56 protein-coding genes and 1 riboswitch (2 of these 57 only partly in view) are annotated in these 56135 nt (G+C 70.9%); of the genes, 38 read left to right on the top strand and 18 right to left on the bottom strand.

All coding sequences use genetic code 11. The features are described from left to right. The 3 genes from murG to BMW88_RS11235 form a co-directional block, all read left to right on the top strand. A protein-coding gene (gene murG / locus BMW88_RS11245) for an undecaprenyldiphospho-muramoylpentapeptide beta-N-acetylglucosaminyltransferase (protein ID WP_089950580.1) crosses the window boundary here: on the top strand, nt 1–289 show its 3' end. Its footprint begins 815 nt before the window's first position; 289 of the gene's 1104 nt are visible here — the last part of the coding sequence; its start codon lies beyond the left edge, outside the window; it ends in the stop codon at nt 287–289. Between the two features lie 41 nt (nt 290–330). Next, on the top strand, nt 331–1668 hold the full coding sequence (gene murC / locus BMW88_RS11240) for a UDP-N-acetylmuramate--L-alanine ligase (protein WP_089950700.1): 1338 nt from the start codon (nt 331–333) through the stop codon (nt 1666–1668). A gap of 83 nt (nt 1669–1751) precedes the next feature. Beyond that, a complete protein-coding gene (locus tag BMW88_RS11235; RefSeq protein WP_245777713.1) occupies nt 1752–2414 on the top strand; it encodes a cell division protein FtsQ/DivIB in 663 nt (220 codons plus the stop codon). A 168-nt stretch (nt 2415–2582) separates the two neighbouring features. On the opposite strand, the gene BMW88_RS43975 is transcribed toward BMW88_RS11235, so the two are convergent. Further along, complete coding sequence (locus tag BMW88_RS43975; protein ID WP_281249387.1) at nt 2583–2708, bottom strand: hypothetical protein; 126 nt, start codon at nt 2706–2708, stop codon at nt 2583–2585. Between the two features lie 488 nt (nt 2709–3196). Here BMW88_RS43975 and ftsZ point away from each other — a divergent pair, with 488 nt between their 5' ends. From ftsZ to BMW88_RS11200, 7 genes are all read left to right on the top strand, one after another. Further along, on the top strand, nt 3197–4558 hold the full coding sequence (ftsZ, locus tag BMW88_RS11230; RefSeq protein WP_089950578.1) for a cell division protein FtsZ: 1362 nt from the start codon (nt 3197–3199) through the stop codon (nt 4556–4558). A gap of 469 nt (nt 4559–5027) precedes the next feature. Then, nucleotides 5028–5732, top strand: coding sequence for a peptidoglycan editing factor PgeF (gene pgeF / locus BMW88_RS11225; RefSeq protein WP_089950577.1), 705 nt, complete (start codon nt 5028–5030; stop codon nt 5730–5732). Continuing rightward, nucleotides 5729–6427, top strand: a complete 699-nt coding sequence (locus tag BMW88_RS11220) for a YggS family pyridoxal phosphate-dependent enzyme (RefSeq protein ID WP_089950576.1) — start codon at nt 5729–5731, stop codon at nt 6425–6427. Before pgeF ends, BMW88_RS11220 begins: the two co-directional genes overlap by 4 nt. A gap of 67 nt (nt 6428–6494) precedes the next feature. After that, entirely contained in the window at nt 6495–7151 is a 657-nt protein-coding gene (locus tag BMW88_RS11215; RefSeq protein WP_089950575.1) for a cell division protein SepF, read from the top strand. A gap of 18 nt (nt 7152–7169) precedes the next feature. Beyond that, nucleotides 7170–7445, top strand: coding sequence for a YggT family protein (locus BMW88_RS11210; protein ID WP_089950699.1), 276 nt, complete (start codon nt 7170–7172; stop codon nt 7443–7445). A 48-nt stretch (nt 7446–7493) separates the two neighbouring features. Then, the gene (gene wag31, locus BMW88_RS11205; RefSeq protein WP_089950574.1) at nt 7494–8309 is read left to right on the top strand and encodes a DivIVA-like cell division protein Wag31; all 816 of its coding nucleotides are present in this window, start codon (nt 7494–7496) and stop codon (nt 8307–8309) included. A 15-nt stretch (nt 8310–8324) separates the two neighbouring features. Beyond that, on the top strand, nt 8325–8810 hold the full coding sequence (locus BMW88_RS11200) for a hypothetical protein (RefSeq protein ID WP_089950573.1): 486 nt from the start codon (nt 8325–8327) through the stop codon (nt 8808–8810). A 155-nt stretch (nt 8811–8965) separates the two neighbouring features. Here the strand turns inward: BMW88_RS11200 and BMW88_RS11195 are convergent, their stop codons facing one another. Together BMW88_RS11195 and BMW88_RS11190 are read right to left on the bottom strand one after the other, a co-directional pair. Continuing rightward, a complete protein-coding gene (locus BMW88_RS11195) occupies nt 8966–10111 on the bottom strand; it encodes an AfsR/SARP family transcriptional regulator (RefSeq protein ID WP_089950572.1) in 1146 nt (381 codons plus the stop codon). Beyond that, complete coding sequence (locus tag BMW88_RS11190; RefSeq protein ID WP_089950571.1) at nt 10108–10452, bottom strand: DoxX family protein; 345 nt, start codon at nt 10450–10452, stop codon at nt 10108–10110. Before BMW88_RS11190 ends, BMW88_RS11195 begins: the two co-directional genes overlap by 4 nt. A gap of 263 nt (nt 10453–10715) precedes the next feature. On the opposite strand from BMW88_RS11190, the gene ileS reads away from it, so the two are divergent. Both ileS and BMW88_RS11180 read left to right on the top strand, forming a co-directional pair. Then, nucleotides 10716–13817, top strand: a complete 3102-nt coding sequence (ileS, locus tag BMW88_RS11185) for an isoleucine--tRNA ligase (protein ID WP_089950698.1) — start codon at nt 10716–10718, stop codon at nt 13815–13817. 83 nt (nt 13818–13900) lie between these two features. Further along, a complete protein-coding gene (locus BMW88_RS11180) occupies nt 13901–14092 on the top strand; it encodes a hypothetical protein (protein ID WP_143116035.1) in 192 nt (63 codons plus the stop codon). Nucleotides 14093–14693: 601 nt separating this feature from the next. Here the strand turns inward: BMW88_RS11180 and BMW88_RS11175 are convergent. Then, a complete protein-coding gene (locus BMW88_RS11175) occupies nt 14694–15635 on the bottom strand; it encodes a M28 family metallopeptidase (protein ID WP_089950569.1) in 942 nt (313 codons plus the stop codon). A 139-nt stretch (nt 15636–15774) separates the two neighbouring features. Between BMW88_RS11175 and BMW88_RS11170 the strand changes: the two genes are divergently transcribed. The 5 genes from BMW88_RS11170 to BMW88_RS11150 all read left to right on the top strand — a co-directional run bounded on the left by BMW88_RS11170 (nt 15775) and on the right by BMW88_RS11150 (nt 21334). Then, nucleotides 15775–17253, top strand: a complete 1479-nt coding sequence (locus BMW88_RS11170) for a potassium/proton antiporter (RefSeq protein ID WP_089950697.1) — start codon at nt 15775–15777, stop codon at nt 17251–17253. 73 nt (nt 17254–17326) lie between these two features. Next, nucleotides 17327–17441, top strand: a riboswitch (SAM riboswitch). Between the two features lie 34 nt (nt 17442–17475). Continuing rightward, on the top strand, nt 17476–18810 hold the full coding sequence (locus tag BMW88_RS11165) for an aminotransferase class V-fold PLP-dependent enzyme (RefSeq protein ID WP_089950568.1): 1335 nt from the start codon (nt 17476–17478) through the stop codon (nt 18808–18810). 23 nt (nt 18811–18833) lie between these two features. Continuing rightward, the gene (gene lspA, locus BMW88_RS11160; RefSeq protein WP_245777712.1) at nt 18834–19619 is read left to right on the top strand and encodes a signal peptidase II; all 786 of its coding nucleotides are present in this window, start codon (nt 18834–18836) and stop codon (nt 19617–19619) included. Between the two features lie 151 nt (nt 19620–19770). Further along, nucleotides 19771–20655 carry an RluA family pseudouridine synthase gene (locus BMW88_RS11155; protein WP_089950695.1) on the top strand — a complete coding sequence of 295 codons (885 nt, stop codon included), beginning with the start codon at nt 19771–19773 and terminating at the stop codon, nt 20653–20655. A gap of 73 nt (nt 20656–20728) precedes the next feature. Next, nucleotides 20729–21334 (top strand): NAD(P)-dependent oxidoreductase, encoded by a 606-nt coding sequence (locus BMW88_RS11150; RefSeq protein ID WP_089950567.1) that lies wholly within the window; start codon nt 20729–20731, stop codon nt 21332–21334. Here BMW88_RS11150 and BMW88_RS11145 read toward each other — a convergent pair. Beyond that, the gene (locus BMW88_RS11145) at nt 21317–22222 is read right to left on the bottom strand and encodes a LysR family transcriptional regulator (RefSeq protein WP_089950566.1); all 906 of its coding nucleotides are present in this window, start codon (nt 22220–22222) and stop codon (nt 21317–21319) included. The genes BMW88_RS11150 and BMW88_RS11145 overlap by 18 nt on opposite strands. A gap of 25 nt (nt 22223–22247) precedes the next feature. Between BMW88_RS11145 and BMW88_RS11140 the strand changes: the two genes are divergently transcribed. After that, on the top strand, nt 22248–23054 hold the full coding sequence (locus BMW88_RS11140) for an inositol monophosphatase family protein (protein ID WP_089950565.1): 807 nt from the start codon (nt 22248–22250) through the stop codon (nt 23052–23054). On the opposite strand, the gene BMW88_RS11135 is transcribed toward BMW88_RS11140, so the two are convergent. Continuing rightward, nucleotides 23051–23884 (bottom strand): AsnC family transcriptional regulator, encoded by an 834-nt coding sequence (locus BMW88_RS11135; protein WP_089950564.1) that lies wholly within the window; start codon nt 23882–23884, stop codon nt 23051–23053. The two genes, BMW88_RS11140 and BMW88_RS11135, sit on opposite strands and share 4 nt — an antisense overlap. Before the next feature lie 204 nt (nt 23885–24088). On the opposite strand from BMW88_RS11135, the gene dnaE reads away from it, so the two are divergent. The 3 genes from dnaE (at nt 24089) to BMW88_RS11120 (ending at nt 30190) form a co-directional block, all read left to right on the top strand. Continuing rightward, entirely contained in the window at nt 24089–27601 is a 3513-nt protein-coding gene (gene dnaE, locus BMW88_RS11130) for a DNA polymerase III subunit alpha (protein WP_089950694.1), read from the top strand. Nucleotides 27602–27723: 122 nt separating this feature from the next. Then, the gene (locus BMW88_RS11125; RefSeq protein ID WP_245777711.1) at nt 27724–28923 is read left to right on the top strand and encodes a cytochrome P450 family protein; all 1200 of its coding nucleotides are present in this window, start codon (nt 27724–27726) and stop codon (nt 28921–28923) included. A gap of 64 nt (nt 28924–28987) precedes the next feature. Then, nucleotides 28988–30190, top strand: coding sequence for an adenosylmethionine--8-amino-7-oxononanoate transaminase (locus BMW88_RS11120; RefSeq protein WP_245777722.1), 1203 nt, complete (start codon nt 28988–28990; stop codon nt 30188–30190). On the opposite strand, the gene BMW88_RS11115 is transcribed toward BMW88_RS11120, so the two are convergent. Continuing rightward, nucleotides 30163–30405, bottom strand: coding sequence for a glutaredoxin family protein (locus BMW88_RS11115; protein ID WP_089950561.1), 243 nt, complete (start codon nt 30403–30405; stop codon nt 30163–30165). The genes BMW88_RS11120 and BMW88_RS11115 overlap by 28 nt on opposite strands. A 36-nt stretch (nt 30406–30441) precedes the next feature. Between BMW88_RS11115 and bioD the strand changes: the two genes are divergently transcribed. From bioD to BMW88_RS11095, 4 genes are all read left to right on the top strand, one after another. Next, on the top strand, nt 30442–31161 hold the full coding sequence (bioD, locus tag BMW88_RS11110; protein ID WP_089950560.1) for a dethiobiotin synthase: 720 nt from the start codon (nt 30442–30444) through the stop codon (nt 31159–31161). Nucleotides 31162–31231: 70 nt separating this feature from the next. Beyond that, a complete protein-coding gene (bioB, locus tag BMW88_RS11105) occupies nt 31232–32248 on the top strand; it encodes a biotin synthase BioB (RefSeq protein ID WP_089950559.1) in 1017 nt (338 codons plus the stop codon). Nucleotides 32249–32259: 11 nt separating this feature from the next. Continuing rightward, complete coding sequence (gene bsaP, locus BMW88_RS11100) at nt 32260–32451, top strand: biotin synthase auxiliary protein BsaP (protein WP_089950558.1); 192 nt, start codon at nt 32260–32262, stop codon at nt 32449–32451. A 13-nt stretch (nt 32452–32464) separates the two neighbouring features. Next, complete coding sequence (locus BMW88_RS11095; protein ID WP_089950557.1) at nt 32465–33058, top strand: DUF2567 domain-containing protein; 594 nt, start codon at nt 32465–32467, stop codon at nt 33056–33058. Between the two features lie 32 nt (nt 33059–33090). Here BMW88_RS11095 and BMW88_RS11090 read toward each other — a convergent pair whose 3' ends face one another. The 4 genes from BMW88_RS11090 to BMW88_RS11075 form a co-directional block, all read right to left on the bottom strand. Next, the gene (locus tag BMW88_RS11090; RefSeq protein ID WP_089950556.1) at nt 33091–33813 is read right to left on the bottom strand and encodes a putative hydro-lyase; all 723 of its coding nucleotides are present in this window, start codon (nt 33811–33813) and stop codon (nt 33091–33093) included. After that, nucleotides 33810–35057 (bottom strand): MFS transporter, encoded by a 1248-nt coding sequence (locus tag BMW88_RS11085; protein ID WP_245777710.1) that lies wholly within the window; start codon nt 35055–35057, stop codon nt 33810–33812. The genes BMW88_RS11090 and BMW88_RS11085 overlap by 4 nt, the downstream gene beginning before the upstream one ends. A 392-nt stretch (nt 35058–35449) precedes the next feature. Beyond that, nucleotides 35450–36130 (bottom strand): LON peptidase substrate-binding domain-containing protein, encoded by a 681-nt coding sequence (locus BMW88_RS11080; protein ID WP_089950555.1) that lies wholly within the window; start codon nt 36128–36130, stop codon nt 35450–35452. Nucleotides 36131–36140: 10 nt separating this feature from the next. Next, complete coding sequence (locus tag BMW88_RS11075) at nt 36141–36809, bottom strand: NUDIX hydrolase (protein WP_281249393.1); 669 nt, start codon at nt 36807–36809, stop codon at nt 36141–36143. A 99-nt stretch (nt 36810–36908) separates the two neighbouring features. Here BMW88_RS11075 and nadA point away from each other — a divergent pair, with 99 nt between their 5' ends. The 3 genes from nadA to nadC are packed head-to-tail and all read left to right on the top strand — an operon-like array spanning nt 36909 to nt 40392. Next, a complete protein-coding gene (gene nadA / locus BMW88_RS11070; protein WP_089950554.1) occupies nt 36909–37928 on the top strand; it encodes a quinolinate synthase NadA in 1020 nt (339 codons plus the stop codon). Beyond that, the gene (locus BMW88_RS11065; protein WP_089950553.1) at nt 37928–39556 is read left to right on the top strand and encodes an L-aspartate oxidase; all 1629 of its coding nucleotides are present in this window, start codon (nt 37928–37930) and stop codon (nt 39554–39556) included. The genes nadA and BMW88_RS11065 overlap by 1 nt, the downstream gene beginning before the upstream one ends. Continuing rightward, a complete protein-coding gene (nadC, locus tag BMW88_RS11060) occupies nt 39553–40392 on the top strand; it encodes a carboxylating nicotinate-nucleotide diphosphorylase (protein WP_089950552.1) in 840 nt (279 codons plus the stop codon). Before BMW88_RS11065 ends, nadC begins: the two co-directional genes overlap by 4 nt. Before the next feature lie 20 nt (nt 40393–40412). Here the strand turns inward: nadC and BMW88_RS11055 are convergent, their stop codons facing one another. After that, entirely contained in the window at nt 40413–40835 is a 423-nt protein-coding gene (locus BMW88_RS11055; RefSeq protein WP_089950551.1) for an antibiotic biosynthesis monooxygenase, read from the bottom strand. A gap of 43 nt (nt 40836–40878) precedes the next feature. Continuing rightward, on the bottom strand, nt 40879–41652 hold the full coding sequence (locus tag BMW88_RS11050) for a carbon-nitrogen hydrolase family protein (protein WP_089950691.1): 774 nt from the start codon (nt 41650–41652) through the stop codon (nt 40879–40881). A gap of 25 nt (nt 41653–41677) precedes the next feature. On the opposite strand from BMW88_RS11050, the gene BMW88_RS11045 reads away from it, so the two are divergent. Beyond that, nucleotides 41678–43177, top strand: a complete 1500-nt coding sequence (locus BMW88_RS11045) for an ABC transporter substrate-binding protein (protein ID WP_245777708.1) — start codon at nt 41678–41680, stop codon at nt 43175–43177. Between the two features lie 3 nt (nt 43178–43180). Here the strand turns inward: BMW88_RS11045 and BMW88_RS11040 are convergent, their stop codons facing one another. Then, the gene (locus BMW88_RS11040; protein WP_089950549.1) at nt 43181–43684 is read right to left on the bottom strand and encodes a hypothetical protein; all 504 of its coding nucleotides are present in this window, start codon (nt 43682–43684) and stop codon (nt 43181–43183) included. A gap of 74 nt (nt 43685–43758) precedes the next feature. On the opposite strand from BMW88_RS11040, the gene BMW88_RS11035 reads away from it, so the two are divergent. After that, entirely contained in the window at nt 43759–44883 is a 1125-nt protein-coding gene (locus BMW88_RS11035) for an aminotransferase class V-fold PLP-dependent enzyme (protein WP_245777707.1), read from the top strand. Here BMW88_RS11035 and BMW88_RS11030 read toward each other — a convergent pair. Continuing rightward, on the bottom strand, nt 44864–46162 hold the full coding sequence (locus BMW88_RS11030) for a M14 family metallopeptidase (RefSeq protein ID WP_089950547.1): 1299 nt from the start codon (nt 46160–46162) through the stop codon (nt 44864–44866). The two genes, BMW88_RS11035 and BMW88_RS11030, sit on opposite strands and share 20 nt — an antisense overlap. A 132-nt stretch (nt 46163–46294) precedes the next feature. On the opposite strand from BMW88_RS11030, the gene hisD reads away from it, so the two are divergent. The 5 genes from hisD to BMW88_RS11010 are packed head-to-tail and all read left to right on the top strand — an operon-like array spanning nt 46295 to nt 52181. Beyond that, a complete protein-coding gene (hisD, locus tag BMW88_RS11025) occupies nt 46295–47611 on the top strand; it encodes a histidinol dehydrogenase (RefSeq protein WP_089950546.1) in 1317 nt (438 codons plus the stop codon). 5 nt (nt 47612–47616) lie between these two features. Further along, nucleotides 47617–48714, top strand: coding sequence for a histidinol-phosphate transaminase (locus tag BMW88_RS11020; RefSeq protein ID WP_089950690.1), 1098 nt, complete (start codon nt 47617–47619; stop codon nt 48712–48714). Beyond that, a complete protein-coding gene (gene hisB / locus BMW88_RS11015; protein ID WP_089950545.1) occupies nt 48711–49313 on the top strand; it encodes an imidazoleglycerol-phosphate dehydratase HisB in 603 nt (200 codons plus the stop codon). The genes BMW88_RS11020 and hisB overlap by 4 nt, the downstream gene beginning before the upstream one ends. Beyond that, complete coding sequence (locus BMW88_RS41775; protein ID WP_177221044.1) at nt 49314–49469, top strand: hypothetical protein; 156 nt, start codon at nt 49314–49316, stop codon at nt 49467–49469. It abuts the gene before it with no gap. A 24-nt stretch (nt 49470–49493) separates the two neighbouring features. Continuing rightward, entirely contained in the window at nt 49494–52181 is a 2688-nt protein-coding gene (locus tag BMW88_RS11010; protein WP_089950544.1) for a TIR domain-containing protein, read from the top strand. On the opposite strand, the gene BMW88_RS11005 is transcribed toward BMW88_RS11010, so the two are convergent. Together BMW88_RS11005 and BMW88_RS11000 are read right to left on the bottom strand one after the other, a co-directional pair. Further along, the gene (locus BMW88_RS11005) at nt 52168–52770 is read right to left on the bottom strand and encodes a class I SAM-dependent methyltransferase (protein ID WP_245777706.1); all 603 of its coding nucleotides are present in this window, start codon (nt 52768–52770) and stop codon (nt 52168–52170) included. The two genes, BMW88_RS11010 and BMW88_RS11005, sit on opposite strands and share 14 nt — an antisense overlap. Next, nucleotides 52767–53291 carry an RNA 2'-phosphotransferase gene (locus tag BMW88_RS11000; protein WP_089950543.1) on the bottom strand — a complete coding sequence of 175 codons (525 nt, stop codon included), beginning with the start codon at nt 53289–53291 and terminating at the stop codon, nt 52767–52769. The genes BMW88_RS11005 and BMW88_RS11000 overlap by 4 nt, the downstream gene beginning before the upstream one ends. A gap of 53 nt (nt 53292–53344) precedes the next feature. Here BMW88_RS11000 and BMW88_RS10995 point away from each other — a divergent pair, with 53 nt between their 5' ends. After that, nucleotides 53345–54214: an alpha/beta fold hydrolase gene (locus tag BMW88_RS10995; RefSeq protein WP_089950542.1), complete on the top strand. Its 870-nt coding sequence runs from the start codon at nt 53345–53347 to the stop codon at nt 54212–54214. On the opposite strand, the gene soxR is transcribed toward BMW88_RS10995, so the two are convergent. Beyond that, the gene (gene soxR / locus BMW88_RS10990) at nt 54158–54604 is read right to left on the bottom strand and encodes a redox-sensitive transcriptional activator SoxR (protein ID WP_245777721.1); all 447 of its coding nucleotides are present in this window, start codon (nt 54602–54604) and stop codon (nt 54158–54160) included. The two genes, BMW88_RS10995 and soxR, sit on opposite strands and share 57 nt — an antisense overlap. Nucleotides 54605–54677: 73 nt before the next feature. Here soxR and BMW88_RS10985 point away from each other — a divergent pair, with 73 nt between their 5' ends. Together BMW88_RS10985 and BMW88_RS10980 are read left to right on the top strand one after the other, a co-directional pair. Further along, entirely contained in the window at nt 54678–55340 is a 663-nt protein-coding gene (locus BMW88_RS10985) for a thiamine pyrophosphate-dependent enzyme (RefSeq protein ID WP_245777705.1), read from the top strand. Then, a protein-coding gene (locus BMW88_RS10980) for a transketolase family protein (RefSeq protein ID WP_089950539.1) crosses the window boundary here: on the top strand, nt 55340–56135 show its 5' portion. It continues 98 nt past the right edge of the window; only the first 796 of its 894 coding nucleotides appear in the window; it begins with the start codon at nt 55340–55342; its stop codon lies beyond the right edge, outside the window. The genes BMW88_RS10985 and BMW88_RS10980 overlap by 1 nt, the downstream gene beginning before the upstream one ends.

The raw sequence follows: 56135 nt of genomic DNA, 5'->3' as shown, positions 1-56135 counted from the left end.
TGCGATGACCGTGGCCGAGGTGTCGGCGGTCGGCCTGCCCGCCGTGTTCGTCCCGCTGCCCATCGGCAACGGCGAGCAGGCGCTCAACGCCGGTCCCGTCGTCAACGCCGGTGGTGGCCTGCTGGTGCCGGACGCCGAGCTGACGCCGCAGAAGGTCGCGTCGCTGGTGGTGCCGCTCGTCGCGGACCGCAACCGGTTGGCGCAGATGTCCGCGGCGACGCTCGGCACGGGACGTCGCGAGGCGGACGAGGTCCTCGCCCGCACGGTGCTGGGGGTGACCGGGAAGTGAGCCTCGAACGCGTTCACCTCGTCGGCATCGGCGGCGCCGGCATGAGCGGCATCGCCAGGATCCTCCTCGCGCGCGGCGCGCAGGTGTCCGGTTCGGACGCCAAGGACTCGCGGACCGTGCTGGCGCTGCGCGCCCAGGGCGCGCGGGTCGCCGTCGGGCACGACGCGGCCAACCTGGGCCAGCTCGTCGGCGGGCCGACCGAGGTCGTGGTCTCGACCGCGATCAAGGAGTCGAACCCGGAGTACGCGGCGGCTCGCGAGCGCGGCATCACGGTGCTGCGCCGTGCCGAGGCGCTCGCGGCGTTGATGGAAGACCATCGCATCGTGTGCGTTGCCGGAACGCACGGCAAGACGTCGACGACGTCGATGCTGACCGTCGCGTTGCAGCACTGCCGGGTGGACCCGTCGTTCGCGATCGGCGGCGACCTCAACGAGTCCGGCGCCAACGCGCACCAGGGCACCGGTGGCGTGTTCGTGGCCGAGGCGGACGAGTCCGACGGCTCGTTCCTGTTCTTCTCCCCGTCGGTCGCCGTCGTGACGAACGTCGAGGCCGACCATCTCGACCACCACGGCACCGTTGAGGCCTACACGGCCGTCTTCGACTCGTTCCTCGACCGGATCGAGCCGGGCGGCGTGCTGGTGTCGTGTGCGGACGATCCCGGTGCGGCCCGGCTGATCGCCGAGGCCCGTGCGCGCGGGATCCGCGTGCGCGAGTACGGGCGCACCGCCGCGGACGCGAAGATCGTCGACTACAAGCCGTTCGAGAGCGGCGGGCTGGCGTCCGTCGAGGTCGACGGCGTGCCGGTCGAGGTGCGCGTCGCGGTGCCGGGTGAGCACATGGCGCTGAACGCGGTCGCCGCGCTGCTGGCCGGCCTGGAGCTCGGCGCGGACCAGGCGGGGCTGCTCGAAGGCCTGGCGGCGTTCGGTGGCGTGCGGCGGCGGTTCGAGTTCAAGGGCCGGGCCGGCGGTGTGTCGGTCTACGACGACTACGCGCACCACCCGACCGAGGTCGACGCCCAGTTGCGCGCCGCGCGTCCGGTCGCAGCGGCGGGACGCGTTGTCGTGGTGTTCCAGCCACACCTGTATTCGCGCACCCGTGCGTTCGCCACGGAGTTCGCCGCCGCGTTGTCGCTGGCGGACGAGGTGGTCGTGCTGGACGTGTACGGCGCCCGCGAGGAGCCGCAGCCGGGTGTCTCCGGTGCGCTGATCGCCGACCAGGTCACGGCTTCCGTGCACTACGAGCCCTCGTTCGACCGCGTGCCGGCGCTGGTGGCGTCGCTCGTGCGCGAGGGCGACCTGGTGGTGACCATGGGCGCGGGCGACGTCACGATGCTCGGCCCCGAGATCGTCAGCGCGCTGATGAACGAAGAGCAGGCGTGAGCGCCCCGGTTCGCGGCAGGTCCACGAGAGTTCGCACCGCGAACCGGAGACCGAGGAGCGCTGAGTACCGGGCACGGCGCAGGGTGATCCTGCGCCGCCGCCTGGTCGCCCTGCTGACGTTGCTGTCCGTGGTGGGCTTGACCTACTGCGTGTACTTCACGCCGTTGGTCGGCGTGCGCCGGATCGACGTGCGCGGCTCCGTGGCGCTGACCGAGGACGAGGTGCGCTCGACCGCGGCGATCGCTCCCGGATCACCGTTGGTGCGCCTGGACCTCCGCGGCGTCCACGACCGCGTCGCCGCCCTGCCGCGCGTCGCCGCGGTGGAGGTCGAGCGCCAGTTGCCCGGCACGGTCCGGCTGCTGATCACCGAACGCGTCCCGGTCGGCTCGGTGAAGCTGCCCGACGGCTTCCACCTGGTCGACGCCACCGGCAAGGACTACGCGGTGCTGGCGACGCCGGCGCCGGGCGTGCCGGAGCTGGTGCTCGCCGCGCCGTCGCCCGCGGACCCGGCGACGCGCGCCGTGGTCGAGGTCGTGAACGACCTGCCGGAGAAGCTGCGGCCCGACGTGCTGTTCGTGTCGGCGACGTCCGGCGCCGACGTGAAGCTGACGCTGAGCGGGAACCGCGTGGTCAAGTGGGGCAGTTCCGAGAACACGCCGCGCAAGGCGGCCGTGTTGCTCGTGCTGCTCTCGCGGCCCGGCACGACCTACGACGTGTCGTCTCCGGACCTGGCCACGATCTCCTGAACGCGTCCACGCCGGCAATGGTGGTGCCGGCGTGGAGGTCTCACGGCTGCGGAGGTCTCACGGGCGCGGTGACGGCGGCCGTGACGGGGTGGGGAACCGGCGGGGGCGCCGGTGCGAGGACCGGGGAGTCGGCTGGGAACACACGGGGGTCTACTAGGGCTCGCCCGGTCAGCCGTTCGGCCTCAGCCGCGCCATCGCGGCCCGCACCAGCAGGCTGCCCAGCCTGCTCGTGACGAGTTCGACCACGATCGCCTCGATGACGAGCGAACGCACGGACGCGGGTGCGGGTGCCAAGACGGGCCTCCTGGTTGATGAACGACTACCGTGCTCATCGGACCGGGCCGCGCGGTATTAGCCGCGTTGATCGTTCTCACCCGAAAGAAGTACACAAGCCGAGTTGCACGCGGCGTGAGACCCTGGTTGGGACGGACGTCACCCACCTCCTCCGCATTCTCCGCACAACGGTGCGGGACCACCTCAAACGGTGTGCGGGCTACGAAGGCATGGGCGAGACGATCTCTGATTCGAGGTCCGACTAGGCTTGGGGTGCGGCGTGCACAGTGCCGTGCGGACTACTTGACGGCACGACCGGGGAGTAGTAGCGCACAGTGTTGGGACCATACGGCGCGCCTGCTGGACCGGCGCACCGCCGGTGCATACCGTCCAGCAGGAACATACGGGGTTGACATAACTCCAGGCCTCGATCAGAGGTCGGGAGTTCCAATCCGGGTGCATCACCACCCAGCACCGCAGCACGGACCACGATCAGGAAGGCGGATCCGATGACGCCCCCGCACAACTACCTCGCGGTGATCAAGGTCGTCGGCATCGGTGGTGGCGGCGTCAACGCCGTCAACCGCATGATCGAGGTCGGGCTCAAAGGCGTCGAGTTCATCGCGGTGAACACCGATGCCCAGGCCCTGCTGATGTCTGATGCCGACGTCAAGCTCGACATCGGCCGTGAGCTCACGCGCGGCCTCGGCGCGGGTGCGAACCCCGAGGTCGGGCACAAGGCCGCCGAAGACCACCGCGAGGAGATCGAAGAGGTCCTCAAGGGGGCCGACATGGTCTTCGTGACCGCCGGCGAGGGCGGCGGCACGGGCACCGGCGGCGCGCCGGTGGTGGCCTCGATCGCCCGCAAGCTCGGCGCGCTCACCATCGGCGTCGTGACGCGCCCGTTCTCGTTCGAGGGCAAGCGCCGCGCCAAGCAGGCCGAGGACGGCATCCAGGCCCTGCGCAACGAGTGCGACACGCTCATCGTCATCCCCAACGACCGGCTGCTCCAGCTCGGTGACATCGGCGTCAGCCTGATGGACGCGTTCCGCTCGGCCGACGAGGTCCTGCTCTCCGGTGTCCAGGGCATCACCGACCTGATCACCACCCCCGGTCTGATCAACCTGGACTTCGCCGACGTCAAGTCGGTCATGTCCGGCGCGGGCTCGGCGTTGATGGGCATCGGCTCGGCGCGCGGTGAGGGCAGAGCGGTGCAGGCCGCGCAGAAGGCGATCAACTCGCCGCTGCTGGAAGCCTCGATGGAGGGCGCGCACGGCGTGCTGCTCTCCATCGCCGGTGGATCCGACCTGGGCCTCTTCGAGATCAACGAGTCCGCGTCGCTGGTCCAGGAGGCCGCGCACCCGGACGCGAACATCATCTTCGGTACGGTCATCGACGACTCGCTGGGCGACGAGGTCCGCGTGACGGTGATAGCCGCCGGCTTCGACAGCGGCGGGCCGACGCACAAGAAGCTGGAGCCGACGGCGCTGTCCTCGCCGTCCCGGGCCTCGGGGACGATCGCGTCGGCTTCCGCGGCTCCCTCGCACGCCGCTCCGACGCCGCCTCCGGTCGCTCCGCCGCCGGTCGCGCCGGTGTCCCAGCCCGTGTCGCAGCCGGTGTCGCAGCCTGTGTCCCAACCGGTGTCGCAGCCTGTTTCGCAGCCGATGTCGCAGCCCGTCGGGCAGGGGGACGGGCGGCCCGCTCACCCGCCCACCTCGGTTCCGCCGCAGCCGTCGCCTTCCCAGGGCAACGGGTACGTGCCCTCGGTTCCACGGTCGCTGTCGCAGAACGGGTCGCTGCCCTCCCGGCCGGTGCCGGTCACGGACGACCCCGATGACGAGGTGGACGTGCCGCCGTTCATGCGGCGGTGAGGATTCCTCGTTTGTGATCTTGTCGGACCCCCTGAGTAGCGTTTGGGCTCAGGGGGTCTTCGTTGTGGGGGGACGCCTGCGGTCGCTTGCCTGATGTGGTGGCGGTGTGTGGGTTGGCTTGTTCTGGGCGCGTCGGTTCGCGGGGTTGCCTGGCGGTGGGTTCGTGGGTGGTCGGGTTGCGATGTCCGCCTGACGGTTGGTGGGTGGTGCTGGGGGCTCTGCCCCCAGGCCCCGGCACTCCCGAAGGAGCCGGCCAGCGCCGCGAGTGGGTGACGGCATGCCTGTTGGGTTGGGCGGGGTGCTGGTGCGTGGGTGGGTGCGTCTGCGGTGGGGGAGCCACACCGCCAGGTCGTGTTGCTGGACGGCTCGCCTTCGGCGTCGCCGGGGCTCGGCTTCGCCGTCGCGGCCCTGCCCTGGCTTCGGGCCGGGGAGTCGGAGGTGGGGTGGAGGTGAGAACTAGGGTGTAAGGGTGCGCATTCGTCGTGTTGTCACCACCCGCGCCGGTGGCGTGTCCAAAGGGCCGTACGCGTCCTTCAACCTCGGCGATCACGTCGGGGACGACGAGGAGGCGGTGGCGGCCAACCGGGTTCGGCTCGCCGAAGGGGTTGGGCTGACGCCTGATCGTTTGGTGTGGATGGAGCAGGTGCACGGCCGGACGGTCGCCACGGTGGACGGGCCGCAGGCCGAGGCGCTTGAGGCCACTGATGCCGTTGTGACGAAACAGGCTGGTCTCGGGCTTGTGGTGTTGACCGCTGACTGCGTGCCGGTGTTGCTGGGGGACCAGGAAGCCGGAGTGGTCGGCGCTGTGCACGCCGGGCGTGTCGGCGCGCGTGTCGGGGTTGTGGTGGAAGCGCTCAAGGCGATGATGGCGCTGGGGGCCGAGCTGGAGCGCGTCGAGGTGTTGCTCGGGCCCGCCGTCTGCGGTGAGTGCTACGAGGTGCCCGCCGACATGCAGAGGGACGTGGAGAAGCACCTGCCGGGGAGCGCGGCCAAGTCGCGGCGGGGGACGCCCTCGCTGGACCTGCGGGCCGGGTTGTGGAACCAGCTCGCCAGTGCCGGGGTCGGGAAGATCGGGGTCGACCCGCGCTGCACCTTCGAGGAGAAGGACCTCTTCAGCCACCGCCGGGAGGCGCCGACGGGGCGGCTCGCCTCGGTCGTTTGGGTCGAGCCGTGAACCGGGGCGCGGAGCTGAGGGCGAACCTCGACGAGGTCGAGGAGCGCATCGCGAAAGCGTGTGAGGCGGCCGGGCGGGAGCGGTCGGAAGTGACGTTGCTCGCGGTGACGAAAACCTGGCCTGCCAGTGATGTGGAGATCCTTTACGACCTCGGTCTGCGGAACTTCGCGGAAAACCGGGATCAAGAGGCGAGTGCCAAGGTCGGCCAATTGAGACATTTGGCCGAGGCGCGTTGGCACATGGTCGGGCGATTGCAGCGCAACAAAGTGAAATCCGTCATCGGGTGGGCCGATCAGGTCGACTCCGTGGACAGCGTCCGGCTGGCCGAGGCGCTCGCCGCGGCGGCGCACGCGCGGGGGACGAAGCTCGACGTGTTGTTGCAGGTCAGCATCGACGGGGACACGTCGCGCGGTGGGTGCCCCGTACCGGACGTGCCGGAACTGGCTGGCGCGATCACACGATCGGGTGATCTTGTTCTCCGGGGTGCGATGACTGTCGCACCTCTGGCGATGGAGCCTTCGCGGGCGTTTGAAGCGTTGGCTTCGGTGGTATCAGGGCTACGTGATCATCATCCCACTGCCACCGGTGTGTCAGCGGGAATGAGTGCGGACCTGGAAGATGCCATCTCGCACGGATCCACCTGTGTGCGTGTCGGAACGGCGTTGCTCGGGAGCCGGCGACTAATCTCGCCGTAGGTTGTCGGGAACCTCGGGACCGTCCGCACCGTCCCTAAGAGTGGGGAACCGCCGAGGAGGGGCTGGAATGAGCGCTTTGCACAAGCTGAAGGCCTACTTCGGGATGGTCCCCGCCGAGTACGCAGACGACCCCGGCTACGACGACGACCGCGGCCGCTACGGCGACTACCGGTCCGAGTACGCGGCCGAGGCCGACGACTACGACCCCTACCCGCGGCGCAACCGCGTGTTCACGCCGGGCCGGTCGGAGCTGCAGGGCTCCGGGTACCGGGCCGACATCGACGAGGCGGACGACTACGAGCCGGAGACGCGGCGCGGGGGCGGCAGCCCTTCGAGCACGCGGCGCTGGCCCGCCGACGCACCGGTCCACGGTGCGCTGGCCGTCGATCCGCAGCGCGAGCCCGTGAGCAGGCTGCGCCCCGTCGCCGAGCCCGCGGGCAACCCGATGGCGCGCATCACCACGCTGCATCCCCGCAGCTACAGCGAGGCGCGCACGATCGGGGAGCACTACCGCGACGGCACTCCGGTGATCTTGAACCTGACCGACATGGACGACGCGGACGCCAAGCGCCTCGTCGACTTCTCGGCCGGTCTCGCGTTCGCTCTGCGCGGGTCCATGGACAAGATCACCAGCAGGGTGTTCCTTCTCTCACCGCCGAACGTTGACGTCACGGCGGAGGACCGCAGGAAGCTGGCCGAGGGCGGGTTCGGGAACCACGGTTAGAGTTGACCCGTGGACCCCATCCGTCTCGTCATCTTCTACGTCCTGTTCGCGTTCTCCCTGTTCCTGACCGCGCGTGTCGTGGTCGAGATGGTGCGGACGTTCGCGAGGGAATGGCGCCCAGCGGGCGGCGTAGCCGTGACGCTTGAGACCGTCTACACGGTCACCGACCCACCGGTCCGCGCGCTCCGTCGGGTGATCCCGACTGTGCGGATCGGAGGCGTCGGGCTGGACCTATCGATTATTGTGCTGTGGCTGGTCGTTATCATTCTGATGCGATTCGCAGATCCCAGGTGACGGGGAACCGTGGGATGACCGCAGCCCAGGAGTGCGAGAGGTGATCCGATGCCGTTGACCCCCGCTGACGTGCACAACGTCGCGTTCAGCAAGCCGCCGATTGGCAAGCGGGGCTACAACGAGGACGAGGTGGACGCGTTCCTCGACCTGGTTGAGGGCGAGCTGGCCCGCTTGATCGAGGAGAACAACGACCTCCGTCAGCAGGTCGAGCAGCTCGACCAGCAGCTCGAAACCACGCGCGCCGACCTCGACGACGCGCGTGCGAAGGCTTCCGCCGGCCCCATGACGAGCCGAGTGCCGGTCGAGGAGCCGCGCCGCCTGGCGCCGGTTCCGCCGCCCTCGGTGCTGGAGCAGACGTCGCCCGGTGGTGGCGGCGACCACCACGTGCAGGCCGCGAAGGTCCTGGGGCTCGCCCAGGAGATGGCGGACCGGCTGACCGGTGAGGCCAAGGCCGAGGCGGACGGCATGCTGTCCGAGGCGCGCACGAAGTCGGAACAGCTGCTGTCCGAGGCGCGCGCCAAGGCCGACACGATGGTCAACGAGGCGCGCACCCGCGCCGAGACCATGCTGAACGACGCGCGCACGCGCGCCGAGACGCTCGAGCGGCAGGCCCGTGAGAAGGCCACCGCGCTCGACCGCGACGCGCAGCGCAAGCACGCTGAGGTGATGGGCAACATCACCCAGGAGAAGAACACGCTCGAGAAGCAGATCGACAAGCTGCAGACGTTCGAGCGCGAGTACCGCACGCGACTGAAGACGATGCTCGAGTCGTCCCTGCGCGACCTCCAGGACCGCGGCCCCGCCGCGCCCTCCGAGGGCCGTTCCCAGGGCTACTCCTTCGGCGCACGCGCCGAAGCGGGCTGAACTACTGTCCATTAGGTGCTCTTCGTAGTTCTACTTCTGGTGCTGGCAGCCCTCGGCCTGCTCGTACCCGCGCTGACCACGTCCAACACGATCTGGGCGTGGTCGTCCGTGGGCGCGAGCGCGCTCGCCGCCCTGGTCCTCGCATGGGACTGGTGGCGACGACGGCCGGGGGACCCCGCTGCCGACGCGCAGATTGTAGATCAACAAGCTGTAGCTGATGATCAACGGGTAGCGGTGCCGGCAGAAGCCGACACGCCGCCCGCTGACGTGGAACCACCGGAAGAGGACACCGACGCGGCGGACCTGCTCGTCGTGGCCGACCTGGTGGATGAGGTGCGGGTGCTGGACGAACGGCCCCGGTACCACCTGAGCTCGTGTTCCTGGCTCGCCGGGAGGCCCACGCTGGGCCTCCCGGTGCAGGAAGCACGCCAGCTCCAGTTCACCCCTTGCGCCCTGTGCACGCCGGACGCGGTGCTGGTCCGCAAGAGCCGCACCGGCTGACCCGGTCCTTCCCGGCCGACGAACGCCTGGTCGCACCCTGGAAACGTGCGGTGAAACCGGGATCCGTGGTGGCCCGGGAGGGCGAGTACCGCTACGACCTCGCCGTACTGGGCGTCGCGCATGAACGAAGCAGCCGCAGCGTCTCCGCGAATGCCTCAGCCGAGCACGACCGGTTGCGCACCGTAGGCGGTCACAAGGCCCGGTAGTCGCTCACGGCTCGTCACGACGACACGGCAAAGCGGCGTTCCCGGCAACAACGGCACGACCTGCGCTGTGTCGGCGGCGTTGTCGAGCACGATCAGCATCCGGCGGTCTGCCAGCAACGTGCGGTAGAGCGCTGTCTGCGCGTGTGGTTCCGGTGGGATGCCGTCCTGGCTCGTACCCAGGACGAGGAGGAACTCGCGGACGACGTCCGCCGGGTCCGCGCCGGTGAGGTCCACGAACAGCCGCCCGTCCGGGTGGTCGCCGGCGTGCTCGTGCGCCCAGTGCAGGGCGAGCCGCGTCTTGCCGGCGCCGGGTGGTCCGGTGATCGTGACGATGGGGCTGTCCGGGACGAGTGCCGCGGGCGCGCCTGCGAAACCGGCAGGATCCAGGGGGATCCGGCGCGGGCTCCACTGTGGACGGTGCAGCGACGCCGCGAGGTCGCGCAGTGCCGGGCCGGGGTCGAGGCCGAGCTCGTCCGCCAGCCGGTGCCGCAGCCGCGCGTAGTGGGCCAGGGCGTCGGAGCGGCGGCCGGCGCCGATCAGCGCTCGCATCAGCTGGCCCGCGAGCCGTTCGTCGAGCGGGTGTTCGGTGGTGCGCGCGGTCATTTCGGCGATCAGGGACCGGTGTTCGCCCGCGGCCAAGCGGGAGTCGGTGTGGTCCAGCTCGGCGGCGGTGATCTCGCCAGTCAGGGTCTTGCGCAGATTGGCGAACCACTCGCCGTGCAGGCCCTCGAACGGTTCGCCGCGCACGAGTGCGAGCGCTTCGGCGGGGCGTCCGAGTGCCACGAGAGAGTGGAAGCGGTGCAGATCGATGGTCGCCGGGTCGGTTTCCAGCACGTACCCGCCGGAGCGGCGGCGGATCGGGACGCCACCGAGCGCCGTGCGCAGGCGGGACAGGTAGCTGTAGAGCGCGGCCCTGGCCTGGCGGGGTGGCGCGTCGCCCCACACCCTGGACAGCAGCTGCTCGACGCCGACCACCTGGTTCACGTCGACGAGCAGCACCGCGAGCACGCTGCGCTGACGCGCGTGGCCCACCTCGACGAGGTCCGCTCCGCGCCGGACCTCCAGGGCGCCGAGGACGCGGAACTCGAGCGTCACCGGTCCAGGAACAGCAGGGTGATCAGCAACGCCAGCAGCGCCAGGTCCACGACGACGCCGGTCGGCTTCGAGTCGTAGCGCAGGCGGGTGACCGTGGCGCCGACCATCAGCAGCCCCAGCCCGACGGTGGCCGCGTGCGCCACCCAGTCCCACGTGACGAGGCCGGCGACCAGGCCCGCGGCGCCCGCCCACTCCAGAGCGCCGATGGTCCGCCAGAGCGTCCCGCTCATCCGGAAGTGGTCACGTGCCTCGATCGACGTCTTCGCCCCGAACAGCTTGCCCGCACCTGTCGCGATGAACAGCACGGCCAGCACGATCGACAACGCGATGGTCAACGTCATCCGGCGAGCATACGGTTTGCGCGCACCCGTACCCTGTACTCACAGGCACCGATCCGGCCATCACCGGGGAGCCTCCGGAAGAACGGGCGCGCGAGCGCCTCAGTAGAACCGGACGGGACCGGCCCGTCACAGCCGAAGAACGAGAGGCTCGTCCTGTGCCGCGCAGGCGCACGGGTGAGCAAGCGGGGTGGTACCGCGGCCCGCCGAGCCACATCGGCGCGGTCGTCCTCGCGTGTCGCATCTGACCGCGAGGAGCAGTGGAGATGGCCTACCCCAGGGCCGGAGCGAACGAGGTCCCGGCGCAGCCGTCCTTTCCGAACCTCGAGCAGGACGTGCTCGGGTACTGGAAGGACGACAAGACCTTCCAGGCGAGCATCGACCGCAACCCGGCGGGTGAGCACGGCGCGAACGAGTTCGTCTTCTACGACGGCCCGCCGTTCGCCAACGGCCTGCCGCACTACGGGCACCTGCTGACCGGGTACGTCAAGGACGTGGTGCCGCGCTACCAGACGATGCGCGGCAAGCACGTCGAGCGCCGGTTCGGCTGGGACACGCACGGCATGCCCGCCGAGTACGAGGCCGAGAAGCAGCTCGGCATCACGCAGAAGCACGAGATCGACGAGCTCGGCATCGAGAAGTTCAACGAGGCGTGCCGCACGTCCGTGCTCCAGTACACCGACCAGTGGCGCGACTACGTGACGCGGCAGGCGCGGTGGGTCGACTTCGACAACGACTACAAGACGCTCGACCTCGACTACATGGAAAGCGTCATGTGGGCGTTCAAGGCCTTGTGGGACAAGGGCTTGATCTACGAGGGCTTCCGGGTGCTCTGGTACTGCTGGCGTTGCCAGACGCCGCTGTCCAACACCGAGACCAAGATGGACGACGCCTACCGCGAGCGGCAGGACCCGGCCGTCACGGTGGCGCTGCGCCTGGAGACCGGCGAGAAGGCCCTGGTCTGGACGACCACGCCGTGGACGCTGCCGAGCAACCTCGCCGCCGCCGTGCACCCGGACGTCGACTACGTGACGGTGGACGTCGACGGCGAGAAGTACCTGCTCGCCGAGGCCCGTGTCGCGGCGTACGCGCGTGAGCTGGGCGAGGAGCCCGAGGTCGTCGCCCGGTACAAGGGCTCGGACCTCGTGGGCAGGAAGTACCGGCCGCCGTTCGACTTCTTCGCAGGCCGCGAGAACGCGCACCAGGTGCTGGCCGCCGACTACGTGACCACCGACGACGGCACGGGCATCGTCCACATCGCGCCGGCTTTCGGTGAGGACGACAAGGTCGTGACGGACGCGGCGGGCATCGAGGTCGTCGTGCCGGTCGGGCCGGACGGCAAGTTCACCGCCGAGGTCGCGCCGTACCAGGGCGTGCACGTCTTCGAGGCGAACAAGCTGATCATCCGCGACCTGAAGGACGCGGGCCTGCTGCTGCGCCACGAGACCTACGACCACCCGTACCCGCACTGCTGGCGGTGCGCGAACCCGCTGATCCAGCGCGCGCTGTCGGCGTGGTTCGTCGCCGTGACGCAGTTCAAGGACCGGATGGTCGAGCTCAACCAGCAGATCAACTGGGTGCCGGGCCACATCAAGGACGGCCAGTTCGGCAAGTGGCTCGAGAACGCGCGCGACTGGAACATCTCGCGCAACCGGTACTGGGGCTCGCCGCTGCCCGTGTGGGTGTCGGACAACCCCGAGTTCCCGCGCACGGACGTGTACGGGTCGCTCGACGAGCTGGAGCGCGACTTCGGCGTGCGCCCGGACAACCTGCACCGGCCGTTCATCGACGAGCTGACCCGTCCGAACCCGGACGACCCGAGCGGTCAGTCGACGATGCGGCGCGTGCCGGACGTGCTCGACTGCTGGTTCGAGTCGGGCTCGATGTCGTTCGCGCAGGTGCACTACCCGTTCGAGAACGCGGAGTGGTTCGAGAACCACTACCCCGGCGACTTCATCGTCGAGTACAACGGGCAGACGCGCGGGTGGTTCTACACGCTGCACGTGCTCGCGACGGCGCTGTTCGACCGGCCGGCGTTCCGCGACTGCGTGGCGCACGGCATCGTCCTCGGTGACGACGGCCAGAAGATGTCCAAGTCGCTGAAGAACTACCCGGACGTCAACGAGGTCTTCGACCGCGACGGCTCGGACGCGATGAGGTGGTTCCTCATGGCGTCGCCGATCCTGCGCGGCGGCGACCTGGTGGTGACCGAGCGCGGCATCAGGGACGCGGTGCGCCAGGCGGTGCTGCCGTTGTGGAACTCCTGGTACTTCCTCGCGCTGTACTCCAACGCCTCCGGCAAGGAGGGCACCTGGCGGACCGGCTCGACGCACGTGCTCGACCGGTACGCGCTGGCGAAGACGCACGACCTGGTGCGCGACGTCCAGGCGGCGATGGACGCCTACGACATCTCCGGCGCGTGCCAGCTCGTGCGCGAGTACCTGGAGGTCCTGACGAACTGGTACGTGCGGCGGTCGCGGCAGCGGTTCTGGGACGGCGAGCAGGACGCGATCGACACCCTGCACACCGTGCTGGAGGTCGTCACGCGCGTGGCGGCGCCGTTGCTGCCGTACACCACCGAGGTCGTGTGGCGCGGGCTGACCGGCGGGCGTTCGGTGCACCTGACCGACTTCCCGGCCGTGGCCGACCTTCCGGCGGACGACGCGCTGGTGGCGGCGATGGACGAGGTGCGGGACGTGTGCTCGACGGCGCTGTCGTTGCGCAAGGCGAACAAGCTGCGCGTGCGGCTTCCGCTGGCGCGCCTGACCGTGGCGTCCCCGGTCGCGGGATCGCTGGAGGACTTCGCCGAGATCGTGCGCGACGAGGTCAACGTCAAGGAGGTGTCGCTGTCCACGGACGTCGACGCCTACGGGCAGTTCCAGCTCGTCGTGAACGCCCGCGCGGCGGGTCCGCGGCTCGGGCCGAACGTGCAGAAGGTCATCAAGGCCGTCAAGGCCGGTGACTGGTCCGAAGTGGACGGCAAGGTCGTCGCCGCCGGCGTCGAGCTGTTCGAGGGCGAGTACGAACAGCGCCTGGTGGCAACGGATCCGGCCGCCACGGCGGCGCTGCCGGGCGGTGCGGGTGTCGTCGTGCTCGACACCGTCCTGACGCCCGAGCTGGAGGCCGAGGGCGTCGCGCGCGACCTGGTGCGCGTGGTGCAGCAGGCGCGCAAGGACGCTCAGCTCGACGTGTCCGACCGGATCACGCTGACGCTGGAGCTGCCGGACGCGGTGCGGTCCGCCGTCGAGCCCCACCTGGAGTTCGTGCGGGCGGAGACGTTGACGACGTCGGTGGTGTTCGGCGAAGGCGTCGCGGAGGGCACCGTCGGCGACGGCCTCAAGGTGAAGGTGGCCGTCTCGAAGGCGTAGCCGCCGCTGCTCGACCGGGTGCGAACCCCGTTGCACGGGGCCGTTGTCTGCCGACAGCGGCCCCGTGCGGCGCGGTGGACGCGGTGGCCGTGAACTCCCGCGGCCACCTGCTGGGCAGGACGGCGGGAGGGGACACGGCCCTGCGGGCGGACCCGGAGCGGCCGGTTGCGGTGCCCGGCAGCACGTCGTTCGTCTCGGTGACGGACGAGGGCGACGTCTACGGCACGCTCGGCGGCAACCCGGGCACGCCGCTCCTGCTCGGCTGCACGGGGTGAGACCGCGGCCGGTCGCCGTGGTCTTCGGCCACGTCTGATCAGCCGCGCTCGACGCGTCCGGAGGTGGGGCCGTCGCGTGGTGGCCCCGCTTGTCGGGGTCACGGGGGCGAAGGCGTGGCCCGGCCGGTCGGCGGTGGTGCGCGGGCAGGTCAGGTTGGGCGGGGCGTCGGTGGCCCGCGCCGGTTCGGACGAGTTGCGGCTGGTGCGGGCTGATTCCGGCGCGCCGCATCAGCCGCAGCTGAGGCGAGCGACCTGCCGACATCCGGTCGAACTCCTGCTTGCTGGGCACGCGGCCACAGCTCCCGGACGCGGTCGACGGGCACGCCCAGCTCGCGGGTGTGCCCGTGTCGAGCACGCGGAAGCGCGGTGCGGAGAACTCACGACGACCGCACCGAGGTGGCGCCGGGAGCCCTGGCCAGGGCGGCCTCGCCGCTGCATGGCGCCGCGGGTGGGCGCCGCGAGCGAGGTGATGGCGCCGGTCCCGCAGCACGCCACGGGGAAGCGGCTCGGGACACTACGCAGGGCAGGCCGGGACGAGCCTGCCCGGCCTCGTCGAACCGGTGCTCGACGAGGCCGGGCAGGTGCTCACCCGGAGGACCGGTCAGGCCGCGGTCGCCCACAACGCGTGGGCGATGACGTCGGCGTTGCGGTCGAGCGCCGTGGCGCTGACGTTGGAGAGCGTGTCGCAGGAGCGGTGGTAGCAGCGGTCGTAGGCCTGGCCGGCCGTGCCGCCCCACTTCTGCGCCTGGGCCGCGGTCTTGATGCCCTCGGCACCGGTGAAGGTGCCGCCGACCGGGATGGCCGCGCGGGCGAACGCCGCGTGGTCGGAGCGGCCGCCGACGCTGGTCAGCTCGGTCTGGACGTTGAGCGACGTGAATCCCGCCTGCAGCCGCTGCTGCAGGGCGAGCGATCCGGAGGGCTGACCGGAGGCGCTGTAGACGAAGTAGCCGGGGTTCGGCGAGCCGGTCATGTCGAAGTTCAGGTACGCCTTGATCTTCGACCTGTCGGTGGTCGTCAGGGAGTTCACGTAGTGGGTCGAGCCGATCAGGCCGCGCTCCTCGGCACCCCACCAGCCGAACCGCACGTGCTTGGTCGGCGCGAAACCGGTGGCCCTCATCTGGAGGGCGACCTCCAGGATCGACGCGGAGCCCGTGCCGTTGTCGTTGATGCCGGGGCCCGCGGTGACGCTGTCGAGGTGGCCGCCCAGCATGACGACGTTGTTCTCGTCGCCGCCGGGGTAGTCCGCGATCAGGTTGTAGCCCGTGGCGCCGCCGTAGCTGAACGACTGGACGCGCGTCACGAAGCCGGCCGCGTCGAGCTTGCTCTTCACCCAGTTGACCGAGGCCAGGTACCCCGGACGTCCGTGCGCCCGGTTGCCGCCGTTGGCGTCCGAGATCGACTGGAACTGGGTGAGGTGTGCTTGCACGTTCGCGACGTTGATGTCGGGGGCCGCCAGGGCGCCGGCCTCGGCCGGCGCGGCCGCCTGTGCTGTGGTCGCTCCGGTCGCCATCAAGGCGGCCGCCAGCGCGATCAGGATCCTCATGGTTCAACTCCGTGCAGGGTAGGGATTGAGCCACTGATCAACATGCTCCACTGTGCATGAACCCGGTAGATGCGAACGGTGGGTTGTTGTGACGCGTCTGATTAGTCCAATTCGGTGGTGATCAACCAGAATGGTCCAGGTGGGTGACGTCACGGTGGTCCTGGGCATCGGCGCGGCCGTACTGCTGATCTCCGTGATCGCGGTGCGGGTGTCGACCCGGCTCGGCCTGCCCTCGTTGTTGCTGTACCTCGGCATCGGCGTGCTCCTCGGCGAGTCCGTGGTCGGCATCCGGTTCGACGACGCCGGCCTCACGCAGTCCCTGGGCATCGCGGCGCTGGTGCTGATCCTGACCGAGGGCGGGCTGACGACCCGCTGGCAGGCGGTGAAGTCCTCGCTGTGGCTGGGGGTCGCACTGTCCACTGTGGCCGTCGCGGTCAGCGTCGCCGTGACCGCGACGGCGTTGCACCACCTGCTGGGCCTCGACTGGCGGATGGCGTTGCTGTGGGGCGCGGTGCTCTCCTCCACGGACGCGGCCGCGGTGTTCAGCGTCCTGCGGTCGCTGGGGGTCGGAGCGCGTCTCACCGGCGCGCTCGAACTGGAGTCCGGCCTCAACGACGCGCCGGTCTACATCGCCGTCGTGCTGCTGGCCTCGTCGGACCGGATCTCGTGGACCGCGCCGCTGCTGGTGGTCTACGAGCTGGCCGCGGGCGCGCTCGTCGGTGTGGCGCTGGGAGTTCTCGGCGGAGCCGGACTGCGCCGCGCGGCGCTGCCCGCCACCGGCCTGTACCCGCTCGCCACCGTGGCGGTGTGCGTGATCGCCTACACCGCCGGCGATCTCGTGCACGCGTCCGGGTTCCTCGCCACCTACGTCGCCGCGCTCGTCCTCGGCAACGCCCGCCTGCCGCACCGCGCCGACACGCTCTCGTTCGCCGAGGGCCTCGGCTGGCTCGCGCAGATCGGGCTGTTCGTCCTGCTCGGCCTCTACGCCTCGCCCTCGCGGTTGCTCGACGTGCTGTTCCCGGCGCTGGTCGCCGGTGTCGTGCTGACGTTCGTGGCGCGGCCGCTGTCGGTGGTGCTCGCTTCGCTGCCGTTCAAGGTGCCGTGGCGGGAGCAGGCGTTCCTGTCCTGGTCGGGGCTGCGCGGTGCGGTGCCGATCGTGTTCGCGCTCATCCCGCTGATCCAGGGCGTCGAGGGGGCGCGCGAACTGGTCGACGCGGTGTTCGTGCTGGTCGTCGTGCTGACGGTGGTGCAGGGCACGACGCTGCCGTTCCTCGCGCGGCGGCTCGGCCTGGTGCGCGCGGGCGAGCCGCAGGAGGTCCAGGTCGACGCCTCGCCGCTCGACGAGCTGGGCGCCGAGCTGCTGCAGGTGCTCATCCAGCGCGGGTCGAAGCTGCACGGCGTCTACATGTCCGAGCTGAGGCTGCCGACGGGAGCCACGGTGAGCCTCGTGGTGCGCGGCGGGAAGAGTTTCACGCCACAGCCGACGACCCGGCTGCAGACCGACGACCAGTTGCTCATCGTCACCACGGAAGAGGCACGCGTGGCCGCTGAACGGCGCGTTCGCGCGGTGGACAGGGCCGGTCGCTACGCCAGGTGGAAGGGCGAGAGCGGCGAATAGTCGGTCTCCGAGGCTTCTCAGCATGTGATCGGTTGTCGACGGAGCCGTGCCGCTGGCGCTAACGTCATCGGCAGGTCATGAGAGCCAGCGTCAAGCCCAAGCTTGCTGGCCGGCAACCCTCCTACCGCGGTGGGGTGCCCTTGGTGAGGACCTGGTCCGGCGCGCAGGGCGCCGGTCAAGCGCGGGCCTCGGTGAAGGCCCCCCGGCCCCGGAGGCATCTCGATGACGCTCGCGATCACCCCCAGCACGGCTACCACGGCGGTTCCCGCTGTCGTCGGCGCCGACCTGCGCGTGCCGCTGGTCACCGGGGAGCGCGTCACCTACGCCAACCTCGACCACGCGGCGAGCGCGCCCTGCCTGCGGGAGGTGCGCGACGCCGTCGACGAGCTGCTGCCCTGGTACGCGAGCGTGCACCGCGGTGCCGGGTTCGCCTCCCAGGTCGCCACCCGCGTCTACGAGCAGGCGCGTGACCGCGTCCGCAAGTTCGTCGGCGCGCACGCCTCCGACACCGTCGTCTTCACCCGCAACACCACGGACTCGCTGAACCTGCTGGCCCGCAGCGTTCCCAAGGGCACCGCCGTCGTGCTGTTCGACAGCGAGCACCACGCGGCGCTGCTGCCCTGGCGCGGGCCGAACGTCCAGCGGATCCCCGCACCCTCTTCGTCCGGCGCTGCGATCGTCGCGCTGGACCGGGCCTTGACCGCCGCCCCGGTCGGTCCCCGGCTCGTGATCGTCACCGGGGCGTCCAACGTCACGGGGGAGCTGTGGCCGGTCGCGGAGCTCGCGAAGGTCGCCCGCCGGCACGGGGCCCGGATCGCGCTCGACGCCGCGCAGCTCGCCCCGCACCGCCCGATCAACGCCCGTGAGCTGGGCGTCGACTACGTCGCGTTCTCCGGGCACAAGATCTACGCGCCGTTCGGCGCGGGCGTGCTCGTGGGCCGCGCGGACTGGTTGCAGCAGGCCCAGCCGTACCTGGTCGGCGGCGGCGCGACCGCGAAGGTGACCGACCACAGCGACCGGCTCGGCGTGGCCTGGTCGGCGGTGCCGGAGCGGCACGAGGCCGGCAGCCCGAACGTCGTCGGCGTGCACGCGCTGGCCTCCGCCTGCGAGATCCTGTCGCGGCACTGGGAGCAGACCGTCGCGCACGAGCAGGAGCTGCTGACGCGCCTGCGCGAGGGCCTGCGCGCGGTTCCCGGTTTCCGCGAGCTGTCAATCCTGACCGACGCTGACAAGGTCGGTGTCGTGAGCTTCACGATCTCCGGCTTCGACGCGGGCTTCCTCGCCGCGGCGCTCTCGGCCGAGTACGGCATCGGTGTGCGCGACGGCGCGTTCTGCGCGCACGTGGTCGTCGGCCGCCTGGTCAAGCAGGCCGGTTCGCACGAGGAACGTGCCGTGCGCGCGTCGATCGGCCTCGGCACGACGGCCGAACACGTGGACCGTTTGGTCGCGGCACTGCGCACTCTCGTCACCGAAGGTCCGAAGTGGACCTACGCGCAGCGCGACGGTCGCTGGGTCGCCGAGGACGACGGCCGAACCCTGCCGCCGTTCCTCGCGTAGTCCCGTACGTGGACAATGACCTGGTGAGTGACGAGCCCAAGGCCGCGGAGGACGTCTCCGCCGAGGTCGCCGGGAAACCTGCCGAGACGCAGGGCAGCGAGCGGGAGAAGGCCGAGGAGCCCGCCGCCGGGCCGGAGGGGTCCGCCGGTGCGGGGGAGCCGGCGCCGTCACCCGGGAGGCCCGCGGAAGACGACGCGGAGCACGGCGACGCGAAGGACGGCGACGCGGAGGACGACGCGGAGGAGTTCTCGATCACCGGCTCGCTGCCGGAACCGAGGACCGGGCTGCTCGCGGTGCTGGCGGGCGGCGTGCTGGCCCTGGACGTGCTCACCAAGGTGTTGTCGGTGGCGTTCCTGGAGGACGCCGACCCGGTCGAGCTGTTCGGCGGCGCGCTGTACCTGACGTTCGTCCGCAACCCCGGCGCCGCCTTCGGGCTGGCCGAGGGCTGGACGTGGGTCCTGGCGCTGATCGCGTTCGGCGTCGCCGGGTTCATCCTCTGGATCTCGCGCAACCTCCGCTCCCAGGGCTGGGCCGTCGGCCTCGGCCTCGTGCTGGGCGGCGCCGTCGGCAACCTCGCCGACCGCCTCTTCCGCGAGCCGGGCCCGATGCGCGGGCACGTGGTGGACTTCCTGTCGCTGTTCGACCCCTTCGGCCGCGTGTGGCCGGTGTTCAACGTCGCCGACATGGCGATCGTCGGCGGTGGCGTGACGATCATCGTGCTGGCGCTGATGCAGCACGACTACGACGGGACGGTCCACAAGGACTCCCCGGTCCCGGTGGAGCCGGCCGGGCTGCAGGAGCCGAAGTAGCGGCTGCTGGTAAATTGAGGGTTCTGCCTGGCGCGGTTGCTGGTGTAACGCCGAACCCCGACGCCGTGAGGCGCACCCCCAGCCAGAAGAAGGTCGAGGCCCCCGCGTGAGCGGTTACCGAACGCTGCCGATTCCCGACGGTCTGGACGGCATGCGCGTCGACGCAGGCCTCGCCAAGCTCCTGGGCCTGTCGCGCACCGTCGTCGCGGCCATCGCCGACGCCGACGACGTGCTGATCGACGGCCGGGTCGCCGGCAGGTCCGACCGGCTGGTCGCCGGGGCGATGCTCGAGATCACGCTGCCGGCGCCGCCGCAGCCGGTCACCGTCCAGGCCATCCCGGTCGAGGGCTTGATCGTGATCCACGAGGACGACGACATCATCGTGGTGGACAAGCCCGTCGGTGTCGCCGTGCACCCGTCGCCGGGCTGGACGGGGCCGACCGTGGTGGGCGGGCTCGCCGCCGCCGGCCACCGCGTCGCCACCTCGGGCGCCGCCGAGCGCCAGGGCGTCGTGCACCGCCTCGACGTGGGCACGACCGGCGTGATGGTGGTCGCGAAGTCCGAGTCGGCGTACTCGGCTCTCAAGCACGCCTTCAAGGAGCGGACCGTCGACAAGGTCTACCACGCGATCGTCCAGGGCCACCCGGACCCGATCAAGGGCACCATCGACGCGCCGATCGACCGGCACCCGAAGCACGACTACAAGTTCGCGGTGATGAACTCCGGCAAGCCGTCCATCACGCACTACGAGGTGATGGAGGCGTTCCGCGCGGCATCCCTCGTCGAGGTGCACCTGGAGACCGGGCGCACGCACCAGATCCGTGTGCACTTCTCGGCGCTGCACCACCCGTGCGTGGGCGACCTGACCTATGGCGCCGACCCGACGCTGGCCAAGCGGCTCGGGGTGACGCGGCAGTGGCTGCACGCGCGCCAGCTCGGCTTCCACCACCCCGCGGACGGGCAGTGGGTGAGCTTCACCTCCGAGTACCCCGAGGACCTGGCGTCGGCGCTGGAGAAGCTGCGCGACGAGGGCTGATTGCGTCTGGGTAAATCATCGGTTGACGAGCTTTCATTTGATGTTAATCGGTGTCCTGCCTAGCGTTTCCGGCATGAACCTCATCGTGCTCGCTGCCTCCGGCCGGACCGGCCTCGCCCTCACCCGGCAGGCCCTCGAACGGGGCCACACCGTCACCGCGGTCGCCCGCGACCCCCAGCGCGTCGGCCTCGAACACGCGAGCCTGCGCAAGGTCGCCGGCGACGTGTCCGACCCGGCCGGCATCGCCGCGGTCGTCGACGCCGGCTCCGTCGTGCTCTCCGGCCTCGGCACCGAGGTGCCCGGCGTGCTGTTGGACGGCGCCAAGGCGGTGGTCGCCGCCGGACCGGCGCGGATCATCTGGCTCGGCGCCTACGGCACGGGCCCGTCCGCCGAGGCGGCCGGCGAGGGCGCGGCCGTGCTGGTGCGGTACCTGGGCGACCGGCTGCCGGACAAGGTCGCGGCCGACACCACCGTGCTCGCCGCCGGCGGCACGGTCTTCCACGCGGGAGTGCTCGCGGACGGGCCGGAGAGCCCGGACCGGCGCACGGTCGGCCTGGACGCCGCGCCGCCGTTCGACCTCCGCGCGAGCGTCAGCCGGGAGACGGTGGCGGCGGCCATGCTGGACGAGGCCGAGACCCCGCGCTTCCCCGGCGCCGTCGCCCTACCCCTCGCCGCCTAGGACCTCGGCGAGGACGGTCCGCACCTGGTCGCGCAGCCAGGCGTGGGCGAGGTCGGAGTCGTAGCGCTGGTGCCAGTTGCAGTTGATCGCGGCCTCCGTGGCCTCGGCGGGCAGCGGCTGGGTGGCGAGCCCGAACGCCTCGATCAACGGCCGGCAGAGGATCGTCGTGGTGGTGACGAGCGCGTCGCTCGTCGCCGCGATCTGCAGGGCGGTGTGGACCGTCGCCACGGTCGCGACCACCCTGCGGTGCAGGCCGGCCCCGGCCAGCAGGTCGTCGATCGGCGCGCTGAACCGGCCGCGTCGCGAGACCACCACGTGCGGTTGCGCCGCGTAGGCGGGCAGGTCGAGGTGGTCGGCGCAGGGGTGGCCGGACCGCATCACCACGGCGAGCGGGTCGGTGCCGAGCGTCTCCGACCGGAACTCGGGGAGCTCGGGCGTGCCGCCGCCCAGCTCCAGGTCGACCCGGCCGTGCCGCAGGTCGTCGGTGTCGGCGGAGTGCTCGGCCAGCACGCGCAGCCGCACCCGCGGCGCGTGCCGGGCGACCCTCGCGACCAGCGCGGGCACCAGTGACGAGGTCAGCGCGTCGTGGCACTGGACGGTGAACGTGCGGTCGAGCTCGGCGAGGTCGAGCTCACGGCTCGGCGAGAGCACGGCGTTGGCCTGCCGCACCAGCCGGTGCACCTCTTCCCTGATCCCCAGCGCGTACGGCGTCGGCGTCATCGAGTGGCCCGTCCGCACCAGGATGTCGTCCCCGGTCACCTTCCTGATCCGGCCGAGCGTGCGGCTCACCGCGGGCGACGACAGGTGCAGCCGTTCGGCCGCCCCCATCACGCTGCTCTCTTCGAGCAGGGCGTCCAGCACGGTCAGCAGGTTCAGGTCCGCGTGCATGGTCGTAAACCCTACCGACGCGAAGATGCGTCCTGATCAATCGGAGAACTCCATGGACCTGCTCGCCGCCACCACCGCCGCCGTCCGCCGGGCGGGGGAGCGCATGCTGAAGCGGTACTCGACCGAATCGCGCTCGCCTGGGCTCACCGAGCTCCGCGCCGCCATCCAGGCCAACGACGCGGCCGTCGCCGACGTGCTGGAGCCGGCGCTCGCCGAGATCCGCCCGAGCGCGAGCTGGCTCGACGACGAGCACGGCTCCGGCCCGCTCGGCCCCGGCGAGTGGTGGCTGGTGGACCCGGTGGGCGGCAACATGAACGCGGTCCAGGGCATGGCCGACTGGAACATCGGGGTGAGCCTCGTCCGCGACGGCCGCCCGGTGCTCGCCGTCGTGCACTTCCCGTTGTTCGACGAGACCTTCACCGCGGTCGAGGGCGGCGGCGCGTTCCTCAACGGCGTCCGGCTGGCGGTGTCGGCCACGACCTCGCTGGACGGCGCGCTGGCCGGCACCGGTCAGGCCCGGCCGGGGCAGGGACCGGAGATGGCGGACCGGGTGGGCGCGTCCTACGCCGCGATGGCGAAGGAGGCCCTGTACGCCCGGATCTCGGTGCCGGTGACCCAGCAGCTCGCCCACGTCGCCGCGGGACGGATGGACCTGCACTGGCAGTTCGACCAAGTGCGTGCGCACGCGTCCGGCGTGCTGCTCGTCCAGGAAGCGGGCGGCGTCGTCACCCGCCTCGACGGCACGCCGTGGGAGCTGACCGGGACCGAGTACCTCGCCGCCGCGCCGGGCGTGCACGCCGCGGCGCTGGACGTCCTCGCCGGGACCGCCTAGTCCTCGACCGTCCACACCAGGGTGTTCAGGTCCACCTCGGGACGGACGCTCCAGCGCACCTGGATGATGTCGGTAGTGTCCGGCAGCACGAAGACCGTGTGCCCGCCCGCGGTCTCGCCCGGCTGCACGCCGAGCTTGTGCGCGGGCCTCGACGACAGCGACACCGGGGCCTTCGTGACGGTCTCACCGGTCTTGGTGACCAGGACGAGGTACATGTCCGGCAGCGAGGTGTACGGCACCTGCGAGGTGTTCGTCACCTCGGTGTGGACGACGACGGCCCGTTCGCCGTCGGCGAGCTTGTAGCCGGCCGCCGTGAAGAGGAAGTCGGCCGGGTCGACGAACTCGACGAGCTGGATCGACAGGCGGGCGCCCTCCAGGCTGTCGGCCTCCAGCGCCGTGCCGATCTTGCCGGTCCTGGAGACCGCTCTGGGCTGCGGCTGGTCGGCGCGCACCCACCCGGCCGACTGGGGCGGACCCCACGTGGCCTGCGGCTGGGGCTGGGCCGGGAACGGCTGGCTGATCGGGTTCTGCGGCCCGTAGGGCTGCTGCACCTGGTGGGGACCGCTCTGGTGCACGGCGTACGAGCCCGACGGGGGCGGGCCCAGGTAGTTGCCGTAGGCGGCGGCGTTCGCGAGGGCGCGGCGCAGGCCGTTCGGATCGCATTCGACGCCGACGAGCAGGGGCAGGCCGCTGCCGGAGAGGGTGATCAGGCGCATGGCGGCTTCGCGCGGGTCCATGCCCAGTCGCTGGGCGATCTCGTGCACGGCCGCGCGGCCCTGCTCGGCGAGAACGGCGAGCAGACGAGCGTCTACGGGATCAGGGGCCACCACGAACTGGAACGCTACCCGGCGGTCGCGATCTCCGTGCCACCACCCGGCCGGTCGGAGATCACGGCGAGCCCGTGGCGATGTTCCGCCCGATGCGGGATAGGGTTGGCGGATCCGGATTTCGCGTCTTCCCACGCGTCCGTTCGATCTCCTGGAGGTACCGTGGCGGACTCGTTTGTGCACCTGCACGTGCACACCGAGTACTCGATGCTCGACGGTGCGGCCAAGGTGGCCCCGCTGTTCGAGGAGGCCGGGCGGCTCGGCATGACCGCTGTCGGCATGAGCGACCACGGCAACATGTACGGCGCCGACGAGTTCTACCAAACGGCGACCAAGACCGGCATCAAGCCGATCATCGGCATCGAGGCCTACCTCGCCCCGCACAACCGGCTGCACAAGAAGCCGGTGTTCTGGGGTGACCCCGGTCAGCGCGGCGACGACATCTCCGGTGCGGGCGCCTACACCCACATGACGATGTGGGCGAGGAACGCGGCGGGGCTGCGGAACCTGTTCCGCCTGCACACCGAGGCCAGCAAGACGGGCTACTACTACAAGCCCCGCATGGACCGCGAGCTCGTCGCCCAGCACGCCGAGGGCATCATCGCCACGACCGGCTGCCCGTCCGGCGAGGTGCAGACCCGGCTGCGGCTCGGCCACGTGCGGGAGGCGCTCCAGGCCGCCGCCGACTACCAGGAGATCTTCGGCAAGGAGAACTTCTTCCTCGAGCTCATGGACCACGGCCTCGACATCGAGCGCCGGGTCCGCGACGGCCTGCTGGAGATCAGCAAGAAGCTCGGCATCCCGCCGCTCGCGACCAACGACAGCCACTACGTCACCAAGGACCAGGCGGACACGCACTCCGCGCTGCTGTGCGTGCAGTCGGGCAAGATGCTGACCGACCCGAACCGGTTCAAGTTCGACGGCGACGGCTACTACCTCAAGTCCGCCGACGAGATGCGCCAGGTCTGGAAGGACCTGCCGGAGGCGTGCGACAACACGCTGCTGGTCGCGGAGATGGTCGAGTCCTACGACGACATCTGGACCGTCAAGGACCGCATCCCGAACTTCGAGGTCCCCGAGGGCGAGACCCAGGCCTCCTGGTTCCGCAAGGAGATCAGGCGCGGTCTGGAGTGGCGCTTCCGCGGCCAGGAGGTGCCGGAGGAGTACATCAAGCGCTGCGACTTCGAGGCCCAGGTCATCATCGACAAGGGCTTCCCGGCGTACTTCCTCATCGTCGCCGACCTGATCAACCACGCCCGCAGCGTCGGCATCCGCGTCGGCCCCGGCCGCGGGTCCGCGGCAGGCGCGTGCGTGTCGTGGGCGCTCGGCATCACGAACATCGACCCGATCCCGCACGGCCTGCTGTTCGAGCGGTTCCTCAACCCCGAGCGCACCGCCATGCCCGACATCGACATCGACTTCGACGACCGCCGCCGGGGCGAGATGATCCGGTACGCGAGCGAGAAGTACGGCGCGGACAAGGTCGCCCAGGTCATCACCTTCGGCACCATCAAGACGAAGGCCGCGCTGAAGGACTCGGCGCGCGTGCACCACGGCCAGCCGGGCTTCGCGATCGCCGACAAGATCTCCAAGGCGCTGCCGCCGCCGATCATGGCGAAGGACATCCCGCTCAACGGCATCATCAACAAGAGCCACCCGCGCTACGGCGAGGCGGCCGAGGTCCGCTCGCTCCTGGAGTCCGACGCGCAGGTGAAGGAGATCTTCGACACCGCGCTCGGGCTCGAGGGCCTGATCCGCAACGCCGGTGTGCACGCCTGCGCGGTGATCATGTCGAAGGACCCGCTGACGGAGTCCATCCCGCTGTGGTACCGCGACGACGGCTCGTTCATCACCGGCTGGGACTACCCGTCGTGCGAGAACATCGGCCTGCTGAAGATGGACTTCCTCGGGCTGCGCAACCTGACGGTGATGGGCGACGCGATCGAGAACATCGAGGCCAACCGCGGCAAGGACGCGATCCCGGACTTCGACACGCTCACGCTGGACGACCCGGAGACCTACGCGCTGCTCGGCCGCGGTGACACCCTCGGCGTGTTCCAGCTCGACGGCGGGCCGATGCGCGACCTGCTGCGCAGGATGCAGCCGACCACCTTCGAGGACATCGTGGCCGTCGGCGCGCTGTACCGGCCCGGCCCGATGGGTGTGAACGCGCACAACGACTACGCGGACCGCAAGAACGGCCGGCAAGAGGTCAAGCCGATCCACCCGCAGCTCGAGGAACCGCTCAAGGAGATCCTCGGCGAGACGCACGGCCTGATCGTCTACCAAGAGCAGATCATGTTCATCGCCCAGGAGGTCGCGGGCTACTCCATGGGCCGCGCGGACGTGCTCCGCAAGGCGATGGGCAAGAAGAAGGCCGAGGTCCTCGCCAAGGAGTTCGAGGGCTTCCAGGCGGGCATGCGGGCCGACCCGCGCGGCTTCTCCGACGAGGCGATCCAGGCGCTGTGGGACACGATCCTCCCGTTCGCCGGGTACGCGTTCAACAAGTCGCACGCCGCCGCGTACGGCCTGATCTCGTACTGGACGGCCTACCTCAAGGCGAACTTCCGCGCCGAGTACATGGCCGCCCTGCTCACGTCGGTCGGCGACAACAAGGACAAGTCGGCGGTCTACCTCGCCGAGTGCCGCCGCCTGGGCATCAAGGTCCTCCCGCCGGACGTCAACGAGTCGGCGCTGCGCTTCAGCGCGGTCGGCACCGACATCCGCTTCGGCCTCGGCGCGATCCGCAACGTCGGCGCCAACGTCGTCGAGTCGATCATCAAGACCCGCAAGGAGAAGGGCGCGTACACGTCCTTCACGGACTTCATGGACAAGTCCGAGCTCGTCGTGTGCAACAAGCGCGTGATCGAGTCGCTGATCAAGGCGGGCGCGTTCGACTCGTTCGGCCACACCCGCCTGTCGCTGATCCAGGTGCACGAGGACGCGGTCGACGCGGTCGTGCCGATCAAGCGCAAGGAGGCGGAGGGCCAGTTCGACCTGTTCGGCGCCGACAGCGGCGACGAGCCGGACGACAGCTCCTCCCCGCTCGCGCACCTCAAGTTCGGCACCGACGAGTACCCGCGCAAGCAGATGCTGAGCCTCGAGAAGGAGATGCTGGGGCTGTACGTGTCCTCGCACCCGCTCGACGGCGCGGAGCGGATCCTGCGCAAGTTCGCGCCACGGCCGATCGCCGTCGTGCTCGACGACCCGCCCAAGGAGGGCGAGCTGATCGTCTCGGGCATGATCTCGTCGATCGAGCGGCGGGTGAACAAGAACGGCCTGCCCTGGGCGATCACCGTCATCGAGGACCTCGACGCCTCGATCGAGGTGCTGTTCTTCCCCAAGGCCTACGAGGTCCTGCGCGACGACCTGGAGCTCGACTCCGCCGTGTGCGTGAAGGGGCGGGTGAACTGGCGCGAGGACAAGATGGCGATCTTCGGTGACGGTGTCGTCCCGCTCGACATCAGCGACGCGGAGATGAACCCCGACGCGGACCCGCCGCTCGTCCTCGGGCTGCACACCAAGACGCTGACACCGGAGCTGATCGAGGAGCTGAAGATCACGCTCAAGTCGCACGAGGGCCACGTCGCGGTGCACCTCGAGGTCCAGAAGCGCGACAAGTCGAAGGAGCTGCTGGTGGTGGACAACTACCGGGTGCAACCGACGCCGTCGCTCTTCGGCGACCTCAAGACCATCCGGGGCGTCACGATCCAGCGTTGACGGCACCTGGTTCCACCGGGTGAATGACCGAATTCCTGGTGTTCGTCGGCTTTCGGCCGACAAGCACCAGGCAATTCGAGAAATTGTGGCCAGGTTTGAGTAAACGGGGTTTACTGGGTGAGGTGACGACACCCACCCAGCTTCCCGACGGCTACGTTCACAACCTGCACGAAGTGCACGAGGTCCTGCGTGCCGAGGGGCCCGTGCACGAGACCCGCCTCCCCCACGGCCTCAAGGTCTGGGTCGTGACCCGCTACGACGAGGCGAAGACCGCCCTGACCGACCCGAGGCTCGCCAAGGACACCGCCGAGCTCGGCCGCCTCCTGGAGATCCACGCGCCCGAAGGGCGCCGCGCGCTCGACGAATCGCTCTCCGAGCACATGCTGAACATGGACCCGCCCGGCCACACCCGGCTGCGCAAGCTCGTCACCAAGGCCTTCACCGCGCGCCGGGTGGAGCTCATGCGCCCGCGCGTGGAGGAGATCTCGGCCGAGCTGATCGCGAAGCTGAACGACGGTGACGTGGTCGACCTGCTGGAGGTGTTCGCGTTCCCGCTGCCCATCACCGTCATCTGCGAGCTGCTCGGCATCCCGATCGACAACCGCGAGGAGTTCCGCGACTGGACGAACCGGCTGCTGACCTTCGGCACGACCGAGGACGTGCAGGCGGCCGGCGCGGCGATGGCGGGCTTCCTGTACCAGCACGTCAGCAAGGTGCAGGCCGCTGAGCCCGACGACACCTTCTTCTCCGCGCTCGTCCACGCGACCGAGTCCGGTGACCGGCTGAGCACCGAAGAGCTCGTGTCGATGGCGTTCCTCCTGCTGGTGGCGGGCCACGAGACGACGGTCAACCTCATCGGCAACGCGGTGTTCCAGCTGCTGAAGAACCCGGGCCAGCTCCAGATCCTCAAGGACAAGCCCGAGCTGATCGCCGCGAGCGCCGAGGAGTTCCTGCGGCTGGAAGGCCCGATCAACCACGCGACCTTCCGCTACACCAAGGAGCCCGTCGAGCTGGGTGGCGTGACCGTGCCGGCGGACGAGATCGTGGTGGTGTCGCTCGCGTCCGCCAACCGGGACCCTGAGCGCTACGAGAACCCCGACCAGCTCGACGTGACGCGGTCCGCGCAGGGGCACGTCGCGTTCGGTCACGGCATCCACTTCTGCCTCGGCGCCCCGCTGGCCCGGCTGGAGTTCGACGTGGCGATGACCCAGCTGCTGGCGCGGTTCCCCAACCTGGCGCTCGCCGCGGAGCCGACGACGTTGACGTGGAGGGACAGCACGCTGATCCACGGCCTGCACACCCTGCCCGTGCGCCTCGCATAACCTTCGGCGGGTGGACGACCTGCTGAAGCTCGACCAGGCGCACGTCTGGCACCCGTACGGCCCGATGCCGGGCACCCAGGAGCCGTTGCTCGTCGAGTCGGCTTCGGGCGTCCGGCTCCGGCTCGCCGACGGCCGCGAACTCGTCGACGGCATGTCGTCCTGGTGGGCGGCCATCCACGGCTACCGGCACCCGGTGCTGGACGCGGCCGTCACCGAGCAGCTCGGCCGGATGAGCCACGTGATGTTCGGCGGGCTCACGCACGAGCCCGCCATCCGGCTGGCCGCGAAGCTCGTCGAGATCACCCCTCCGGAGCTGCGGCACGTGTTCCTGTGCGACTCCGGCTCGGTGTCGGTCGAGGTCGCGATCAAGATGTGCCTGCAGTACTGGCGTTCGCAGAACCGGCACGAGAAGCGCCGGCTGCTCACGTGGCGCGGCGGCTACCACGGGGACACGTTCAACCCGATGTCCGTGTGCGATCCCCAGGGCGGGATGCATTCGCTGTGGCGTGGAATCCTGCCGGAGCAGGTGTTCGCGGACGCGCCTCCGGCCGAGATGGACACCGCGTACGTCCAGCACCTCGCCGACCTGGTCGAGCAGCACGCGGACGAGCTGGCGGCGATCATCGTCGAGCCGGTCGTGCAGGGCGCCGGCGGCATGCGGTTCCACGACCCGCGCTACCTGCACGTGTTGCGCGAGCTCGCGTACACCCACGACGTGCTGCTCGTGTTCGACGAGATCGCGACGGGCTTCGGCCGCACCGGTGAGCTGTTCGCCGCAGGCCACGCGAACGTCAGCCCGGACGTGATGTGCGTCGGCAAGGCGCTGACCGGTGGTTACGTGTCGATGGCCGCCACCCTGTGCACGTCACGGGTGGCGGACGGGATCAGCGAGGGCGAGGTGCCCGTGCTCGCGCACGGGCCGACGTTCATGGGCAACCCGCTGGCTTCGGCGGTCTCGCTCGCGTCGATCGACCTGCTGCTGTCGCAGAATTGGAAGCGCGAGGTCGCCAGGATCGAGAACGGCATGAGGGAAGGGCTCGCGCCCGCACGCGCGTTGCCCGGTGTGAAGGACGTGCGCGTGCTGGGCGCTATCGGCGTCGTACAACTGCACGAACCCGTGGACATGGCACGGGCCACCAAAGCGGCGGTGGACGCGGGCGTGTGGCTGCGGCCGTTCCGCGACCTCGTCTACACGATGCCGCCGTTCATCAGCACGGACGACGACATCGCCGCCATCTGTCAGGGCGTGATCGCGGCCGCGAGCTGAGCGTCGGTCGGCTCGACCAGGAACTCGCCGCCCGGCAGCACGACGACGGGGATCTGCCTGCGGCCGGAGATCTCGACCGCCTTGTCCCGCGCCGCGTCGTCGTTCTCCACGTCGACGTAGGTGAACGGCACGTTGTTGCGGGTCAGCCACGACTTGGCCCGGCGGCAGTCACCGCACCACTCGGCGCCGTACATCACGATCGGTTGCTCAGTCATGTGGCCACGGTAGGTCACGCTCTAAGGTGAGGATCCGTGAGCGTGCTGGTGATCACCGGAACCGGGACCGAGGTCGGCAAAACCGCCGTCACCGCGGGAATCGCGGCGCTGGCCAGGGCGGAGGGCAGGCGGGTCGCGGTGCTGAAACCCGCCCAGACCGGTCTGCTGCCCGGCGAGCCGGGCGACGTGGCGGAGGTGGCCCGGCTGGCGGGCGACGTGACGACCCGCGAGCTGGTCAGATATCCCGACCCGCTGGCGCCCGCCACCGCGGCCAGGCGGGCGGGCATGGCCACCATCCACCCCGCCGACGTCGCCGCCGCCGTGACGGAGCTCGACCGGGACCACGACCTGGTGCTGGTCGAGGGCGCGGGCGGGCTGCTGGTGCGGTTCGACGAGAGCGGCTCGACGCTCGCCGACATCGCGTGGGCGGTGAACGCGCCCGTGCTGATCGTCGCCCAAGCCGGGCTCGGCACCCTCAACTCCACGGCGCTGACCGCGGAGGCGTTGCAGCGCCGCGGCCTCGAGTCGATCGGGGTCGTGGTCGGCAGCTGGCCGTCGCACCCGGACCTCGCCTGCCTCACGAACCTGGCCGACCTGCCGGAGGCGGCGGGCGCTCCGCTGCTCGGCGTGCTGCCCCAGGGTGTGACGAAGCTCGGTTCTGTGGATTTCCTGGCTGTCGCCAAGAGATCGTTCTCACCGTGGTTCGGGGGCGAGTTCGACCCGGAGACGTTCGCGGCTCAGTTCGCGGTCCAGTGACCTACGTCGCTCCACGATGAAGGATCCAGTGAGGCAGACTGCTCGCCAGGCCACAGGAGGAGGAGAGACCGTGACCGCAGCTCCGGAACAGATCGACGTGCTCGACGAGGCTCGTGAGCAGGTGCTCGAACGAGGTGTCGGACTGTCCGAACAGCAGGTCCTGAAGGTCCTCGAACTCGCCGACGACCGGATTCCCGAGCTGCTGGCGCTGGCCCACGAGGTGCGGGAGCGCTGGTGCGGTCCCGAGGTCGAGGTCGAGGGCATCGTCTCGCTCAAGACCGGTGGCTGCCCGGAGGACTGCCACTTCTGCTCGCAGTCCGGCCAGTTCCCCTCGCCCGTGCGCTCGGCGTGGCTGGACATCCCCGGCCTGGTCCGCGCGGCGCGGCAGACCCGCGACACCGGCGCGACCGAGTTCTGCATCGTCGCGGCCGTGCGCGGCCCGGACAAGCGGCTGCTCTCGCAGGTCCGCGACGGCATCAAGGCCATCCGCGAGGACGGCAACGACATCCAGATCGCCTGCTCGCTGGGCATGCTCACGCAGGAGCAGGTCGACGAGCTCGTGGCGATGGGCGTGCACCGCTACAACCACAACCTCGAGACGGCCCGCTCGCACTTCCCGAACGTCGTCACCACGCACTCCTGGGAGGAGCGCTGGGACACGTTGCGGATGATCCGCGACGCCGGCATGGAGGTCTGCTGCGGCGGCATCATCGGCATGGGCGAGACGCTGGCGCAGCGCGCGGAGTTCGCCGTGCAGCTCGCCGAGCTGGAGCCGGACGAGGTGCCGCTCAACTTCCTCATCCCGAACCCCGGCACGCCCTACGAGAACTACCCGGTCGTCGAGGGCGCCGAGGCGCTGCGCACGGTCGGCGCGTTCCGGCTGGCGCTGCCCCGCACGATCCTGCGCTTCGCCGGCGGTCGTGAGCTGACGTTCGGCGACCTGGGCGCGAAGCAGGGCATGCTCGGCGGCATCAACGCGATCATCGTCGGCAACTACCTGACCAACCTCGGCCGCCCGGCGCAGCAGGACCTCGACATGCTCGAGGAGCTGTCCATGCCGATCAAGGCGTTGAGCCAGACCCTGTGACACCCCTTGGGATGACCGTGTTCTGTTCCTTCTGCGGCAAGGCCGAGGCTGACGGCGACCACGCGTTCTGCCGTCAGCGCCTGTCGATGATCGACCCGCCGCGGTACTGCGCGGAATGCGCACGCCGCATGGTCGTCCAGGTGACCCCGGACGGCTGGGCGGCGCGCTGCAGCCGCCACGGGGAGATCACCTCGGCTCGGTAGTAACCTCTCGCGAATGGACGAGAACGCAGCGCCGGTCAGCGTCGAACCCGTGCCGGAGCCGCCGTACGTCTACCACTACTACCTCCGGCCCCGGCCGAAGGTGGTGGTGAAGCGGGACCTGCTGCCGAGCCTGGGGGTGCTGCTCACGACGTTCGCGTTCGGGCTGCCCGCCGCGTACGTGTGGTCGTGGCTCGCCCCGGCGCAGCTCAAGATCGTCTCGCCGCAGGACGGCAAGTTCTACCCGGTCGGGGTGGAGAGCTACCACCGGCTCGACGCGCTGATGGTGTTCGTGCTGATCGGCCTCGGCGCGGGTGCGGTCACCGGCATCGCGGTGTGGCTGCTGAGGCAGCGGCGCGGGCCGGTCGTGATGCTCGCGATGACGGCGGGCTCGTTCGCGGCGGCCTGGTTCGCGCAGTGGCTGGGCGGCTCGCTGGCGGCGGCCAGGTATCCGATGCCGCCGACGGTCAACCCGAACGACACCGTGCTCGTCGCGCCTGTTTTCGAGACGTGGTGGGGAATTCTGGCGTGGCCGCTCGCGGCCGCGCTGGCCTACGGCTGCTGCACGGCGTGGAATGGCCTGGACGACCTGGGGCGGCGCCTCGGCTGAGGCACCGCCCACCGTGACCTCGCTTTGGTGCGTCAGCCGACGCGGTAGGCGAAGTCGGGCATGTCGGTCACGAACATCTGCCCCGGCGCGTGCGTGATCGCGAACGGCGGCTTGGACTTCATCAGCACCGCCTGCGGCGTCACCCCGCACGCCCAGAACACCGGCACGTCACCGGGTTCCGGCGTGACGGCGTCGCCGAAGTCGGGCCGGTGGACGTCCTCGATCCCGAGCATCCGCGGATCGCCGGCGCCGACGGGGGACCCGTGCACCGACGGCATCAGCGCCGTGACCTTGTGCGCGATGTCCACGAGCGACTCGGGAATCCACCGCATCGACACGACCATCGGCCCGTGCAGCCGTCCCGCCGACCGGCACTGGATGTCCGTGACGAACATCGAGACGTTCCTCTGCTGCTCGACGTGCCGCAGCGGGACGCCCGCGTTCACCAGCGCGGTCTCGAACGTGAAGCTGCACCCCACCAGGAACGTCACCAGGTCGTCGCGCCAGTGGTCGGTCGCGTTCTCCGGTTCCGCCGTGAGCTCGCCGTGCTCCCAGATCCGGTAGCGCGGCGCGTGGGTGCGCACGTCCGCGTCCGGCTTGAGCGCGCTGACCGTCTCGCCGGCGTCCAGCACGTCGAGCACCGGACACGGCTTGGGGTTGCGGTGGGTGAAGAGGAGGAAGTCGTACGCCCAGTCCTTCGGGATGGCGATCAGGTTCGCCTGGGCCTGTCCCGGCGCTTGGCCCGCTGTCGTCATTCCAGCTCCTTGTTGACCGTCTCCGGCAGCCAGAGCAGCGCGATGACCGCGATCCCGTACGCAGCCGCCCCGAACAGCATGGCACCGCCGATGCCCAGCCTGTCGGCCATGAACCCGACCAGGCCGGGGAACACCGCGCCGAACGCGCGGCCGAAGTTGTAGGTGAAGCCCTGCCCGGTTCCCCGCAGCCGCGTCGGGTAGAGCTCGGACAGGTAGCTGCCGAACCCGCTGAAGATCGCCGACATGCAGAACCCGAGCGGGAAGCCCAGGAACATCACCAACGTGTTGGCGCCGTTGGGGATCTGCGTGTAAGCGACGATCAGCAGCGCGCTGGTCACCGCGAACAGCGTGAAGGTCTTCTTGCGCCCCAGGTGGTCTGTGAGGTAGCCGCCGCAGACGTACCCGATCCACGCGCCGCTGATGAGGAACGCGAGGTACCCGCCGGTGCCGATGACCGTGAGCTTCCGCTCGGTCTGCAGGAACGCGGGCAGCCACAACGCGAGCGTGTAGTAGCCGCCCTGCACGCCGGTCGCGAGGAGCGAGGCGAACAGCGTCGTCTTCAGCACGCCCTTCCGGAAGATCTTGGGGAAGGTGCCGCGCTCCTTGGGCTGCGCCTTGACCTCCGGTGCGTCGTCGACGTTGCGGCGCACGTAGAAGATGAGGACCGCGGGCAGCGCCCCCGTCCAGAACATGATGCGCCAGGAGATCGCCGGGTCGGCCAGCGAGCTCACCAGCGTGTTGACGACGACCGCCAGACCCCAGCCCACCGCCCAGGCGCTCTGGATGAACGCGACCGTGCGCCCGCGGTACTGCGGCTTGCAGTACTCGGCCACGAGGATCGCCCCGGCCGCCCACTCGCCACCGAAGCCCAGGCCCTGCAGGGCGCGGAAGACCAGCAAGGTCTCGTAGTCGGTCGCGAAACCGCAGAGAACGGTGAAGAACGCGTAGGCCGCGATCGTGATGATCAGCGTCCTGGAGCGGCCGAACCGGTCGGCCATGACACCCGCCACCGCGCCACCGAGGGCGCTCATGAGCAGCGTGCTGGTGCCCAGCAGGCCGGCTTCGGCCTTGGTGAGGCCGAAGTAGCCGGTGATCGCGACCAGGCTCAGGGGCAGGACCCAGTAGTCGTACGAGTCCAGCCCGTAGCCGCCGAACGCGCCTATGAAGGCGCGCCTGCCCTTTTGGCCGAGACTGCGGTACCAGGTCGGCGTCCTGGTCTCCTCGCCGGTCTTGGTCGTGCTCATGGGACACCTCGCAGCTTGGTGGAGGAGTTCTTCGGTGAGTGTGATGTGGGACTCAGAGTAAGGATTGTTCAACAATCCCACAAGGGCACAATTCAACGATCCGGCTGAGTGGGGTGGGTGGTTCGGCCGGGTGGGGGTGTCTTGGGGTTGCGGTGCTGCTGCGGGAGGGTGCGTCGGGTTGCGTTGGCCGTGTCGCTGTTGCGTGCGTGTTTGGGGTGTGGCGTGGTCCCGGCACGAGTCGCACCAGAGGCAGCCACGCCCATCCCCAGGCGCGGCAAAGGCTTCGGCACGACTCGTGACGGGACCACGCCACCCTCCTCGTGTGAGGAAGACGGCTCGCCTTCGGCTTCGCGTGGCTCGGCTTCGCCGTCGCGTGGCTTGCCTGCGGTGGGCTAGTTCGGGTTCGGGACGTGGCCGAACTCGGTCAGCGGTACCGGGACGGCCTTCAACGTGCTGAGGATTCCGGTCTCCCGGTGCAGCATCCGGCGGACCAGGCGCAGGCGTCGCGCCGGCGACCGTTCCTCCAGCAGGCGTTGGCGGTCCTCCACCGGCAGCAGGCAGTCGGCGGCCAGCAGGTAGGACAGGGCGCCCAGGTCGACGTCGGTGGCGGGGGAGGACCAGTCCTCGCGGTGCCACGCCGCGTCGCAGTAACGCTCGTGTGCTGCGCGGGCTCCGCGTTCCAGCAGGGGCAGGACTTCCTTGGCCGCCTCGGGGACCGGGGCGTCGTCGAGGTAGTCGACGTGGGCCAGCAGGTACGGGGCGGTTGTCGCGTCCACTTCGAGCAGGCGGAAGCGGCGGACGCCCCTGGTCACGATGTCGAAACGGCCCTCCGGCAGGGGGCGGGCGTCCAGGAGGTCGGCTGAGCAGCCGATGTCCTGCAAGGAGTGGACGTTGTCGGCGCCCACCTCCCAGCCCTCCTTGATGCAGACCACGCCGAAGGTGCGGCCGAACAGGGATCCCGTCATCAGGTCCACCACGAGCTGGCGGTAGCGGGGCTCGAAGATGTGCAGCGGCAAAGACGCGCCGGGCAACAGCACGGTGCCCAGGGGGAAGAGGGGGAGCGTCTCGGCCACGTGGTCAACGTTACGGGCTGGCACTGCCGCCCGCCGGACGGCCGGATCCTGGGGGTCTCAGGACGGCGAACGGATCGGTCACCTTGATTCCCTTGGCGCTGAACCGGAACAGCGCCGCCGGGCGGCCTCCTGACGGACCGGGGGGTGCTGTGCCGCCGGTGGGTTCCAGCAGCAGGCGGCGGGACAGGACTCGTTGGAGGTTCGTCGCGGACACGCGGTAGCCCAGGGCCGCCGAGTAGTGGTCGCGCAGCAGGGAGATGGTGAACTCCGGTGGGGCCAAAGCGAAGCCGAGGTTCGTGTAGGAGAGCTTCGAGCCCAGCCTGTGCCGTGCTCGGTGCACGATGGAGGCGTGGTCGAACGCCATCGCGGGCAGTTCCTCCACGCAGTGCCAGGACGTGTCGGACGGGACCTCCGGGTCCACGTCCGAAGGCACCAGTCCCAGGAACGCCGTCGCGACCACCCGCGGGCCCGGCACCCGGTCCGGTGCGCTGAAGACCGCGAGCTGTTCTACGTGTGACAACTGTCGCACGTCGACCTTTTCCGCGAGCTGGCGGCGGATGGAGGTCTCCACGTCCTCGTCCACCCGCAGGCCGCCACCCGGCAGCGACCAGCGGTGAGCGTGTGGCTCCCGAGCGCGCTCCCACAGCATGACCTGGAGTGACGCACCTCTCACCCGCAGCACAGCTGCCAGAACTTCATGCCCCACGCCCGCCACTCGGCTGATACTATCGGCGACGTTTTCGACCACCAGGCGAAAACCTGGACCGAGGAGGCAGTCATGGTCGCTACCGCAACTGTGGAGCGAACCGCGTCAGGTGTGTTCGGCGGAGTCGAGCCGGATGCCGCGTGGCGGGACGAGGTGCTGCGGCTCGCCGAGGAGCGCGACGCCGTCATCCTGGCGCACAACTACCAGCTGCCCGAGATCCAGGACATCGCCCACCACACCGGCGACTCCCTCGCCCTGAGCCGGATCGCCGCGCGGTCCGACGCGCAGACGATCATCTTCTGCGGCGTGCACTTCATGGCCGAGACCGCGAAGATCCTGGCGCCGGAGAAGACGGTGCTCATCCCGGACGAGCGCGCGGGGTGCTCGCTCGCCGACTCGATCACCGGTGCGCAGCTGCGCGAGTGGAAGGCGCAGCACCCCGGCGCGGTCGTCGTGTCCTACGTCAACACCACCGCCGAGGTGAAGGCCGAGACCGACATCTGCTGCACGTCGTCGAACGCGGTCGACGTGGTGGCGTCGATCCCGGCCGACCGCGAGGTGCTGTTCTGCCCGGACCAGTTCCTGGGCGCGCACGTCAAGCGGGAGACCGGCCGCGAGAACCTGCACATCTGGGCCGGTGAGTGCCACGTGCACGCCGGCATCAACGGTCCCGAGCTCGCCGAGCGCGCCGCCGCGAACCCGGACGCCGACCTGTTCATCCACCCCGAGTGCGGGTGCGCCACGAGCGCGCTCTACCTGAGCGGCGAGGGCATCGTGCCGGCGGAGAAGGTCAAGATCCTCTCGACCGGCGACATGATCACCGCGGCCCGGTCGACCAACGCCCGCAAGGTGCTCGTCGCGACCGAGGTCGGCATGCTGCACCAGCTCCGCAAGGCCGCCCCGGAGATCGACTTCCGCGCCGTCAACGACCGCGCGTCGTGCACCTACATGAAGATGATCACGCCGGCCGCGCTGCTGCGGTGCGTGCGGGACGGCCTGGACGAGGTGCACGTGGACCTCGAGACCGCCAAGCGCGCCCAGGGCGCCGTGCAGCGCATGATCGAGATCGGCCAGCCCGGCGGCGGTGAGTGATGGCCGCGCGCTGGGAGGCGCGAGCCGACCTGGTCGTGGTCGGCACGGGCGTGGCGGGGCTGACCGCCGCGCTGCGGGCTCGTGAGCTGGGTCTGCGCGTCCTGGTCGTGACGAAGGCCGCGGGCGACGACGGCAACACGCGCTGGGCCCAGGGTGGCGTCGCCGTCGTCATGGAGGACCAGCACGACCCCGGCGACTCGGTCGCGCGGCACGTCGAGGACACCCTGACGGCGGGCGCGGGCCTCTGCGACGACGCGGCGGTCGCCACGATCATCTCGGACGGTCCCGCGGCGGTGCGCAGGCTCCGCGACCGCGGCGCCGTGTTCGACGCGAAGCCCGACGGCCGGCTGGAACGCACCCGCGAAGGCGGCCACAGCGCGTTCCGCGTCGTGCACGCCGGCGGCGACGCGACCGGCGCCGAGGTCGAGCGCGCGCTGCTCAAGGCCACTGTGGACGGACGGGTTCCCCTGCTGGAGAACCACGTCGCGGTCGACGCGGTCAAGACGCCGCTCGGCGCGGTCGCGGGTCTGCTGGTGCTCGACGGCAACGGCGTGCCCGGTGTGCTCACCGCGCCCGCCGTGCTGCTCGCGACCGGTGGCCTCGGTCAGATGTACCAGGCGACCTCGAACCCGTCCGTCGCGACGGGCGACGGCCTGGCGCTGGCCCTGCGGGCGGGCGCGGTGGCGGCGGACGTCGAGTTCATCCAGTTCCACCCGACCGTCCTCTACACCGGCCGCGGTGCCAGGGGCCGCTGCCCGCTCGTCACGGAGGCCGTGCGCGGCGAGGGTGCCGTGCTGGTCGACGCGACCGGCGCGCGCGTGATGAAGGGCGTGCACCCGTTGGAGGACCTCGCCCCGCGCGACGTCGTGGCGGCGGCGATCACCCGGCACATGGCGCAGGGCCCCGGCGGCGTGGATGACCACGTCTTCCTGGACGCGACGGCGTTGCACGACATGGCGACCCGCTTCCCGACCGTGCACGCGGCGTGCGCGGCGGCGGGCGTCGACCCGGCTGTCGACCCGATTCCCGTTGCCCCGGCGGCACATTTCGCCTGCGGCGGCGTGGTGTCGTCCGTTGACGGCCGCACGGGCGTGACCGGCCTGTACGCCGTCGGCGAGGTGGCGAGGACGGGCTTGCACGGCGCGAACCGCCTGGCTTCCAACAGTTTGCTCGAAGGCCTGGTCTGCGGCACGCGCGCGGCCGAGGCCGTGGCGGCGGACCTCGCCGTGGGCTTCATCGCGCCCGCCCGTGCCGTGGACGCCGTGCTGCCGACGGCTCCCGTGGCGGACCGGGACATGCTCCAGCGCGTGATGTCCCGCTACGCCGCGATCGGCCGTGACGCCGAGGGCCTCGCGGTCGTCGGCTCGGTGCTCGACGTGTCCACTGTGGACAAGCAGCTCGAGTCGCGCGAGCTCGTCGAGGACGCGGCGCTGACCACGGCGGCCCGCGCCCTGATCGCGGCGGCGCAGCAGCGCACCGAGTCGCGCGGCTGCCACGTCCGCACCGACTTCACCGAGCGCTCGCCGTCGTGGCAGCGCACCCAGCTCGTCCGGCTCACCCCGACCGGTCAGCCCGTGCTGGCCGATCCCGTTCTGGCCGATCCTGTTCTGGCAGAGGGTGTCGCATGACCGAAATCGACTGGGAGGACGCGAACCGCGTCATCCAGCTCGCGTTGGAAGAGGACCTCCGCTACGGCCTCGACGCCACGACCCTCGCGACGGTGCCGGAGAAGGCCGTCGCCACCGCCGAGATCACGCCCCGGTCGGCCGGGGTGCTGTGCGGCGTGGAGATCGCCAGGGCCGCTTTCCAGCGCTACCTCGGCGACGTCGAGGTGCTGCACGAGGCCCGCGACGGCGACAAGGCGGTTCCCGGCGAGCCCGCGCTCGTGCTGTCCGGCCGGACCCGCGGCCTGCTCACCGTCGAGCGCACGGCGTTGAACCTCGTCTGCCACCTGTCCGGCATCGCCACGCGGACCGCCCGCTGGGTCGACGCCGTCGAGGGCACGGGCGCGAAGATCCGCGACAGCCGCAAGACGTTGCCGGGCCTGCGGCTCCTGCAGAAGTACGCGGTCCGGTGCGGTGGCGGGGTCAACCACCGGATGGGCCTCGGCGACGCGATCCTGATCAAGGACAACCACGTCGCCGCCGCCGGGTCGGTGGCCGCCGCGATCCGCGCGGCTCGCGCGCACGCGCCGGACCTGCTGATGGAGGTCGAGGTCGACAGCCTGGAGCAGCTCGACGAGGCGATCGCCGAAGGCGCGGAACTGGTGCTGCTGGACAACTTCACGCCGGAGCAGTGCGCGCTGGCCGTCGCCAGGCGGCCGGAGGGCGTCAGGCTGGAGGCCTCCGGCGGGCTCACGCTCGACGTGGCCCGCGCCTACGCCGAGACGGGTGTGGACTACCTGGCGGTGGGCGGGCTCACGCACTCGTCGCCGTCGCTGGACCTGGGCCTCGACCTCCGCTGACCGAAGGCCCCGGACCGGGGTCACCCGCGCTGGGCCTCCGCCCGCGGCCGGTACCGCGCGAAACCGCCGTGCCTGACGCCGGGGAAGTCCCGCACCCGGCGCCAGTCGGCGGTGACCGAGCCGACCCCGTTGCCGTCGGACACCGCGTCGGCGTGGTCCTGCGCGCTGGCCCACTCGGCGTAGTTGACCACTTGCCTGCCGTCGTCCCGGATGTGGAACGCGGCGGAGATGCCGCCGGGATGCGGATTCGGCTCGCTCGCGAGAGCGACGAACACCGAGTCGACCCACGCCTTGGCGGTCGTTTCGTCGTCCGTGTCGATCGTGACCAGGACGACGCATCCGGCGGTCCGGTCCCCACCGGCCGTCCCGCCGGTGCGGTAGAGCGTGAAGCCGTCGAGGTCAGTGCGGTCGCGGACGAACGAGGGCAGTTCGGGAAGTGTCATACCCCGATCCTGCGATCTCGACCTGACTGGAGGTCAAGCCAGGTCAGCGCAACCGCCGGTTCGCCAGCACGGGCAGCACCTCGCGGGCCTTCTCCACCGCGGCGAGGTCGAGGTCGACGACCACGACCTCCGGCTGGGCGGAGAGCCGCGCCAGCACGGTGCCGAACGGGTCCGCGACGGTCGAGCAGCCGATGCCGGTCGGCGCGGAGGAGCCCAGGTCGCCGGGGTAGGCCTGCCCGCACGCCACGACGAACGAGGTGCAGTCCAGGGCGCGGGCCCGCACGAGCAGCTCCCACTGCTCCTCCTTGCCCGGCCCCGCGCCCCAGGAGGCCCCGACCAGCACCGCCGACGCGCCTTTGTCGGCCAGAGCGCGGAAGAGCTCGGGGAAGCGGAGGTCGTAGCACGTCGCCACACCCAGCGTGACGCCGTCGACCTCGAAGGTCACCACGTCCGAGCCGGGCGCGACCGTGCGCGACTCCTGGAACCCGAACGCGTCGAACAGGTGGATCTTGTCGTAGCCGAGGTGGACGTCCCGCCCCGTCACCAGCAGCGTGTTCGTCACCCGGTCGCCGGCCGGCGTGAACATCCCCGCCACCACCACGACGTCGTGCTCGACGGCGATCTCGCGCACCGCGGACGCCCACGGCCCGTCCAGCGGCTCCGCGACCGGGCCCAGCGGTACGCCGAAGCGGCACATCGTCGCCTCGGGCAGCAGCACGACCCGCGCGCCCTCGGCCCGGCGCACCGCGTCGCGGACGAGCTCCAGGTTGGACCGGGGATCGGTCGTCGAGCTGATCTGGCTCACAGCGATGCGCATGAGGATCACTGTAGGGTCCCCACCCGTGCGTTCCCCACTGCTTCTCGTCGTGTTGCTGGCCGTCGCGGGCTGCACCGAGACCGCCACACCGAACCCGGACGGTGGCTCGAACGGCACGTCGATCGTGCTCGCCGACCGGGACGAGCCGGTCACGCTGAACCCGCTGCTCGGTTACGGCGCGCAGGGCGTGTCGAAGATCTACGACGGCCTCGTCGAACACCGCCAGGACGGCTCGCTGCGCCCGCAGCTCGCCGCCGACCTGCCCGAACCGGCCGCCGACGGGCTGAGCTGGACCGTGCGGCTGCGCGGCGACGTGAAGTTCACCGACGGCAGCGCGTTCGGCGCTGAGGACGTCGTCGCCACCTACACCGCGGCGCTGCGCAGTCCCGTCAAGGACAGGTTCGGCACGCTCAAGGCCGTCGAGCAGGTCGACCCGTCGACCGTCCGCTTCGCGCTGAACCAGCAGCACGCCGCGTTCCCGCACCTGCTCGTGCTCGGCGTCCTGCCGAGCGAGCAGGCGAACCCGGACGGCCAGCCGGTCGGCACCGGCCCTTACCGGGTCACCGACTGGAAGAAGGGCGACCGGCTGCTGCTGACGGCCAACGACGGCTACTTCGACGGCGCCCCGAAGATCAAGAAGGTGACGATCGTGTTCGTCACCGACGACAACCAGCGGGCCGGCCGCATGCAGGACGGCGAGTTCGACGGCACCGTGCTGCCGCCCAAGATCGCGGAGCCGTTCAGCGGCCGCTCCAACCTGCTCGTGCGGTACCACCGCAGCGCCGACTACCGGGCCGTCGCGCTGCCCGCGGCCCACCCGGTCACCGGCAACGCCGCCATCCGCCTCGCGCTCAACTACGCCACGAACCGCCAGGGCATGATCGACAGCCTGCTCGACGGCAGGGGGACCGTCGCCTACACGCCGGTCCCCGACGCGCTGGCCGAGGAGTTCGACCCGACCGCGAAGTTCCGCTTCGACAAGGCGGAGGCCACCCGCCGGCTCGACGAGGGGGGCTGGGTGCCCGGCGCGGACGGCATCCGCGTCCGCGAGGGCGTGCCCGCCCGCTTCACCCTGATGTACCCGCTCGGCGACGCCCTGCGCGCGGACCTCGCGGCGGCGTTCGCGGCCGACGCCAAGGCCGTGGGCGTGGACGTGCAGCTCGCCGGGCTGTCGTGGGAGGCGATCCGCCCGAGGGTGGGCCAGGACGCGCTGCTCGCCGGCGAGGGCTCGCCGTTCGACCCGGACCTGATGCTCTACGACCTGCGCGGCCAGGGCGGTCCCGCCGCCGACGCGGCGCTCGAGAACGGCCGCAAGCTCATCGACCCGGCGCAGCGGGCGGTGGCGTACAAGCTCTTCCAGCAGGCGTTCGTCGCCGCGCCGTCGATGGTGGTGCTGGTCTTCCCCGAGCACGCGTACGTGATGCGCGACTCGTGGAACGGCTACCAGCCCGTGGTCGACCCGAACTCCTACGGCGCGCTGGCCTGGGGCCCGTGGTGGAACCTCGACAAGTGGGAGCCCAAGTAGCCGTCAGAGGGTCCGGGCGTTGATGTCGCGGACTGCCTTCTCCGGGTCGTCCGCCCAGAACTCGACGCGCTCGACCTGCCGCGCGCCGGTCTTGCCGAGGTCCACGAGCTGCGGCTCGCGGAACGGCACGGACACGTTCGTCCTGGTCAGCGACTGGACGACGAGCGCGTCGCCGATCACCTCGACGCTGCGCCGCCCCCGGTGGGACCGCTCGGCGACCCGCGCCGCCCCGAGGTCGGCGGTCGGGATGCGCCAGTCGAAGAACCCGAGCTGCCGCAACCGCAGCTCGTCCGCGGAGATCGTGTGCGGCTGGCGGTACAGCACGTAGAGAGCGCCCACGCACACGACGGTGTTCAGCACGCCCAGGACGATCAGCGCGATGAGCAGCCACGGGATGTCCAGGCCGAGCGCGACCAGCGCGACCCCGACCGCCGTGATGATCAGGAACCGCACGTACCGCGGCCGCATGCGCTTGCCGTAGGGGATCTCCACCGTGGAATCGAGCATGGGATCGAGCCTATTTTCGCGGTGCGTGAACCATGCCGCCGGGGTCGCCGGTCCGGGGTGGCACAGTGGTGCCGGTGAGCGACCTGATCTTCCTGGACAGCGCCGGTTCCTCGATCCCGCCCGCCGAGGTGGTCGACGAGGTGGTCGGCCACCTCCGCCGGGAGACCGAGATCGGCGGCTACCGGGCCGCCGCGGAACGGCATGATGACGTGGAGGCGGGCTACGGCGTGCTGGCCGAGCTCTTCGGGTGCGAGCCGTCCGAGGTCGCGTTCACCGACAGCGCGACCCGGTCGTGGCTCACCGCGTTCGACGCCGTCGTGCTGGGCGAGGGCGACCGCGTGCTCATCACCGAGGTCGAGTACGGCGGCAACGCGGTGCCGATGCTGCGCCGCGCGGAGGAGACCGGCGCGACGATCGAGGTCATGCCGTCCGACCGGCACGGGCAGGTCGACGTCGAGGCGCTGGACCTGGACGACCGGGTCAAGCTGATCTCGCTCGTGCACGTGCCCACGAACGGCGGCCTGGTCAACCCGGTCGCCGAGATCACCGCGAAGGTCCGTGAGGCGGGTGCGCTGGTGCTGCTCGACGCCTGCCAGTCGGCCGGTCAGCTCGACCTGCGCCACCTCGACTACGACGTGCTGGTCTGCACCGGCCGCAAGTGGCTGCGCGGGCCGCGCGGCACGGGCGCGCTGGTCGTGCGGAACGACGCGCGGCGCAGGATGCGGCCGCGGTTGTTCGACCACAGCGCCGCCGAGTGGACCGCGCCCGGCCGCTTCGCGCCGCGGGACGACGCGCGGGTGTTCGAGCTGTGGGAGTTCAGCGTGGCCGACCGGCTGGGCCTGATCGCCGCCGCGAAGTACGCCCTGGCCAAGGGTCCTGATGTGATCGAGGCCGAGGTCACCGCCCGCGCGGCGCGCTTGCGCGACGGTCTCGCGGCGATCGACGGGATCACCGTGCGCGACCTCGGCGAACGGCGGTGCGGCATCGTCACGTTCACGAGCGACCGGGTGCCGGCGACGGAGCTCAAGGACCGGCTCTGGCGGGAGGACGTCGCCGTCACCGTGTCGCAGCGCGGGTCGACGTTGATCGACATGACGCGGCGCGGCCTGGACGAAGTAGTGCGGGCCTCACCGCACTACTTCGTCACCGACCAGGAGGTCGACCAGGCGCTGGAGAGGATCAGCAGGTCTGCCCGATGACCCGCTTCACGCAGTCCGAGTAGCTCATCAGCAGGTCGACGGCGCGGTCGTTGCGGGCGGTCTGCGCCGCGATGACCGTGTCACGCGGGTAGAAGCCGTTCAGGGCGCCGCCGCTGGCCGGGTACATCTCGAAGGTGTACGCCCAGATCTTGTGCTGGCCCCACATCCAGTCGTCGCTGCTGCCGTCGGTGATGTACAGGTCGCTCGCCTGCTCCGGCGTGTAGCCGTTGGTGGCGGCCATCTGCCTGCCGAGCGTCTGGAACGCGCGGGCCTCGTCCGCGTTGAGGCCCGTGTCCGTGTCCGCCTGCGTGTAGCCGTACGGCCACAGCACGAGCTCCGAGTACGAGTGGAAGTCGATGAACGTCTTGATCTGCTGGCTGCCACCGACCACGCGCGAGTTCACGAAGTCGCGGATGCGGGCGGTCTCCGGAGCGGAGAACGCCGCCGTGCCGCGGTAGGTGTCCGACGTGCTGCTGCCGCTCGAACCGCCGCAGCAGCCCCACTTGTAGCCCCAGTTGCGGTTGAGGTCGGTGCCGTTGCCCTGGCGGTTCTTGCGCCAGCCGCGGAACGAGCCGGTGGCGATGTCGTACTCGGCGCCGTCCGGGTTCATCATCGGGACGATCCAGACCTCGCGGTTGTCGACGAGGTTCTTGACCGCCGGGGTGGCGTAGCTGTCGGTGTAGCGCTTGGCGATCTGCAGGCACTGCTCGACGGTCAGGTGCTCGCGGGCGTGCTGGCCGCAGACGAACAGCACCTCCGGCTCGCTCTCGTCGGAGGCCACGTTGTCACTGATCTTGAGTGCCCAGATGTCCCGGTTCTGGTAGCTCTTGCCGATGCTGCGCAGGCTGGCCAGCGCCGGGTGGTCGCGGACGGTCTGCTGCAGCTCCGCGGTGGTCTCCGCGAAGTTGTGGTAGCCGGTGTAGCCGGACGGGAAGTCCTGCGTGCCGACCTGGCCGGGCTGCGGGTCCGCGAACTGGACCTGGCCGAGCTTCTTGAGCTCCTGCTCGAAGTCGCCGACGTAGGTGATCGGCAGCCCGGTCGCCTGCAGGGCGCGGTACTGGGCCTTGTCGGCCACGACCTGCACGGTCGTGAGCTTGGTCGCTCCGAGCACGTCGACACCGGTCCTGGCGACCTGGGTGCGTTCGGCGGACGTGTCGGCGGTGACCTCCAGCAGGTAGCGGCCGGAGTCGGCGTTGCCGGGTGCCGCCATGCCCGCGACCAGCACGGGCAGGCAGAACCCGAGCACTGCGGCGATCGTGCCGCGGCGCTTGGTGAACATGGTTCCTCCATCATCGGCAGGGGTGTGCGACGGAGTGGTGCTCGACCGAGCGTGGCCGTGGCGTCACAGGCTGAGTAGCGCCGATAGCGGGGTGACCGTTGACAGATTTCCGCAGCTACTAGGCTGTGGTACATGCTCAGCCGCATCGACCTGCGAGGTCGCACCACGACTCCCGCTCAGTTGCGCGCCATCGTGCCGCGCGCCGAGATGGACGTGGACGCGGCGCTGCATCACGTGCGTCCCGTCGTGGAGGCGGTCGCGGCGCGCGGTGTCGAGGCCGTGCTCGAGTACACCGAGAAGTTCGACCGCGTCCGCCCCGACTCGGTCCGCGTGCCGGCCGCTGAGATCTCGTCCGCGCTGTCCTCGCTGGACCCGGCCGTGCGCGAGGCGCTGGAAGAGGTGATCGCGCGCACCAGGCGCGTGCACGCCGACCAGCGCCGCACCGAGACGACCACGCAGGTCGTCCCCGGCGGCACCGTGACCGAGAAGTGGGTGCCGGTCTCGCGCGTCGGTCTCTACGCGCCCGGCGGTCTCGCCGTCTACCCGTCGACCGTCGTGATGAACGTCGTGCCCGCCCAGATCGCCGGCGTCGAGTCGCTGGTGGTGTGCTCGCCGCCGCAGGCCGAGTTCGGCGGCCTGCCGCACCCGACGATCCTGGCAGCCGCCGCGCTGCTCGGCGTCGACGAGGTGTGGGCAGCGGGTGGCGCGCAGGCGCTGGCGCTCATGGCCTACGGCGGGGTGGACACCGATGGCGGCGAGCTGGCCCCGGTGGACATCATCACCGGCCCCGGCAACATCTACGTGGCGGCGGCCAAGCGGCTGCTGCGCGGCCTGATCGGCATCGACTCCGAGGCGGGACCGACGGAGATCGCGATCCTCGCCGACTCGTCGGCCGACCCGGTGCACGTGGCCGCCGACCTGATCAGCCAGGCCGAGCACGACCCGCTGGCCGCCTCCGTGCTGGTGACGGACTCCGAGGAGCTCGCGGACGCCGTCGACGCCGAGCTGGAGCGCCAGATCCGCGCGACGAAGCACGTCGAACGGATCCGCACGGCGCTGAACGGCAAGCAGTCCGGCACCGTGCTGGTGTCCTCCGTGGACGAAGGCGTCCGCGTCGTCGACGCCTACGCCGCCGAGCACCTGGAGATCCAGACGCGCGACGCGCGCGGGGTGGCCGCGCGGATCCGTTCCGCCGGAGCCATCTTCGTCGGCGCCTACGCGCCGGTGTCGCTGGGCGACTACTGCGCCGGCTCGAACCACGTGCTGCCCACCGGCGGCTGCGCGCGGCACTCGTCGGGACTGTCCGTGCAGACGTTCCTGCGCGGCATCCACGTGATCGACTACTCCGAGGAAGCGCTCCGCGACGTCGCGGACAAGGTCGTCGCGCTGGCCAACGCGGAGGACCTGCCCGCGCACGGGCAGGCCGTCACGGCGAGGTTCCCCCGGTGAAGCCCGTGGTGGGAGCGCGGGTGGAGTTGTCGGACCTGCCCCTGCGCGAGGACCTGCGCGGCCGCACGCCGTACGGCGCACCGCAGCTCGACGTGCCGTACCGCCTGAACACCAACGAAAACCCGTACGCGCCGACACCCGCCCTCGCGGCGGACGTCGTCGCGGCCGTCGCGGAGATCGCCGGTGAGCTGCACCGCTACCCGGACCGCGACGCGGTGGCGTTGCGCGAGGACCTGGCGGCCTACCTGACCGAAGCCACGTCGGTCCCGCTGACGGCCGAGAACGTCTGGGCCGCCAACGGGTCCAACGAGATCCTCCAGCAGGTGCTGCAGGCGTTCGGCGGACCGGGCCGGGTGGCGCTGGGCTTCGAGCCGTCGTACTCGATGCACCCGATCATCGCCGCCGGCACCCGCACCGAGTGGTCACCGACGCCGCGCCGCCCCGACTTCTCGCTCGACGTGGAGAAGGCCGCCGCGGTGATCGCCGAGACGCGGCCGGACGTCGTCTTCGTGACGTCGCCGAACAACCCGACGGGCCAGTCGATCCCGCTCGACGACCTGCGCCTGCTGATCGCGTCCACCACGGGCATGATCGTCGTCGACGAGGCGTACGCGGAGTTCTCCCCGCAGGAGAGCGCGATCAAGCTGCTCGACGAGTACGGCTCGCGGCTCATCGTCTCGCGCACGATGTCGAAGGCGTTCGCCTTCGCCGGCGGACGCCTGGGCTACCTGGCGGCGGCTCCGGCGGTGGTCGACGCGTTGCAGCTGGTCCGCCTGCCCTACCACCTGTCGCAGCTGACCCAGGCTGCCGCGCGGGCCTCGCTGCGGCACGCCGCGGAGACGCTGGGATCGGTCGCGCGGCTCGCCGCCGAACGCGACCGGGTCGTCTCGGCGTTGACGGAGCTGGGTTTCCAGGTCGTGCCATCGGACGCGAACTTCGTGCTGTTCGGCTGGTTCGAGGACGCACGGTCGGTGTGGAAGTCCTACTTGGACCACGGCGTGCTCATCAGGGACGTCGGAATCGCGGGTCACCTGCGGGTGACCATCGGAACGCCCGAGGAGAACGACGCCTTCCTCGCGGCCAGCAAGGAGGTCGGCCGGTGAGCCGTGTTGGCAAGGTGGAGCGCACCACCAGGGAGTCGTCGGTCCGCGTCGAGATCGACCTGGACGGCACCGGTCAGGTCGAGATCAGCACCGGCGTGCCGTTCTACGACCACATGCTCACCGCGTTCGGGGTGCACGGCAGCTTCGACCTGGTCGTCCGCGCCACCGGTGACACGCACATCGACGCCCACCACTCCGTGGAGGACATCGCGATCGTGCTGGGCCAGGCGTTGCGCGAGGCGCTGGGGGACAAGAAGGGCATCCGCCGCTTCGGCGACTGCTGGATCCCGATGGACGAGACCCTCGCGCACGCGTCGGTCGACGTCTCCGGCCGCCCGTACACCGTGCACCGCGGCGAGCCGGAGCAGTTCAACTCGTTCGTGATCGGCGGCAACTACCCGTTCGTGCTCAACCGGCACGTCTTCGAGTCGCTGGCCTTCCACGCCCAGATCGCGCTGCACGTGCGCGTCGAGTACGGCCGCGACCCGCACCACATCGCGGAGGCCGAGTACAAGGCGATCGCACGGGCCCTGCGCGCGGCCGTCGAACCCGACCCGCGCGTCGCCGGCGTCGTCCCGTCGACCAAGGGCGTGCTGTAGATGCCGAAGGAGGTCGTCGTCATCGGCCTGCTGGCCCTCGCGGGTTTCCTGGCCGGTGGCGTCTACGCGACGTGGAAGACCGCCAGGCTGATGGCGGTCATCCTGCTGGTGCTGATCGTGCTCGCGGTGGGCGGCGCCGTCCTCTGGCTCATCTAGGACCGAACCGCCAGAATCGAGCACGTGGGCGAGCCTGACTTCGACGCGTTCATCTCGTACAACAGAGCGCTCGACGGTGTGCTCGCTCCGGCGCTGCAGCGCGGTGTGCAGCGCTTCGCCAAGCCCTGGTACCGGCCGCGCGCGTCCCGGGTGTTCCTCGACGACGCGACCCTGCCGGCGAGCCCCGGGCTGTGGACGTCGATCGAGGAGCACCTGGCCCGGTCGCGCTGGCTGGTCCTGATGGCCTCGCCGGAGGCCGCCGCCTCGACGTGGGTCAACCGCGAGCTGGAGTGGTGGCTGGAACACCGGTCCGCCCAGCGGATCCTCGTCGTGCTCACCTCGGGCGAGTACGCCCAGTCGGTGCCCCCGCGGGTGCGCAGGGCGCTCGGCGAGGAGCCGCGCTGGGTCGACCTGCGGTGGTTGCGGTCGGCGGAGAACGTCGACGAGTCGAACCCGCGGCTGCGCGAGTGCGTCGCGGACATCGCGAGCGCGGTGCGCGGGGTGCCGAAGGACGACCTGGTCGGCGAGCACGTCCGCCAGCACCGCCGCACGATGCGGCTGGCGCGCGGCGCGGTCACGGCGCTGGCGGTGCTGGCCGCGGCCGTGCTGGTCGCGGCGCTGATCGCGGTGGCGCAGCGCGACGACGCCATCGCCCAGGCCCGCACGGCGACGGCGAGGGGACTCGCGTCGGCGGCGGTGGCGAACCTGCGCACCGACCTCGCGCTGAGCCAGGTGCTCGCGGCCGAGGGCTACCGGGTCGAGCCGAACGCCGAGACCCGGTCCGCGCTCTTCCAGGCGTTGACGGCCAGCCCGCAACTCGACCGGTACGTGCAGGTCGGCGGCGAGGTGTCCGCCCTCGCCGCGTCGGCGGACGGCAAGATCGCCGTCGCCGGCACCGAGGACGGCAGGGTGGTGCGGCTCGACCTCGCCGCGGGTTCGCGTGCCGAGACGGAGGTCGGGTCGAGCCCGGTGACCGCGGTGGCGGTGAACGCCGACGGCGCGGTGGTCGCCGCCTCCTCCGCGGGCTCGTCGGTGCGCTGGGACGCCCGCTCCGGTGACGTGCGGCGGTTCGAGACTCCGGCGGACCTGTCGTCCGTGCTGGTGGCGGTGTCGCCGTCGGGCCGGTTCACCGCCGTCCACGCGACCACGCGCGACGGCGGGGAGGGCCACTTCCTGTCGATCGTCCACGATGGACGGACGGACCGCCGCGCGCAGCGGGACGGGACCGCCTGGCCGTTGCTCGGGATGCGGCTCCCGGACGACGGGACGCTGCTGGAGCTGACCGACTTCGAGTGGACGCGCCGGTCCCCGGCGAGCATGGAGGTCCTCGCCACCGCACAGGGCAACGTGCTGCCCGCCAACGGGTTCTGGATCGGCCTGTCCGCGAACGGCGACCACTTCGGCTGGTCCGCCGACGGTGAGACGAGGTTGTGGCGCACCGACCGTCCCGCGTTCGACCACGACTCGCAGGACGTCGCGCTGCCCGATGGCCGTCCCAACCCGTCCCACGTGGCGATCAGCGACAACGGCGCCCGCACGGCCGTGGCCGACATCGGCACGATCCACGTCTACGACATGACCGGCCCGACGGCCGGTGAACGCGCGCGACTGGACGGCAACAGCGACACGACCTTCGTCGAGTTCCTCGGTTCCACCGACCGCCTGGTCTCCGCCTCGCTCGACCGGCTCGTGCTGTGGGACCTCACCCGCAACACCCGCCTGGCCTCCGAGCTGGGAACCCGCTCGCCGCTGTCGTGCAACGCCTGCCCCGCCCCCTGGCTCGCCGTCGAGGACGGCAGGGTCGCCGTCGCCGCGGGTGCGGACGTGGCGGTCGGGTCGTCGTCGGAGTCCGTGGGCCCGGACAGCGAGTTCGGCCCGGTGGCGTGGAACTCGACCGGCGACAAGCTCTACGCCGTGACGCTGCCCGAGGGCATCGGCGAGACCTGGGACACCCGGCCGGGACTGCGGCGGTCCGTGCGGTGGAAGGGCGACGTGGTCGCCGAGCACCTGGTCGCCCTGCGCGCCGCCGCCGACGACAGCCGGCTCGTCACCGTGAACGAGCAGGGCGACGTGCAGCTCTTCTCCGGCCCCGACCTCGCCCTGGAACGCACGACCACCCTCGGCCGCCGCCTCGACCACGCGGGCTGGCCGCCGGCCGGGCACCTCGCCGCGATCAGCGCGGACGCCTCCGCCGCCGCGGTGGCCACCCCGGACTCCGTCGAGCTGGTCGACACCTCGACCGGTGCCCGCCGCTCACTCGGCGGCCGCGCCGACGCGGTCGCGTTCACCGACGACAGCCTGCTCGTCCAGCGCGACGGCACCATCGAGATCTGGGACACCGCGGGCACCTCGCACCGCGACGTGCCCACCGACCCCAGCTACCTGCCGGGGATCGCCGCCGGCCCGAGCACCACCCTCGCCGCCCAGCTCCGCCGCGACCACGCGATGGTGATCACGGACCTCGGCACCGGTGAGGTCGTCGGACAGGTGCCGCTGGTCGAGCAGCGCGGCCGGTTCGGGCGCATCGGTGTGGCGTTCGACGGCGACCGGCGCGTGGTCACGGCGATCTCCGACTCGCCGCTCACCGCGTGGGACCTGTCCGAGGAGAACTGGGTGCGCTCGGCGTGCGCGTCCGCCGGCCGTGGCCTGACGGCGGACGAATGGCGCCGGTACGTGGGCACCTCGCCGCCCGCCGACCTCACCTGCGGGTGAGCAGCCAGTGGAACGTGGCCGGGTCCGGCTCGTGCATCGTCACCAGGTCGTCCACGACGATCTCCAGGTGCTCCGCGAGCAGTTCCCGGTTCACGTCGGGCGTGTTGCTGCCGAAGAACATCTCGACGCCGAGCCAGGTCTCGGTGGTGTCCGGCGTGCCGGTGCCGAGCGACGCCAGGAACACGCCGCCGGGCGTGAGCCACCGCGCGATCTTCGCGATGAGCGCGGGCTGCTCGGCGCGTGGCACGTGCAGGATCGAGTAGAACGCCGTGACTCCGTCGAACGTGCCGTCCGGGAAGTCGAGCGCCGTCATGTCGGCCTTCTCGAACCGCGCGTTGGGCACGTTCGCGCGCGCGAGGTCGATCTGCTGCTGTGACAGGTCGACGCCGAGCACGTCGTGCCGTTCGGCGAGCTCCCGGCTGCACGGGAGGCCCGCGCCACAACCGAGGTCGAGGACCTTCGCCCGGTCGGGCAGGTGGGTCTCGAACTCCGCGAGGTAGTGCAGGCGCGGGTCGTCGGCGATCTCCGCGGACCACGTGAGGTAGTGCTCCGCCATGGCGTCGTAGCCGGCCTCGACGATGCGTTTCACGCGGTGCCCAGGTACTCGGGCGGGACGTGCCCGGTGAGCCACACCCCGTTGGCGCTCAACCGGAACTCGTGGCCGTCCGCGTGCATCGCCTTCGCGTCGACGGTGAGGATCAACGGCCGCCCGCGCCGGGCGCCGACCCGGCGCGCGGTCTCGCGGTCGGGGGAGAGGTGCACGTCGTGACGCGACATGGGGCGCAGGCCGTCGCGCAGGATGTCGTCGAGGAACTGCGCGACCGTGCCGTGGAACAACTGGTCCGGCGGAACCGCGGTCGGCAGGCCGAGGTCCACCTCGACGCTGTGGCCCTGGTTGGCGCGGATGCGGTCGCCGTCGATGGTGAAGCGCTTCTTGTCGTTGCGCGCCACCACGTCGTGCAGGTCTTCCGGCGTGATGCCCAGTGCGTTCAGGACGTCGGCCACCGGCACCCAGCCGGCCGGGTCCAGGGTGAGGCCGACGCGCTCCGGCTGGTGCCGGAGCGCTTTGGACATCCGCTTCGAGAGGCGGATCATTCTTTCGTCTTCCATTCGGGCTCCAGCAAACCACAGCCTGTCCAGCCGTTTTGCGGTTCGATGGGTCTGTGTGGCGCGAACGGGTGGTTCCGGCCGAGACCGAGATCTTCGTGGCCTGGCGGGAGTGGCCGGGGGAGCGGACGGTGCTCGCGATCCACGGTGGCCCCGACTGGGACCACAGCTACCTGCGGGATCCGCTCGACCGGGTCGCCTGCCGCCTGCTGATGCCGGACCTGCGCGGCTGCGGCCGGTCGGGCCGGGTGCCCGAGTACCACCCCGATGGCGTGGTGGAGGACCTCGTGCGGGTGCTGGACGCGTTCGAGGTGGAGCGCGCGGACGTGCTGGGCCACTCCTACGGCGGCATGGTGGCGCAGCGGTTCGCGATCACCCATCCGTCGCGCGTGCGCAGCCTGGTCGTGGCGGGCAGCAGCGTGCTGCCGGTGCCGCCGGACGCCTTCGCGGGGTGGGCCGGGCGCGACGAGGTCCTGGCGCGGCAGGAGGACCCGTGGCAACGGCGGGACCTGTCGCCGGAGGAGTGCGTGCGGGCCGAGGCGTTCGCCGCCGCCGAGGCCAACGTCCGGCGACCGGCGGCGATGCCCGGTTACCTGCGGCGGCTGGAGGAGGTCAGGTTCGGCGCGGAGTGGGTGCGGCAGCTCCCGGCGCTGGTCTCGCCGCGGCTTCCGGACGCGGCGCGGCGGATCGCCGGCCTCGGCATCCCGGTGCTCCTGCTGCACGGGCGGCTGGACATGACGTTCCCCGCCGCGCTGGTCGAACCGACGCTGGAGCTGATCCCGCGAGCCCGCGCCGTGGTGCTGGAAGAGGCGGGGCACATGCTGCACGTCGACGAGCCGGAGGGCTTCCTGCGCGCCCTGCGGGAGTTCCTAGAGGGTGCCGCCTTCCACGACGGGCTTGAGCTGGGGCGCCCCCGGCCCGTGTGAGGCCTGCTCGTCGTCGATGTTCTGCAACGCGCAGCTCCGCAGGGACAGGCAACCGCAGCCGATGCAGCCGGTGAGGCGGTCGCGCAGCCGGTAGAGGGCGTCGATGCGGGCGTCGAGCTCCGCCTTCCACGAGCGGGAGAGGCGCTCCCAGTCGGACTTCGTGGGCGTGCGGTTGTCGGGTAGCTGGGCCAGGGCGTCGCGGACGTCCTCGAGGCTGAGGCCCACGCGTTGCGCGGTGCGGATGAAGGCCAGGCGGCGCAGCACCGAGCGCTGGTAGCGCCGCTGGTTGCCCGCTGTGCGGACGGAGGCGATCAGGCCCCTGTCCTCGTAGAAGCGCAGGGCCGTGTGGGGGACGCCGCTGCGTTCGGCGACCTGGCCGATGGTCAGCATTTCCGGCAGCTTGCTCACCCGATCATGGTAACCGCTTGACCTCCAGCATGGTCGAGGTTGAACAGTTGGTGGCATGCAACGGATACCGGAACTCTTCGCCAGGATGACCGGGGACGAGAAGCACGAGTGGGCGGCGGCCTCCACGATCGACGTGCTCTGGGTCCTCTACGACCGCGTCCTCGACGTCACGCCCGCCACCGCCGACCACCCCGACCGCGACCGGTTCCTGCTGTCCAAGGGGCACGGCCCGATGGCGTACTACGCGGTCCTCGCGGAGAAGGGGTTCATCGACGAGTCCACTTTGGACGATTGGACGTCGTGGGACAGTCCGCTCGGCCAGCACCCCGACCGGGTGCTCGTGCGCGGGGCGGAGATCAGCAGCGGTTCGCTCGGGCACGGGCTGCCGATCGCGGTGGGAACGGCCATCGGGCAGCGGATCGGCAAGAGCAGGGGCCGCACGTTCGTGCTGGTCGGTGACGGTGAGCTGGACGAGGGCAGCAACCACGAGGCGATCGCGGTGGCGGCGCGGCTCGGGGTCGCGAACCTGACCGCGATCGTGATCGACAACCAGTCCGCCATGCACGGCTGGCCCGGCGGCATCGCCCGGCGGTTCGCCGTCGAGGGGTGGCAGACCGCCGAGGTCGACGGCCGCGACCACGACGAGATCTTCGCCGCGCTGTCCGCCCCGCACGACCGCCCGTACGCGGTGGTCGCCAAAGTCGAGAGGAGCTACTGATGACGACCATGCGGGAGGCCTTCGTCCGGACCGTCAACGACGGGATCGCGCAAGACCCGCGGATCGCCGTGGTCACCGCGGTGATCTCCAGCAACGAGTTCCCGCAGGAGAACGAACGCGTCGTGGACGTCGGGATCCGCGAGCAGACGATGGTGGGCGTGGCGAGCGGGCTGGCGCTGACCGGGCTGCGGCCGGTCGTGCACAGCTACGCGCCGTTCCTGGTCGAACGGCCGTACGAGCAGATCAAGCTCGACATCGGCCATCAGGACGTCGGCGCGGTGTTCGTGAGCATCGGTGCGTCCTACGACGACCCGGTGTGGGGGCGCACCCACCAGTCGCCCGGCGACGTGGCGCTGTTCGACACGCTGCCCGGCTGGACCGTCCACGTGCCGGGGCACCCGGACGAGGTGGCCCCGCTGCTCGAGCAGGCGTTGCAGGACGACAACCGGGTGTACGTCAGGCTTTCGCTGCACGAGAACACCAGGGCGTACCCGGTGGGTGAGGGGTTCACCGCGGTGCGTCACGGCAAGCGCGGTGTCGTGCTCGCCGTCGGGCCGATGCTCGACCGGGTGCTCAAGGCGGTCGACTCCGAGAACGCCGACGTCACGGTGCTCTACGCGGCCACGGTCCGACCGTTCGACTCGGACGGACTGCGCAGGGCGGTGGAGGAGACCGACCACGCCGACGTGATGGTGGTGGAGCCGTATCTCGAAGGAACTTCTTCTCATCTCGTGTCCGAGACACTGCAACAAATCCCGCACCGCATTCGTTCTACAGGCGTCAAACGACACGCAG

The organism is Lentzea xinjiangensis (genome assembly GCF_900110955.1).
Taxonomy (GTDB): Bacteria; Actinomycetota; Actinomycetes; order Mycobacteriales; family Pseudonocardiaceae; genus Lentzea; species Lentzea xinjiangensis.
Note: the sequence above shows the minus strand (reverse complement) of the source record. Positions and strands in the feature narration are given on the sequence as shown.

Excerpts from the sequence above, each read along its gene's own strand:
- BMW88_RS11190 (WP_089950571.1), bottom strand. The coding sequence starts at position 10,452 with ATGACGTTGACCATCGCGTTGTCGATCGTGCTGGCCGTGCTGTTCATC.
- murC (WP_089950700.1), top strand. The coding sequence starts at position 331 with ATGAGCGGCATCGCCAGGATCCTCCTCGCGCGCGGCGCGCAGGTGTCC.
- BMW88_RS11090 (WP_089950556.1), bottom strand. The coding sequence starts at position 33,813 with ATGACGACAGCGGGCCAAGCGCCGGGACAGGCCCAGGCGAACCTGATC.
- BMW88_RS11150 (WP_089950567.1), top strand. The coding sequence starts at position 20,729 with ATGAACCTCATCGTGCTCGCTGCCTCCGGCCGGACCGGCCTCGCCCTC.
- BMW88_RS11085 (WP_245777710.1), bottom strand. The coding sequence starts at position 35,057 with ATGAGCACGACCAAGACCGGCGAGGAGACCAGGACGCCGACCTGGTAC.
- BMW88_RS11030 (WP_089950547.1), bottom strand. The coding sequence starts at position 46,162 with ATGTTCACCAAGCGCCGCGGCACGATCGCCGCAGTGCTCGGGTTCTGC.
- nadC (WP_089950552.1), top strand. The coding sequence starts at position 39,553 with ATGACCGAAATCGACTGGGAGGACGCGAACCGCGTCATCCAGCTCGCG.
- bsaP (WP_089950558.1), top strand. The coding sequence starts at position 32,260 with ATGACCGTGTTCTGTTCCTTCTGCGGCAAGGCCGAGGCTGACGGCGAC.
- BMW88_RS41775 (WP_177221044.1), top strand. The coding sequence starts at position 49,314 with ATGCCGAAGGAGGTCGTCGTCATCGGCCTGCTGGCCCTCGCGGGTTTC.
- nadA (WP_089950554.1), top strand. The coding sequence starts at position 36,909 with ATGGTCGCTACCGCAACTGTGGAGCGAACCGCGTCAGGTGTGTTCGGC.
- ileS (WP_089950698.1), top strand. The coding sequence starts at position 10,716 with ATGGCCTACCCCAGGGCCGGAGCGAACGAGGTCCCGGCGCAGCCGTCC.
- BMW88_RS11000 (WP_089950543.1), bottom strand. The coding sequence starts at position 53,291 with ATGGAAGACGAAAGAATGATCCGCCTCTCGAAGCGGATGTCCAAAGCG.
- BMW88_RS11050 (WP_089950691.1), bottom strand. The coding sequence starts at position 41,652 with ATGCGCATCGCTGTGAGCCAGATCAGCTCGACGACCGATCCCCGGTCC.
- BMW88_RS11055 (WP_089950551.1), bottom strand. The coding sequence starts at position 40,835 with ATGACACTTCCCGAACTGCCCTCGTTCGTCCGCGACCGCACTGACCTC.
- hisD (WP_089950546.1), top strand. The coding sequence starts at position 46,295 with ATGCTCAGCCGCATCGACCTGCGAGGTCGCACCACGACTCCCGCTCAG.
- BMW88_RS11175 (WP_089950569.1), bottom strand. The coding sequence starts at position 15,635 with ATGAGGATCCTGATCGCGCTGGCGGCCGCCTTGATGGCGACCGGAGCG.
- wag31 (WP_089950574.1), top strand. The coding sequence starts at position 7,494 with ATGCCGTTGACCCCCGCTGACGTGCACAACGTCGCGTTCAGCAAGCCG.
- BMW88_RS10985 (WP_245777705.1), top strand. The coding sequence starts at position 54,678 with ATGCAACGGATACCGGAACTCTTCGCCAGGATGACCGGGGACGAGAAG.
- BMW88_RS11120 (WP_245777722.1), top strand. The coding sequence starts at position 28,988 with ATGCCGGGCACCCAGGAGCCGTTGCTCGTCGAGTCGGCTTCGGGCGTC.
- ftsZ (WP_089950578.1), top strand. The coding sequence starts at position 3,197 with ATGACGCCCCCGCACAACTACCTCGCGGTGATCAAGGTCGTCGGCATC.
- BMW88_RS11155 (WP_089950695.1), top strand. The coding sequence starts at position 19,771 with ATGCGCGTCGACGCAGGCCTCGCCAAGCTCCTGGGCCTGTCGCGCACC.
- BMW88_RS11140 (WP_089950565.1), top strand. The coding sequence starts at position 22,248 with ATGCGTCCTGATCAATCGGAGAACTCCATGGACCTGCTCGCCGCCACC.
- BMW88_RS11145 (WP_089950566.1), bottom strand. The coding sequence starts at position 22,222 with ATGCACGCGGACCTGAACCTGCTGACCGTGCTGGACGCCCTGCTCGAA.
- BMW88_RS11215 (WP_089950575.1), top strand. The coding sequence starts at position 6,495 with ATGAGCGCTTTGCACAAGCTGAAGGCCTACTTCGGGATGGTCCCCGCC.
- BMW88_RS11095 (WP_089950557.1), top strand. The coding sequence starts at position 32,465 with ATGGACGAGAACGCAGCGCCGGTCAGCGTCGAACCCGTGCCGGAGCCG.
- BMW88_RS11115 (WP_089950561.1), bottom strand. The coding sequence starts at position 30,405 with ATGACTGAGCAACCGATCGTGATGTACGGCGCCGAGTGGTGCGGTGAC.
- BMW88_RS11040 (WP_089950549.1), bottom strand. The coding sequence starts at position 43,684 with ATGCTCGATTCCACGGTGGAGATCCCCTACGGCAAGCGCATGCGGCCG.
- BMW88_RS11165 (WP_089950568.1), top strand. The coding sequence starts at position 17,476 with ATGACGCTCGCGATCACCCCCAGCACGGCTACCACGGCGGTTCCCGCT.
- soxR (WP_245777721.1), bottom strand. The coding sequence starts at position 54,604 with ATGCTGACCATCGGCCAGGTCGCCGAACGCAGCGGCGTCCCCCACACG.
- BMW88_RS11065 (WP_089950553.1), top strand. The coding sequence starts at position 37,928 with ATGGCCGCGCGCTGGGAGGCGCGAGCCGACCTGGTCGTGGTCGGCACG.
- dnaE (WP_089950694.1), top strand. The coding sequence starts at position 24,089 with ATGCTCGACGGTGCGGCCAAGGTGGCCCCGCTGTTCGAGGAGGCCGGG.